Origin of the sequence: Streptomyces sp. NPDC059718, from assembly GCF_042733315.1 — a bacterium.
Taxonomy (GTDB): Bacteria; Actinomycetota; Actinomycetes; order Streptomycetales; family Streptomycetaceae; genus Actinacidiphila.
In genome coordinates this window covers 103,324-158,651 of record NZ_JBHWGA010000008.1, presented here as the reverse complement: position 1 = coordinate 158,651, position 55,328 = coordinate 103,324, and the positions used below count along the sequence as shown (strand labels likewise).

At 70.9% G+C, this 55,328-nt stretch carries 54 protein-coding genes and 1 pseudogene (1 of these 55 running past the window's edge); 27 read left to right on the top strand and 28 right to left on the bottom strand.

Going from position 1 to position 55,328, the window contains the following annotated elements; all coding sequences use genetic code 11:
• A protein-coding gene (locus ACFV3E_RS12165; RefSeq protein WP_500534596.1) for a peptidoglycan-binding protein crosses the window boundary here: on the top strand, positions 1-1,459 show its 3' portion. Its footprint begins 155 nt before the window's first position; only the last 1,459 of its 1,614 coding nucleotides appear in the window; its start codon lies beyond the left edge, outside the window; it ends in the stop codon at positions 1,457-1,459.
• Positions 1,460-2,378: 919 nt separating this feature from the next.
• On the opposite strand, the pseudogene ACFV3E_RS12160 reads toward ACFV3E_RS12165, so the two are convergent.
• Both ACFV3E_RS12160 and ACFV3E_RS12155 read right to left on the bottom strand, forming a co-directional pair.
• Positions 2,379-2,573: pseudogene (locus tag ACFV3E_RS12160) on the bottom strand (transposase); the annotation flags it as partial.
• A 52-nt stretch (positions 2,574-2,625) separates the two neighbouring features.
• The gene (locus ACFV3E_RS12155) at positions 2,626-3,933 is read right to left on the bottom strand and encodes a tetratricopeptide repeat protein (protein WP_500534595.1); all 1,308 of its coding nucleotides are present in this window, start codon (positions 3,931-3,933) and stop codon (positions 2,626-2,628) included.
• 517 nt (positions 3,934-4,450) lie between these two features.
• Between ACFV3E_RS12155 and ACFV3E_RS12150 the strand changes: the two genes are divergently transcribed.
• Positions 4,451-5,425 carry an aldo/keto reductase gene (locus ACFV3E_RS12150; RefSeq protein ID WP_500534594.1) on the top strand — a complete coding sequence of 325 codons (975 nt, stop codon included), beginning with the start codon at positions 4,451-4,453 and terminating at the stop codon, positions 5,423-5,425.
• 939 nt (positions 5,426-6,364) lie between these two features.
• Here the strand turns inward: ACFV3E_RS12150 and ACFV3E_RS12145 are convergent.
• Both ACFV3E_RS12145 and ACFV3E_RS12140 read right to left on the bottom strand, forming a co-directional pair.
• Entirely contained in the window at positions 6,365-6,742 is a 378-nt protein-coding gene (locus tag ACFV3E_RS12145) for a hypothetical protein (protein ID WP_500534593.1), read from the bottom strand.
• Positions 6,743-7,074: 332 nt separating this feature from the next.
• A complete protein-coding gene (locus ACFV3E_RS12140; RefSeq protein ID WP_500534592.1) occupies positions 7,075-7,605 on the bottom strand; it encodes a DUF7919 family protein in 531 nt (176 codons plus the stop codon).
• A 397-nt stretch (positions 7,606-8,002) separates the two neighbouring features.
• Here ACFV3E_RS12140 and ACFV3E_RS12135 point away from each other — a divergent pair, with 397 nt between their 5' ends.
• From ACFV3E_RS12135 to ACFV3E_RS12120, 4 genes are all read left to right on the top strand, one after another.
• Positions 8,003-8,641, top strand: a complete 639-nt coding sequence (locus ACFV3E_RS12135) for an SMI1/KNR4 family protein (protein ID WP_500534591.1) — start codon at positions 8,003-8,005, stop codon at positions 8,639-8,641.
• 223 nt (positions 8,642-8,864) lie between these two features.
• A complete protein-coding gene (locus ACFV3E_RS12130; RefSeq protein ID WP_500534590.1) occupies positions 8,865-9,842 on the top strand; it encodes an RNA polymerase sigma factor in 978 nt (325 codons plus the stop codon).
• A 35-nt stretch (positions 9,843-9,877) separates the two neighbouring features.
• Positions 9,878-10,786: an alpha/beta fold hydrolase gene (locus ACFV3E_RS12125; protein WP_500534589.1), complete on the top strand. Its 909-nt coding sequence runs from the start codon at positions 9,878-9,880 to the stop codon at positions 10,784-10,786.
• Positions 10,783-11,619 carry a GNAT family N-acetyltransferase gene (locus ACFV3E_RS12120; protein ID WP_500534588.1) on the top strand — a complete coding sequence of 279 codons (837 nt, stop codon included), beginning with the start codon at positions 10,783-10,785 and terminating at the stop codon, positions 11,617-11,619. Before ACFV3E_RS12125 ends, ACFV3E_RS12120 begins: the two co-directional genes overlap by 4 nt.
• 90 nt (positions 11,620-11,709) lie before the next feature.
• Here ACFV3E_RS12120 and ACFV3E_RS12115 read toward each other — a convergent pair whose 3' ends face one another.
• Positions 11,710-12,789 carry a tellurite resistance/C4-dicarboxylate transporter family protein gene (locus ACFV3E_RS12115; RefSeq protein WP_500534587.1) on the bottom strand — a complete coding sequence of 360 codons (1,080 nt, stop codon included), beginning with the start codon at positions 12,787-12,789 and terminating at the stop codon, positions 11,710-11,712.
• Between the two features lie 71 nt (positions 12,790-12,860).
• Complete coding sequence (gene dxs / locus ACFV3E_RS12110) at positions 12,861-14,810, bottom strand: 1-deoxy-D-xylulose-5-phosphate synthase (protein ID WP_500534586.1); 1,950 nt, start codon at positions 14,808-14,810, stop codon at positions 12,861-12,863.
• A gap of 330 nt (positions 14,811-15,140) precedes the next feature.
• Here dxs and ACFV3E_RS12105 point away from each other — a divergent pair, with 330 nt between their 5' ends.
• From ACFV3E_RS12105 to ACFV3E_RS12080, 6 genes are all read left to right on the top strand, one after another.
• Positions 15,141-15,509 carry a MarR family winged helix-turn-helix transcriptional regulator gene (locus tag ACFV3E_RS12105; RefSeq protein ID WP_500534585.1) on the top strand — a complete coding sequence of 123 codons (369 nt, stop codon included), beginning with the start codon at positions 15,141-15,143 and terminating at the stop codon, positions 15,507-15,509.
• Positions 15,510-15,664: 155 nt separating this feature from the next.
• Positions 15,665-16,072 carry a YciI family protein gene (locus ACFV3E_RS12100; RefSeq protein ID WP_500534584.1) on the top strand — a complete coding sequence of 136 codons (408 nt, stop codon included), beginning with the start codon at positions 15,665-15,667 and terminating at the stop codon, positions 16,070-16,072.
• A complete protein-coding gene (locus ACFV3E_RS12095; RefSeq protein WP_500534583.1) occupies positions 16,069-17,226 on the top strand; it encodes an RNA polymerase sigma factor in 1,158 nt (385 codons plus the stop codon). The genes ACFV3E_RS12100 and ACFV3E_RS12095 overlap by 4 nt, the downstream gene beginning before the upstream one ends.
• 320 nt (positions 17,227-17,546) lie before the next feature.
• Positions 17,547-17,735: a hypothetical protein gene (locus ACFV3E_RS12090; RefSeq protein ID WP_500534582.1), complete on the top strand. Its 189-nt coding sequence runs from the start codon at positions 17,547-17,549 to the stop codon at positions 17,733-17,735.
• 230 nt (positions 17,736-17,965) lie between these two features.
• Complete coding sequence (locus ACFV3E_RS12085) at positions 17,966-18,520, top strand: hypothetical protein (protein WP_500534581.1); 555 nt, start codon at positions 17,966-17,968, stop codon at positions 18,518-18,520.
• Positions 18,517-19,251: an oxygenase MpaB family protein gene (locus tag ACFV3E_RS12080; RefSeq protein WP_500534580.1), complete on the top strand. Its 735-nt coding sequence runs from the start codon at positions 18,517-18,519 to the stop codon at positions 19,249-19,251. Before ACFV3E_RS12085 ends, ACFV3E_RS12080 begins: the two co-directional genes overlap by 4 nt.
• 315 nt (positions 19,252-19,566) lie before the next feature.
• Here ACFV3E_RS12080 and ACFV3E_RS12075 read toward each other — a convergent pair whose 3' ends face one another.
• The 6 genes from ACFV3E_RS12075 to ACFV3E_RS12050 all read right to left on the bottom strand — a co-directional run bounded on the left by ACFV3E_RS12075 (position 19,567) and on the right by ACFV3E_RS12050 (position 24,616).
• Positions 19,567-20,589 (bottom strand): methyltransferase, encoded by a 1,023-nt coding sequence (locus ACFV3E_RS12075; protein WP_500534579.1) that lies wholly within the window; start codon positions 20,587-20,589, stop codon positions 19,567-19,569.
• A gap of 94 nt (positions 20,590-20,683) precedes the next feature.
• Entirely contained in the window at positions 20,684-21,478 is a 795-nt protein-coding gene (locus ACFV3E_RS12070; protein ID WP_500534578.1) for an SDR family NAD(P)-dependent oxidoreductase, read from the bottom strand.
• 85 nt (positions 21,479-21,563) lie between these two features.
• Entirely contained in the window at positions 21,564-22,139 is a 576-nt protein-coding gene (locus tag ACFV3E_RS12065; protein WP_500534577.1) for a TetR/AcrR family transcriptional regulator, read from the bottom strand.
• Positions 22,140-22,223: 84 nt separating this feature from the next.
• Positions 22,224-22,742, bottom strand: coding sequence for a P-loop NTPase family protein (locus ACFV3E_RS12060; RefSeq protein ID WP_500534576.1), 519 nt, complete (start codon positions 22,740-22,742; stop codon positions 22,224-22,226).
• Positions 22,743-22,801: 59 nt separating this feature from the next.
• Entirely contained in the window at positions 22,802-24,103 is a 1,302-nt protein-coding gene (locus ACFV3E_RS12055; protein ID WP_500534575.1) for an amidohydrolase family protein, read from the bottom strand.
• A gap of 81 nt (positions 24,104-24,184) precedes the next feature.
• Positions 24,185-24,616 carry a winged helix-turn-helix transcriptional regulator gene (locus ACFV3E_RS12050; RefSeq protein ID WP_500534574.1) on the bottom strand — a complete coding sequence of 144 codons (432 nt, stop codon included), beginning with the start codon at positions 24,614-24,616 and terminating at the stop codon, positions 24,185-24,187.
• Between the two features lie 111 nt (positions 24,617-24,727).
• On the opposite strand from ACFV3E_RS12050, the gene ACFV3E_RS12045 reads away from it, so the two are divergent.
• Both ACFV3E_RS12045 and ACFV3E_RS12040 read left to right on the top strand, forming a co-directional pair.
• Complete coding sequence (locus tag ACFV3E_RS12045) at positions 24,728-25,453, top strand: DsbA family oxidoreductase (RefSeq protein ID WP_500534573.1); 726 nt, start codon at positions 24,728-24,730, stop codon at positions 25,451-25,453.
• A 101-nt stretch (positions 25,454-25,554) separates the two neighbouring features.
• Entirely contained in the window at positions 25,555-26,211 is a 657-nt protein-coding gene (locus tag ACFV3E_RS12040) for an FMN-dependent NADH-azoreductase (RefSeq protein ID WP_500534572.1), read from the top strand.
• Positions 26,212-26,254: 43 nt separating this feature from the next.
• On the opposite strand, the gene ACFV3E_RS12035 is transcribed toward ACFV3E_RS12040, so the two are convergent.
• The 7 genes from ACFV3E_RS12035 to ACFV3E_RS12005 form a co-directional block, all read right to left on the bottom strand.
• Positions 26,255-27,490: an epoxide hydrolase family protein gene (locus ACFV3E_RS12035; RefSeq protein WP_500534571.1), complete on the bottom strand. Its 1,236-nt coding sequence runs from the start codon at positions 27,488-27,490 to the stop codon at positions 26,255-26,257.
• 77 nt (positions 27,491-27,567) lie between these two features.
• The gene (locus ACFV3E_RS12030) at positions 27,568-28,029 is read right to left on the bottom strand and encodes a nuclear transport factor 2 family protein (protein WP_500534570.1); all 462 of its coding nucleotides are present in this window, start codon (positions 28,027-28,029) and stop codon (positions 27,568-27,570) included.
• A 49-nt stretch (positions 28,030-28,078) separates the two neighbouring features.
• Complete coding sequence (locus ACFV3E_RS12025) at positions 28,079-28,453, bottom strand: nuclear transport factor 2 family protein (RefSeq protein WP_500534569.1); 375 nt, start codon at positions 28,451-28,453, stop codon at positions 28,079-28,081.
• 261 nt (positions 28,454-28,714) lie between these two features.
• On the bottom strand, positions 28,715-29,701 hold the full coding sequence (locus tag ACFV3E_RS12020) for a TerC family protein (protein ID WP_500534568.1): 987 nt from the start codon (positions 29,699-29,701) through the stop codon (positions 28,715-28,717).
• Between the two features lie 271 nt (positions 29,702-29,972).
• Positions 29,973-30,404 carry a hypothetical protein gene (locus tag ACFV3E_RS12015; protein ID WP_500534567.1) on the bottom strand — a complete coding sequence of 144 codons (432 nt, stop codon included), beginning with the start codon at positions 30,402-30,404 and terminating at the stop codon, positions 29,973-29,975.
• 235 nt (positions 30,405-30,639) lie between these two features.
• A complete protein-coding gene (locus tag ACFV3E_RS12010; RefSeq protein WP_500534566.1) occupies positions 30,640-31,746 on the bottom strand; it encodes a sensor histidine kinase in 1,107 nt (368 codons plus the stop codon).
• 189 nt (positions 31,747-31,935) lie between these two features.
• Positions 31,936-32,778: a helix-turn-helix transcriptional regulator gene (locus ACFV3E_RS12005; protein WP_500534565.1), complete on the bottom strand. Its 843-nt coding sequence runs from the start codon at positions 32,776-32,778 to the stop codon at positions 31,936-31,938.
• A gap of 102 nt (positions 32,779-32,880) precedes the next feature.
• Here ACFV3E_RS12005 and ACFV3E_RS12000 point away from each other — a divergent pair, with 102 nt between their 5' ends.
• The 6 genes from ACFV3E_RS12000 to ACFV3E_RS11975 all read left to right on the top strand — a co-directional run bounded on the left by ACFV3E_RS12000 (position 32,881) and on the right by ACFV3E_RS11975 (position 37,482).
• Positions 32,881-33,684: an SDR family NAD(P)-dependent oxidoreductase gene (locus ACFV3E_RS12000; RefSeq protein WP_500534564.1), complete on the top strand. Its 804-nt coding sequence runs from the start codon at positions 32,881-32,883 to the stop codon at positions 33,682-33,684.
• A gap of 120 nt (positions 33,685-33,804) precedes the next feature.
• Entirely contained in the window at positions 33,805-34,296 is a 492-nt protein-coding gene (locus ACFV3E_RS11995) for an FBP domain-containing protein (protein WP_500534563.1), read from the top strand.
• Positions 34,297-34,388: 92 nt separating this feature from the next.
• Entirely contained in the window at positions 34,389-34,814 is a 426-nt protein-coding gene (locus ACFV3E_RS11990; RefSeq protein WP_500534562.1) for a hypothetical protein, read from the top strand.
• 167 nt (positions 34,815-34,981) lie between these two features.
• On the top strand, positions 34,982-35,578 hold the full coding sequence (locus tag ACFV3E_RS11985; protein ID WP_500534561.1) for a TetR/AcrR family transcriptional regulator: 597 nt from the start codon (positions 34,982-34,984) through the stop codon (positions 35,576-35,578).
• Positions 35,575-36,417, top strand: coding sequence for an alpha/beta fold hydrolase (locus tag ACFV3E_RS11980; protein ID WP_500534560.1), 843 nt, complete (start codon positions 35,575-35,577; stop codon positions 36,415-36,417). The genes ACFV3E_RS11985 and ACFV3E_RS11980 overlap by 4 nt, the downstream gene beginning before the upstream one ends.
• Positions 36,418-36,540: 123 nt before the next feature.
• Complete coding sequence (locus tag ACFV3E_RS11975; RefSeq protein WP_500534559.1) at positions 36,541-37,482, top strand: hypothetical protein; 942 nt, start codon at positions 36,541-36,543, stop codon at positions 37,480-37,482.
• 73 nt (positions 37,483-37,555) lie between these two features.
• On the opposite strand, the gene ACFV3E_RS11970 is transcribed toward ACFV3E_RS11975, so the two are convergent.
• Entirely contained in the window at positions 37,556-38,104 is a 549-nt protein-coding gene (locus ACFV3E_RS11970) for a YciI family protein (protein WP_500534558.1), read from the bottom strand.
• On the opposite strand from ACFV3E_RS11970, the gene ACFV3E_RS11965 reads away from it, so the two are divergent.
• From ACFV3E_RS11965 to ACFV3E_RS11955, 3 genes are all read left to right on the top strand, one after another.
• Entirely contained in the window at positions 38,103-38,576 is a 474-nt protein-coding gene (locus ACFV3E_RS11965; RefSeq protein ID WP_500534557.1) for a cupin domain-containing protein, read from the top strand. The genes ACFV3E_RS11970 and ACFV3E_RS11965 overlap by 2 nt on opposite strands.
• 350 nt (positions 38,577-38,926) lie before the next feature.
• The gene (locus tag ACFV3E_RS11960; RefSeq protein WP_500534556.1) at positions 38,927-39,586 is read left to right on the top strand and encodes a hemerythrin domain-containing protein; all 660 of its coding nucleotides are present in this window, start codon (positions 38,927-38,929) and stop codon (positions 39,584-39,586) included.
• Between the two features lie 464 nt (positions 39,587-40,050).
• Entirely contained in the window at positions 40,051-41,052 is a 1,002-nt protein-coding gene (locus tag ACFV3E_RS11955; RefSeq protein WP_500534555.1) for a helix-turn-helix domain-containing protein, read from the top strand.
• On the opposite strand, the gene ACFV3E_RS11950 is transcribed toward ACFV3E_RS11955, so the two are convergent.
• From ACFV3E_RS11950 to ACFV3E_RS11930, 5 genes are all read right to left on the bottom strand, one after another.
• The gene (locus tag ACFV3E_RS11950) at positions 41,053-42,126 is read right to left on the bottom strand and encodes a PP2C family protein-serine/threonine phosphatase (RefSeq protein WP_500534554.1); all 1,074 of its coding nucleotides are present in this window, start codon (positions 42,124-42,126) and stop codon (positions 41,053-41,055) included.
• A gap of 214 nt (positions 42,127-42,340) precedes the next feature.
• Entirely contained in the window at positions 42,341-45,127 is a 2,787-nt protein-coding gene (locus ACFV3E_RS11945) for an ATP-binding protein (RefSeq protein ID WP_500534553.1), read from the bottom strand.
• Between the two features lie 168 nt (positions 45,128-45,295).
• Positions 45,296-45,859 carry a hypothetical protein gene (locus ACFV3E_RS11940; protein WP_500534552.1) on the bottom strand — a complete coding sequence of 188 codons (564 nt, stop codon included), beginning with the start codon at positions 45,857-45,859 and terminating at the stop codon, positions 45,296-45,298.
• 345 nt (positions 45,860-46,204) lie between these two features.
• The gene (locus ACFV3E_RS11935) at positions 46,205-46,657 is read right to left on the bottom strand and encodes a winged helix DNA-binding protein (protein WP_500534551.1); all 453 of its coding nucleotides are present in this window, start codon (positions 46,655-46,657) and stop codon (positions 46,205-46,207) included.
• On the bottom strand, positions 46,654-47,136 hold the full coding sequence (locus ACFV3E_RS11930) for a MarR family winged helix-turn-helix transcriptional regulator (protein WP_500534550.1): 483 nt from the start codon (positions 47,134-47,136) through the stop codon (positions 46,654-46,656). The genes ACFV3E_RS11935 and ACFV3E_RS11930 overlap by 4 nt, the downstream gene beginning before the upstream one ends.
• A 232-nt stretch (positions 47,137-47,368) precedes the next feature.
• On the opposite strand from ACFV3E_RS11930, the gene ACFV3E_RS11925 reads away from it, so the two are divergent.
• Genes ACFV3E_RS11925 through ACFV3E_RS11915 form a run of 3 tightly spaced genes read left to right on the top strand, consistent with a single transcriptional unit; the run spans position 47,369 to position 52,446 of the window.
• Positions 47,369-48,310 (top strand): ABC transporter ATP-binding protein, encoded by a 942-nt coding sequence (locus ACFV3E_RS11925; RefSeq protein WP_500534549.1) that lies wholly within the window; start codon positions 47,369-47,371, stop codon positions 48,308-48,310.
• On the top strand, positions 48,307-49,665 hold the full coding sequence (locus ACFV3E_RS11920) for an ABC-2 transporter permease family protein (RefSeq protein ID WP_500534548.1): 1,359 nt from the start codon (positions 48,307-48,309) through the stop codon (positions 49,663-49,665). Before ACFV3E_RS11925 ends, ACFV3E_RS11920 begins: the two co-directional genes overlap by 4 nt.
• Before the next feature lie 6 nt (positions 49,666-49,671).
• Positions 49,672-52,446 (top strand): bifunctional YncE family protein/alkaline phosphatase family protein, encoded by a 2,775-nt coding sequence (locus ACFV3E_RS11915; RefSeq protein WP_500534547.1) that lies wholly within the window; start codon positions 49,672-49,674, stop codon positions 52,444-52,446.
• 77 nt (positions 52,447-52,523) lie between these two features.
• On the opposite strand, the gene ACFV3E_RS11910 is transcribed toward ACFV3E_RS11915, so the two are convergent.
• Complete coding sequence (locus ACFV3E_RS11910; RefSeq protein WP_500534546.1) at positions 52,524-53,225, bottom strand: alpha/beta fold hydrolase; 702 nt, start codon at positions 53,223-53,225, stop codon at positions 52,524-52,526.
• 144 nt (positions 53,226-53,369) lie between these two features.
• Between ACFV3E_RS11910 and ACFV3E_RS11905 the strand changes: the two genes are divergently transcribed.
• On the top strand, positions 53,370-53,882 hold the full coding sequence (locus ACFV3E_RS11905; protein WP_500534545.1) for a cupin domain-containing protein: 513 nt from the start codon (positions 53,370-53,372) through the stop codon (positions 53,880-53,882).
• Between the two features lie 61 nt (positions 53,883-53,943).
• Here the strand turns inward: ACFV3E_RS11905 and ACFV3E_RS11900 are convergent, their stop codons facing one another.
• Positions 53,944-54,441: an enoyl-CoA hydratase/isomerase family protein gene (locus ACFV3E_RS11900; RefSeq protein ID WP_500534544.1), complete on the bottom strand. Its 498-nt coding sequence runs from the start codon at positions 54,439-54,441 to the stop codon at positions 53,944-53,946.
• 159 nt (positions 54,442-54,600) lie between these two features.
• Positions 54,601-55,077: a DUF3558 family protein gene (locus tag ACFV3E_RS11895; RefSeq protein WP_500534543.1), complete on the bottom strand. Its 477-nt coding sequence runs from the start codon at positions 55,075-55,077 to the stop codon at positions 54,601-54,603.
• Positions 55,078-55,328: the final 251 nt, after the last annotated feature.

The following is a 55,328-nucleotide window of genomic DNA, read 5'->3' as shown; positions in this document are numbered from 1 at the left end:
GGCCTCCTGCCCGACCGATATCGTCCAGGGCCAGGTGAGCGGCTGCGTCGCCGAACTGCAGAACCTGCTCAACGCCCACGGCGCGGGCCTCACGGTGGACGGCGAGTTCGGGCCGAACACGCTCTACGCGGTGCGTGAGTTCCAGGCCGCCACCGCGATCGCCGTGGACGGCCGGGTGGGCCCCCAGACCAAGAGCAAGCTGTACGCGACCGGGGGCACCGCGCCCGCACCGGTCAACCTCACGTCCTCCTCCTGCCCGGCGAACATCGTGCAGGGCAGCAAGAGCGGCTGCGTCACCGAACTCCAGCGCCTGCTACGGCACTTCGGCTACCCGGTGAGCGTGGACGGCGACTTCGGGCCGGAGACGTACAGCGCGGTCCGCAGCTTCCAGTCCTCGCACGGCCTGTCCGTCGACGGCGAGGTCGGCCCGAACACCAAGCGGGAACTGTACGACACCGACGAGGCACCGTCGACCGGCCTGGACCTGCGGTCCTCGTCGTGCCCGGCGAACATCGTGGAGGGCCAGACCGGCGGCTGCGTCGCGACCCTGCAGGCGCTGCTCAACGGCCAGGGCCAGCACCTGGACGTCGACGGCGAGTTCGGTCCCGCGACCCTGGCGGCCGTGAAGTCCTTCCAGTCCTCGCGCGGCCTGTCGGTCGACGGCGAGGTCGGCCCGAACACCAAGAACGCCCTGTACTCCAACATCGGCGGTGGCGGCGGCAGCGGCGCCCCCGCCCCGATCAACCTGAACTCCGGCTCCTGCCCGACCGACATCGTCAAGGGCCAGCGCAGCGGCTGCGTCACCGAACTGCAGAGCCTCCTCAACCACCACGGCGCCGACCTCGCCGTCGACGGCGACTTCGGGCCGATGACCGACAGCGCGGTGCGGGACTTCCAGGCCGAGAAGGGTCTCGCGGTCGACGGCAGGGTCGGCCCGAACACCAAGGCCGCCCTCTACGGCGCGGTCACCCCGCCCACGTCTCCGCCGCCCGGCGGCGGCTACGCCAAACTCCTCGACGTCGCCGCCTCCGAGGTCGGCACGGTCGAGGGCAGCGCCCGGGCGAACAGCTACGGCGTGGCCGTCGGGCTCTCCCTGTCCACCAACAACTACGCCTGGTGCGCGACCTTCGTCAGCTGGGTGGCCAAGCAGACGGGTGCCACCTCCTACCGCAACAGCTACGTCTCCGGCTGGGTGAAGCAGGCCCGGGCCGGCAACTACCACCTGTCGGTGACGACCAACCCGCAGCCCGGCGACATCGTGGCCTTCGACTGGAACGGCGGGAGCAACTTCAACGACGGCCAGGAGCACATCGGCATCGTGCGCACGGTGAGCGGCGGTTCCTCCTTCACCACCGTCGAGGGCAACACCGGCAACCCCAACGGCGGCAAGGACGGCGTCTACGTCAAGAACCGCGGCACCAACCTGGGGTACGACGTGGTCTTCATCCGGGTCCGCTGACCGACGGCACGTACGGAAGCGGCGCCGCACCCGCGACCCGGGCCGGGTGCGGCACCGCTCCACGTCGAGGTCGCGTGCGCCACATCGTGCCGGTGTCCCGAAAGGCAAGAGGACTTGATACAGCCTAGATAGTCATCTGGCCGAGGCTCTTGCGTCATCCCTCGAGACTCCTCTGCCGAAGTGGCCGCCTACCGTGGATGGACCCGTGGCCGCCGCCTCACTCGGCGTCCGATGGCCCTAAGGTCTGTCCGGCGGATCATGGACGACGTGTTGCCGTTCCCGATGCTCTGAGCGGTCATTGCGCGACAGGTCTTTGATCGGCGCCGACGGTGTGAGGCAGAAGGGCGGAGGGCGTGCTGGGGCGGTCTGTTGCTTCTATCTCGTGGGGTGTCATCGCACTCCTCTTCTTGGGCACCACGGCGTATGCGGTGTTGCTCGGCAGCCTGGAGTTGGGCCTGGTCGGGGAAGCGGAGAACATCCCGATCGCGGCTTGCCAAGAGAAGGACGGGGGCCGGGGCGGCCCCTACGTCGAGTGCACTGGAGATCTGGCACAGAAGGCGCCCGATGCGGGCGTGACCCGGGTGACTGTGCGTTTCGACTACAGGCCAGGCCGAACGGTGGACGTCGTCAAAGCTCCGTGGGGTTCATGGCTTCCGATCGAAGACGGCGCCGTGGCATGGGCCACGCGTCTGCTGTTCAGCGCGCTTCCGCTAACCGCAGCGGCCGTGTGCTGCCGGCTGGCCGTACGAGCAGCGAGGAAGCCAGAGAGCGTAGAAGGGGCGGCCGGGCCGTCTCTGGGCCGTCCGGCGTCGACCGAGGTTCACCAACTATGACAAGTAATCACGGCAACAGCTCAGTTCAGCAGGGCATAAGAACGCGTTGGTCCAGGTGGGAGATGGACCGCACCACTCCCAGAATGCTGCAGGTTCTGCTCGTTGCCGTCCGGCAACCGCGTGGCCGTCCCCTGAATGGACTTGCGGCGACCGTCCAGCATCAGGCCCCGCAGGTAGCAGTCACTCTTGGCCCGCTGATCCCTCCTCGGCACCAAGGCGAACACATCAGCCATGAACTGCGCTAACACCGCCTGAACCTGCCCTACTTGGTATGCGTCCACACACGCAACATGCTCCCGAACAGGCCCGGCGGAAGGACCTGACGGAGTCCTGCTAGAAGGGAGGGTCGTTGGGGCCACGGTCGGCCTGAATGGCCGCGTCCCGCCGGCGGCTGGCCGCGTGCTGTTCGGCGAGGGAGGGCATTCCGGCGATGGCTTCGGCGGCGCGGCCATGCCGGATGAGCAGTTCGGCCACTTCCGACGGCAGCAGTTCGGCGTCCGCCCGCAGCAGGGCGAGAGCCTCCTCAAGGCGCCCCATGTCTTCCAGGATCCACGCCTTGCTGACCGTCAGGCCGTACATGTCCGGCGGCCGCGTCTCGGCGTAGGCGAGGGCCTCCTCGCGTCGGCCGGCCTCGCCCAGCAGCCAGATCCGGTTCGGGCCGAACCAGGACGGGTGCTCCTCGGCGAACTCGGCACTGCACTCGTCGAGGAGCGCCAGGGCGTCGTCCAGCCGTCCGGCTTCATTGAGCAGGTGGATGATGCCCTCGAAGAGGCAGGCGTCGTGGTACTCGAACGTCGGGCGACCCACCTCGACGGCTTCCTCGATCTGGCCCTGGCGGCCCAGCAGTTCGATCAGAGGCCAGCGGAAGCGGTCCGGATACTCTGCGGCCGCGATGAAACGCCGCAGCACGGCCTCGGCCTCATCGGCCTGCCCGTCGTCTTCGAGCGCCCGCGCGTAGTACGCGAGCGTGTCACTCGCACGCGCCCCGGTGCCCAGCACGCGCAGTTCCTCCAGGCGTCCGTGGCGCCGCAGGAGATCGGCGTAGGCGATCAGTGTGTTCTGGACCACGAAGTGCCCGGCTGCGATGTCTGCCCCAAGTATCCGTACGGCCTCGTCGACCCGGCCCGCACGCTCCAGGACCTGGGCTTGGAGGTCTTGCGCGTTGCTGGGGCGCAAACCCCATCGCTCCTCGCCGCGGGCGCTGCGGGCCCGCTGAGCTCGCGGCGCGATCAGCTCCAGGACCTGCTCATCACGACCCTGGCCCTCTGTCAGCTGGACGAGGGTGGACAGGATCCACTCCCCGTCCAGGTGCGGCGTGAGCACGGCGATGGCCTCGTCCAGCCTCCCCGCCTTGGCCAGCAGTTCCGCGAAGTCGTGGCACACCCACTGCGAGGCTAGGCCGTCCTCGTCCGGGCGGACGGCGTCCAGCGCCTGCTGCACTTTCCCGGCCTCGAACAGGACCTCGGCCCTCTCCCAGCGCGCCCGATTCCACCCGGCCTCGATGAACGGCTCCAGCACGTCCAGGGCTCGCTCGACCTCGCCCGTACGGGACAGCTCGCGAGCCGCAGCCTGGGCGCAGAACCATTCCCCCTGCTCCGATGCCTGAACCAGCAGCTCCACCTCCCCCCGCTCCACCAGCATGGTGACCAGGCGAGGAGATATTCCGCCGAGTGTCCGTGACTGCCACTCAAGATCATCAAGGTTCACGAGCCTGAGCGTATGGGCGGCCACTGACAATGAGCCTCTGAGCTTGTTCTGCCGGTGTCCACAGACTGCCCGAGGCGCCGGAACCTTACGGGGCCATGATCACTCGCGCCGAAGCAGCTCCCGGCCAAAGCCGTTCCACCGACCTTGTTGCTTGTGTGTCACGCCGACCGGGCTGCCCGACGATGGCACTTCCCCTCTACCACTCGCCTGGCCGGATCCAAGAAGGGCCGTTCCCCACTGCGGTCTGGGACGGTCCGATCGCTGCCGGGTTCAGCGCCGACGTGTGCTGGGAGTCCAGGCCTATCAGGTGCGAGGAAGCAGGTTCCGATCCAAGACCTGTTGGCCTTTGATTCCCCCTGCCCGGCCCCCTACGTTCGAAGTAGTCGACCGGTCGCCGAGCCAGCACCGGTCGTAGCATCGCTCCGATCCGACACGAAGGCAGAACACCGGCATGCGTATCACCACCCTGGGCGCCCACGGACCTGAGGCCGGCGTCATCGGCCTGGGCGCCATGGGCATGAGCTTCGCCTATGACATGGCCACCCCGCGTGACGAGGCCACTTCCGTCTCCGTCATCCACCAGGCCCTCGACCTGGGCGTGACCCTGATCGACACCGCCGACGTCTACGGCCCCTACACCAACGAGGAACTCCTCGGCCGCGCCCTGGCAGGCCACCGCGACCGTGCCGTCCTCGCCACCAAGGTCGGACTGGAGTCCATCGACCCCACCGGCGGCCCCGGCGGCTCACCGCTGGTCAAGCCCAACGCCCGGCCCGAGCACATCCGCGCCGCCATCGACGCCAGCCTGCGCCGCCTGGGCACGGACCACGTCGAGCTCTACCAGCTCCACCGCGTCGACCCCGACGTCCCGATCGAGGAGACCTGGGGCGCCATGGCCGAGGCCGTCACCGCCGGCAAGGCCCTCCACCTGGGCCTTTCCGAGGTCAACGTCGAGCAGATCCAGCGCGCCCAAGCCATCCACCCGGTCACGACCGTGCAGTCCGAGTTCTCCCTGTGGACCCGCGACGTCCAGGCCGAGGTCCTGCCCTACTGCACCCAGCACGGCATCGGCCTGCTGCCCTACTCGCCCCTGGGCCGCGGCTTCCTCGCCGGCCGCTTCGCCTCCTTCGACGAACTGCCGGAGAACGACCAGCGACGGCGCCTGCCGCGCTTCCAGGACGACAACCTGCGGGCCAACCTCGACATCGCGGCCAAGGTCCGCGAGGTCGCCGACCGGGCCGGCGCCACCCCTGCCCAGGTCGCCCTCGCCTGGCTCGTCGCCCAGGGCCCGCACGTCGTCCCCATCCCCGGCACCAAAACCCCGAAGTACCTCGCCGGCAACGCCGGCGCCGCCGACGTCCGCCTGTCCCCGGCCGACCTCGCCGACCTCAACGCCATTCCGGCCCCCGTCGGCGCCCGCTACTGACCGGGCCGCCCCTGGTGCCAACCGGCAGCGACCAAGAATGACCACGAGGGCGCGGGGCAATACCGCGCCCTCGTGGCGTGCCTTGCGTAACCCCAGGTAAGAAACTCCGGCCATACGGGTTCCCTGGAGAGGCTGGCCATCGAGCACGATGGGAACGTCCCCGCCCGCATTTTGCTGGACAGACGGAGCTCCTGGTCTGTCCCGAGCGACATGGGCAAACGGGCTCATCTTGTTCTGACGGCGCGATGGGGGTGGCTGTGCACGCCGCTCGATTCCGAAGAGAATCCCGATCGCAGCCCCCGTGTACCGCTGCTCCGTTTCACGCAGTAGCCAACCCCGCCTCCTTGGCAGTCGCGGTGCCACTGCTGCTTCGCCACGGGATAGAGGGGCTATCGCCGATCAGGGAGCCCTGGGCAGAGCTCGACACATTGGCTTCGGGCCGTCGTGGGGCCGTTCGAGGCGAGCCGACGACACGCAACGATGACAACCCCTCGACAGTCGCGATCCAGCTCAGAGGGATGATCGACAATCGCACCGCAGGTCGCAGGAGCAGCGCACTACTTCCAGGAGAACTGATCCGGCTAGAGCCTGTCTTCGGCATTTGTCCGTGAGATCGTCGTGCCCGTGATCGAGTCCTGGGTGATCGATGACGGCAGCACCGTCGCGTACCTTCTGAGGTGGTGCTGGAGACGCTTCGAGCGAGGATCGATAGTGGGCAGCTTGAGACGTGGCTGACCAGTTCATCCGGACGATTGGTGGCCTTCGTGACGAACACCGAACGCGCGATGGTTATGCTGCTCGACGGAGAGGGCGACCCTGGTGAGCATGCCGTGGACCCGGGAGCCCACGGGTCGAGCGGGGGGTTCGGCCCAAAGCCGCTACGTCGCCCTCGGTCCGATGGCCAGCAGGCGGTTGGTCCTGAGCGGCACCGGCGGCCTGCTACGAATGACGGGGCCGGTCGGTCCGCGTAAAGACGCCGGTGACCGTGTGCCCTGGGACGAGATAGCGGTCGGTGTTAGGCAGTGACACTTCCACGAGACGTCCCTCGCACAGCGTCCATAGACCGAAGCAGTCGTCCTCTTCGTCCTGGATGAGCACCTGCACCGAGTACGGGTCGGGCCACGGCAATGACTCCAGATAGGCGAGCAGCCCGTGCCAGTTCAGCCGCATGATCTCTACGGCCCAAGCATCGAACCAACTTCCGCCGATCGACTCGAAGCATTGATGCCACTCTCGACCCTCATCAGGCCGAGTGAGCGGCTCCATGACCTCGTGCGCGTCCTTGGCGATGACGATGACTTGGGCGAATCTGCTCACCGGGCGAGTATTTCGAAACGCAGCTGGGGCTGTACAGCAGCGAAGTACGGTAACCACCGTGACCGAGAGCGACCGGCAGCAGCCCCAAGCAACCGCTGACGTGCCAGGCAGACTTCAGCGACCGTCGCGCCCATAGTTCGCATCGAGGGGTTCAGGCGTGCCGCGGTCGTGCCACATGAGGTGGTGCCGAGCGTGGAGCCACGGGGAACAGCGGTGAGAGCGCCATTTTGCCCTAGGTCAGCGGCAGCCCAGGTGAGGCATGATCAGCAGCCTCGGCCTTCCAAACTGGTGCCACCAACAGCAGCGGCGTGTTCCTGGCATCTACTGCCGGATCACTCGATCCACTCCGCTTCGACATCGTCGGGGACCCAGGGGAACGGTATCCACGGGTGCCTCGCGGGCCGGTGGGCATCGAGGTCGAATGCGAGAACAGCGTCGACGAAGGCGCGAGGCGGCAGATAGCCATGGTCGACAACGTAGTGGCCGATCAGTCTCGGGGCCGCAAAGGCAGCACCGGACACGCCCGGGACGCGGATCTCGCCGCTGCCCCAACTGGCGCTGTGGTTACCGGGCCGCGATGTGTACCACGGGTGCGGATCGTCGAACGGGATCTCGCAGAAGTCGCAGGGGTGGATGCCGAGCATGAGATTGATCGCTTGCGCCTCGATGATGGCCAGCAGATTGTCCGTGAAGCCGACGGGGGCCGGCCCGGATGTCCAGGGCTCGTCCCCGCTCAGCCAACCGACGTTGAGGCGCTCATACGGCGGCTGAAAGCACACGAATCGCAGGCTGTTGGGGTCGGGGTCGGGGAACGTGTCGCCGTCGTTGGTGTACTCGTAGCGGCTGAGATCCTCGTAGAACATCGACTCATCAGACCACCATTGCAGCCGCTGTGGCCAGCGAGTTCCCGGTGGCGACGGCTGAGTGTCCAACTGCACTACAACGGCCCCGCACGTGCGCACACAACCAGGACGCTCGCGGACGTTCCGCCCAGGTCACGAGCGGTTCGGCCGCAGGTGGCAGGGTCGCTCGCATTACTTCGGGACGAAGGGGCGCGTTCGAGTAGCTATTGCCGTCCGCGCCGCCACCAGCGTCGACGCGAGCGAGGTATGGAAGCTTGCAGGAGACGGATTTCAAGACTGCGGGCCACGGCACTGAGCCTCAGCCGACCGAGGAGGGCCACCCTTCCCAGCCCCTGAGCAGTGGCCTGTCAGCCGCGTCACTAGGGTGGCTGGCCACCGACCTCAAGGGGAGTCCGCCATGGGTGTTCATCCCGACGTAGCCGTACTGCTGGATCTCGTGCCCACAGACTTCGCCGGCAGGGAGCAAATCGACTGGGCTGCAGCCGAGGTTGCGCTCGAAACGAGGCTTCCGGCTGACTACAAGTCCATGCTGGACGTCTACGGCATGGGGGATATCGGAGACCTCGTCATCCTTTCCCCACTCCCGAGTGACGTGCGCGGGTGGGAGTCATGCCACATGGGCGGCATGACAGCCAGTCTGCGCTGGCTGTGGGAAGAGGAGAATGGCATACCAGGGGTGACGCTCGGGGCCGAGGCGGTGCTGCCCTGGGGTTCGGGCATGAATGCCAACGAGATGGGCTGGCTCACGAACGGCCCGGATCCCGACAAGTGGCCTGTCATTGCTTGGCGACGCCAGCACTCCTGGAAGGAGCGGCCCTGGGCCTTGTTCGACTGCGGCATGGTGCAATTCATCACCCGCATGATGCTCGGCCAGTTCGACTCCTGTCCTCTCGGTGACGCATCGCTGTGGAAGCAAACAGGAACGTTCGTCAGCTGGCGCGAGCAGCGTCGCCGACTCATCGCCGGGCTGGACCCACAAACCGGCGAGCCCAACCCATATGCCGAGATGTATCCGATCACCGAGGACTGGCCGTAGCCCCGCGTAAGTCAAGACGGCCGCGCCAAGACAGCGTCCCGGGCAGCTGATCCTTGGGCAGGGCGGTGACGGCGCGGTCGGGGGCTCGGGTCCTCCCCCGGCGCTGATGCGGACGCCTGGGCAGTCCAAGTGCGAGAAGGCTCCCGCCGTGGTCGGGCGGGACACTGTGAGGCGCGGGCGACGAATCCGGGGCGTGGGGTCGTTCTGCTTCAATGGTTACGATATGACTGATCTGATCTTGAGCGGGGCGCCGCTGGACTTCGAGCTGGTGCGGGCCGCTCAGGCAGGCGATGCGGGTTCTCTGGGGCTGCTGCTCGCCAGGCATCAGGCGACCATGCACGGAGTCGCCCTCGCCATGCTCGGTCACAGCCCGGATGCCGAGGACGCGGTGCAGGAGGCGGCGCTCATCGCGCTGCGGCGCATCGGGGATCTGCGGGATCCGGACGCCGCCGGACCGTGGCTGCGCATGGTGGTCCGCAACGTCTGCCGTGCCCAGCTGCGCAAGAGGTCGGCGGTGCCCGTGGCCGAGCTCGAGGGGTTCGTCGCCATGGACCGCTCGGGCGGCCCGCCCGACCCGGCGGACGTGCTGGACGAGCACGTGCTGCAGGACTGGATCTGGAGTGCGCTGGAGAAGCTGTCACCCGCGCTGCGGCTGGTGACCATGCTGCGCTACTTCACGGACGTCACTTCCTACGAGGAGATCGCGCTGCTGTGCGGCACCCCCGTCGGCACCGTGCGCAGCAGGCTCAGCCAGGCGCGTACGAAGCTGGCCGGTGCGCTGGTGAGCATGGGCGACCAGGTCCACGACGACGCCGCCTCACGCACCGCGCGGCACCGCCGTCTGGCCGAGGAGACCATGCTGGCGGGCCATCGCGGCGAGCTCGCCTCGGCGTGGACGGAGTGGCGGTCACCCCGGCTGGAGGTGACATGGCCGACCGGCAAGCACACGGACCTCGCCTACCTGGGGTTCTCCTTCGCCCGCGACGTTTCCGACGGCGTCCGCCAGAAGCTGCTGAACGTGGTGGCCAGTCGCGAGGTGGTCATCTGGGAGGCGGCCATCATCAGCCCGCCGGAGGACCCGTTCCACTGCCCGCCCAGCGTGGTCTGGGTGCATCACCTGGACCGGAAGGGTGACGACAGGCTGCGCCTGTACCACCCGCGCCGCCGCCGGGCCGGCCTCGCAAACAATCTTGAAGGCTGATCGAACCTTTCCGGGGTTCACCGCATCGTGTGGGTATGAAAGCCATCCATCACGAGGCGGAGCACGGCGAGCGTGCTGCCGAGGTGCGCACCGTCGCGGTCGACGGCGTGCGCCAGGTCTACCAGGTCGCAGGTGACGGGCCGGTGTGCCTCGTGCACTCCGGAGGCCCCGGTGTGCACCCTGAGTACCTGCGCGTACCCGCACTGGAACCGCATCTGACCATGGTCTACCTGGACCCCGTCGGATCGGGCGACAGCGACCTGCTGCCGGACGGGGACTACTCCACGTCCCGCTACGCGCGCTTCGCCGCGGCCGTACTCGACGACCTCGGGGCGCCGACCGCCTACGTCCTCGGCCACTCGCACGGCGGTTTCGTCGCGCTGCAGTTCGGCCTCGAGCACCCCGACCGCCTCGACGGGCTGATCCTCTACGACACCGCGCCCGTGTACGGGCCGGAACTGATGGAGGCGGCGTCCAAGGAGATGGCCGTGTTCGTCCAGCGCTGGCCGGACCGGCCCGAGGCGGCCGAGGCGGGGCGGGTGTGGGAGGCCCGGATGTCGGGGACGCTGGGGGTCGTCGACGACGCGTCGAAGGAGCGCTACCTCGGCACCCTCCTGCCCGCCTACTTCGCCGACTACCGCGCGACGGTCGCGCAGGTGGGCAGGCCCACCCTGCGGGCGACCCATGACCCGAATCGGCTCCCGGCCGACTGGGACGTACGGAACCGGCTCGGCACGATCCAGGCGCCGGCGCTGGTGATCGTCGGCACCTACGACTTCATCTGCCCGCCCCGCTTCGCCTACGAGATCCACGCCGGCATGCCGGACGCGCGGCTGTGCGAGCTGACCGCGAGCGGCCACTTCGGGCACATCGAGGAGACCGAGCGGTTCGTCGCCGCCGTCCTCGACTTCGTCACCACCACCGACAAGGGGAACCAAGCATGAGCACCACCGTGCCGACCGGCCTGGCCGAAGAGACCGAGATCAAGGCATACACCGACTTCGTGACGGGCGCGCCGGCCGAGGTGCTCGGCGCCCTGGGCGTCGGTGCGCGGCAGTTCGGCTCCGCGCGGGCGCTCGCGGTTCGCGAGGACCCGAGCCGCTTCTTCAACCGGGCCGGGGGATTCGGGCCTGCCGAGCCGGTCACGGCGGACGTCGTGGAGCAGGTGTGCGAGTTCTACCGCGCTCAGGGCGTGCCCCAGGGCTCGTTCATGATCGCGCCGTCAGTGCTGCCGTCGGATTGGGCCTCGACCGCGCAGAAGTGGAACCTCACCGAGGGCACCCGTTTCGCCAAGCTCGGCTGCGAGGTCACGGCAGTTCTGGCCGGGGCCGACGGTGTCGCCGCGCTCGACCCGGACCTGCGCGTCGGCCTCGTCGGGCGTGACCAGGCACGCGAGTGGGCCACCGTGATGATGACGACCTTCGGCTTCGCCACGCCGGCCATGATCGACATGGCCGCGGCATGCGTGGGCAGGCCGGACTGGCGGCAGTACGCCGTCTGGGAAGGCGAACGGATCGTCGCGGTCGGCAGCATCTTCGTGAACGGTGACTGTGCCGACATGTTCGGCGGGGCGACGCTGCCGGAATGGCGCGGCCGCGGCGCCCAGTCGGCACTGCTCACCGCCCGCGCCCAGGCAGCCCACGAAGCAGGCTGCCGATGGCTCGTCGCCGAGACCGGGGCGGAAGGCCCCGGCGACCACAACACGTCCCTGCACAACATGAAGCGCGCCGGGTTCGAGCCGCTGTACGAGCGGGTCACCTGGGTGTGGGGCGGGTAGCCGGACCGGAAAGGCCGGACGCCCGCGGTCAGGCCCGAAGCCTGACCGCGGGCGTCTTCGGCCGGCCGGGTCCGGCTGTCGGCTGCACGCCTACGGCAGCGTCGCGGGAGCCGGGCGGCGGGGCCGGAGCTTGGCGGCCACCATGGCGGCGAACACCACGGCCCAGAACGCCGCGGCGATCCAGACCTCCCAGCGGCCCATGCTCGTCATCCACGAGGTGCCGGTCGCGCGTCCCAGCTCGTGCGTGGTGACCGCGTACATGCCGACCGGGAAGACGAGGTTCCACCAGCCGAGGTCGTAGCGCAGCGGAATGCGGCGCACCGCGTGCCGCCATACGCCCAGGGCCAGCAGAAGGGGGATGAGCCAGCTGGAGAACGACCACAGGACGACGGACGACCCGACGAGGAGCGGGCGCGACAGCATGGTGCTGCCCGCGGGGAGTGCCATCAGCCGCACTGCGGCGAGGACGGCGATCGCCGCCGCCCCCATGAAGATCCAGACGGACGTCATGAGGCCTTCCGGACGGACCGGCCGGGCCAGCAGCCTGGCCAGGACGATGGCGGCGGTCAGCAGGTACTGCACCAGACCGACGGCCCAGCACACCACCGCCAGCACCGGCAGGACGTTGCCGGGGGTCACCCGGGCCAGCGCGGCCGCCGCGACCGCCACCGATTCCGATCCCACCGCCCACAGGAACCAGGTGCCGTTCACCTGGTCGAACGAGGGGCCCCGTTTCAGGGTGGTGATGAGCGCGAGCGGAATGCCGTAGTCCAGCACCACCCACCCCAGTGCCCCGAACGCCAGGAACGCCCATGCGACCGTGGTGTGACCGTCGGACGCGAAGCGCGCGGCCAGCACGTTGGCGGAGATGGCGACGGTGAGGAACGCGAAGGCGCGCGGCCCCAGGAAATCCGCGACGAACCGCTCGCGCTGCCGCAGCAGCCGCCAGCCGTAGGCGGGCAGCAGTACCGCGAAGCCGGCCAGTGCCACCCACAGCAGTACGGCGGAGGCGGTGCCGGCGCCGTTGACGTACAGGGCGGTGGAGACGATGCCGGTGCCCATGACGAACGCGAGCGCGCCCGCGTTGAGGTCGGCCACCGCGGCGGAGAGGGCCGCGCGGCGCCCGGAAGGCGCCGTCTCATCGGTCCTGCGGCAGATGATCTTGGCCATCACGCATCCTCCGGCCGCTGACGCGGTAGCAGCATTTTACTGGTTTGTGCATTTCATTGTCTTTCGGGCACCTAGGCGGTCCGGGGGCCGTCGGGCACCGCGGTAACAGCGGCCCGCGCCAGGGACTCCATCACGCTCTCCGCGACGGCCTGTGCGGTCAGTCCCGCTTCCGCGAGGATCTCGGCGCGCGTGGCCTGCCGGGGAAAGCCGTCGGCCACCCCCAGGGCACACACCGGGGTGCGGATGCCGGCCTCCTGCAGGGCCTGGCCCACCGCGGTGCCCACTCCCCCGGTTCGCAAGCCGTCCTCGACCGTGACGACCAGGGCGTGCTCGGCGGCGAGGGCGGGCAGCTCACCGGGCAGCGGCTTGACCCACAGCGGGTCCACCACGGTGACCTCCACACCACGCTCGGCGCAGAGCCCCGCCGCCTCGAGGGCGACCGGGGCCATCGTCCCGACGGCGACCAACAGGACGCCGCCGGAACCGGGGGCCGCCTCACGCAGGACGTCGACCGCACCGACGCGACCGGCCGCCGGGATCGCCGGGCCGACCGCGCCCCGCGGGTAGCGCAGGACCGTCGGCGCGTCCGTGATCGCGACGGCCTGCCGCAACTGCTGCCGCAGCGTGTGCGCGTCACGGGGAGCCGCGATCCGCAGGCCGGGGACGGCCTGGAGCATCGCCAGGTCCCACAGCCCGTTGTGGCTGGGTCCGTCGTCACCGGTGACTCCGGACCGGTCGAGTACGAGGGTCGCACCGAGACGGTGCAGGGCGAGGTCCATCAGCACCTGGTCGAGTGCGCGGTTCAAGAAGGTGCCGTAGAGGGCGATCACCGGGTGCAGTCCCGCCATCGCCATCCCGGCGGCCGAGGCGACCGCGTGCTGCTCGGCGATCCCGACGTCGAAGAACCGTGCCGGATGGCGTGCGGCGAAGTCGTTCAGACCGACCGAGCCGGGCATGGCCGCGGTGATCGCCACGACGTCCGGGTGCGCGTCCGCCAGCTCCACCAGTTCCCGGCCGAACACCGCCGACCAGGTCGGAACGGCGGGCCGCAGGGGACGTCCCGTCTGCGGGTCGATGGCGCCGATGCCGTGCAGATGGTCCTCCTCGTCCTCCTCGGCGGGCGCGTATCCGAGCCCTTTGCGCGTGATGCAGTGGACGACGACGGGCGCGCCATGGGCCTTGGCCCGCTCCAGGGCCGCTTCCAGGGCGGGGATGTCGTGGCCGTCGACCGGGCCGAGGTAGTGCAGGCCCAGCGCGCCGAAGAGCGAGTGCGGCGTCACGGCGTCGGTGGAGCCGTCTGCGAGGCCTGCACGCAGCCCCTCCTTGATGCCCTCCTTGGCGGCGTGCAGGGTGCGGTGCAGCGCCCGCCCGGGCGTCCCGGCACCGCCGAGGGCCTGTTTGCCCCAGCCCGCCAGACGCTCGTAGCCCGCGTGGGTGCGCAGGGCCGCCAGGTGCCGCGCGAGTCCGCCCACGGTCGGTGCGTACGAACGGCCGTTGTCGTTGACGACGATCACCACGGGCCGGTCGGGGGCCTCCGCGATGTTGTTCAGGGCCTCCCAGGCCAGTCCGCCGGTGAGCGCTCCGTCGCCGACGACGGCGACGATGTGCCGGTCCTCCCCTCCCGCGAGCTGTCCGGCCTTGGCCATGCCGTCGGCGTACGACAGGGCCGCCGACGCGTGGGAGTGCTCGATGTGGTCGTGCGCGGACTCCTCCCGGCTGGGGTACCCCGACAGGCCGCCGCGCTGCCGCAGGCCGGTGAACTCACCGGCCCGCCCCGTCACGATCTTGTGGACGTACGCCTGGTGCCCGACGTCCCACAGCAGCCGGTCACGCGGGGAGTCGAAGACCCGGTGCAGTGCCAGGGTCAGCTCCACCACGCCGAGGTTGGGCCCCAGATGGCCGCCTGTCGCGGCGACGTGCCGGATCAGGAACTCGCGGATCTCCCCGGCGAGCCGGACCAGTTCCGGATGGCTCAGGCCCCTCAGGTCCGCGGGCCGGTTGATCCCTGCCAGCAGGCTCATGCCGCTGCTCCTCATCGATGCCGCTGTGCCGTCGGCGGATGCACCCGCCGCTCGGACCGACCTGTGCGGCCCCATCGCCTTGACGACGGTAGATCCGGGAGGGCACGGGAACGGACGGTCCTGCGTGCCACGGCGGCCTCACATCAGGACATCGGCCCGGCGGCCGCCCGCGGGCCGCCCGTCGCCGCGTCACGGAGCGCGCACGCACCACGCGGTGTCCTGATCCGAGGGCTTCTTGTCCCCCCGCCCGCCATCAGCTGCGTGGGCAAGCCCGGTTATGTCTGTAGGGCCGCGAGCTCGCGGCCGGTGAACCCACCCCGGGGAAGAAGCATGACCGACCGCCATCCGGCCACCGCCACACGGCAACCTCCGCCCATCCTGTGGAGCCTGGGTCTGCTGCACGGCGAACTGCGGGCGACGCACGGCCTGTCGCTCCACGACTACCTCATTCTCGGTGCCCTCGCGGAGGCCGAGGGGCGGCCCGTGCCCCTGACGCGGCTGTCGGCACTCCTGCGTGAGACGCGGACCCGGATCGCCTCCCTGCTCACAGGCCTGGAGGCGGCAGGACTTGTCGAACGCAGTCGTGGGACCGGAGATCGCAGAACGATCGAAGTGACCCTGACCGAAGCAGGACGTGCCAGGTTCACCGACGCCGAGCGGGCCGCACACGAGCGGCTGCGCCGGCATTTCGTCCTGTGACCGGTGCACCCGCAGCGGTCGTCAGCAGGGCACACCGAGGCCTGTCGACGAGCCCCGGAAGAATCTTGGGCGGTGATGTCGAGAACCCGTGGCCGGCTCCGTCCCCGGGGTGAAGGCGGCCACAATGGGTCGCACCGGCACCAGGGAGAACCACGATGGCCAAGTACCTGCTCCTCAAGCACTACCGCGGCGCACCGGCCGCCGTGAACGACGTGTGCATGGACCAGTGGACGCCCCAGGAGATCTCCGACCACGTCCAGTACATGCAGGACTTCGCCGCCCGCCTGGAGAAGACCGGCGAGTTCGTCGACGGCCAGGCCCTCGCCCCCGAAGGCACCTGGGTCCGCTACGACGGCGAAGGCCGCCCACCCGTCACCGACGGCCCCTTCGCCGAGACCAAGGACCTCATCGCCGGCTGGATGGTCATCGACGTCGACACCTACGACCGCGCCGTCGAACTCGCCGGAGAACTCTCCGCCGCCCCCGGCGCCGGCGGCAGGCCCATCCACGAATGGCTCGAACTCCGCCCCTTCCACGCCGCCCCGCCCACCATCACCGAATGACCACCCCCATCGACGAGGCCCGGCTCCGCAGCCTCACGCCGGGCGTCCTCGCCGTCCTCGTCCGCCGCGGAGCCGACTTCGCGGCGGCCGAGGACGCCGTCCAGGACGCGCTGGTCGAGGCCGTCCGCGTCTGGCCGGCCGACCCGCCCAGGGACCCCAAGGGCTGGCTGGTCACCGTGGCGTGGCGCCGGTTCCTGGACGCGACGCGGGCGGACACCGCCCGCCGCCGCCGTGAGGACCTCGTCGACCGGGAACCGGACCCCGGGCCCACGCCCGCGGCCGACGACACGCTCCAGCTGTACTTCCTGTGCGCCCACCCGTCGCTGACGCCCTCGTCCGCGGTCGCGCTCACGCTGCGCGCCGTGGGCGGGCTGACGACCCGCCAGATCTCCCAGGCCTACCTGGTGCCCGAGGCGACCATGGCGCAGCGCATCAGCCGGGCCAAACGCACCGTCTCCGGCGTGCGGTTCGACCAGCCCGGCGACGTCGCCACCGTGCTGCGCGTCCTCTACCTGGTCTTCAACGAGGGCTACTCCGGCGACGTCGACCTCGCCGCCGAGGCCATCCGCCTGACCCGGCAGCTCGCGGCCGCGATCGACCACCCCGAGGTGGCGGGGCTGCTCGCCCTCATGCTGCTCCACCACGCCCGGCGGGCCGCCCGGACCGCGCCCGACGGCAGCCTGGTGCCGCTCGCCGAACAGGACCGCGGCCGGTGGGACACCGGGGCCATCGCCGAGGGCGTCGGGATCCTGCAGGCGGCACTGGCCCGCGACCGGCTCGGCGAGTTCCAGGCGCAGGCCGCCATCGCGGCACTGCACGCCGACGCGCCCACCGCCGAGGAGACCGACTGGGTGCAGATCGTCGAGTGGTACGACGAGCTGACGCGCCTGACCGACAGCCCGGTCGTCCGCCTCAACCGCGCGGTCGCCGTCGGCGAGGCCGACGGACCGCGCGCCGGGCTGGCGGCGCTCGCGACGCTGGACGACTCGCTTCCCCGGTACACCGCGGTGGCGGCCCACCTCCACGAGCGCGACGGCGACCTGACGACGGCGGCACGGCTGTACGCCGAGGCGGCCCGCAAGGCACCCAACCTCGCCGAGCGCGACCATCTGACGCGCCAGGCCGCCCGCCTCAACTCCCGCCGTGGTGGCTGACGGTAGGTGGATGCGGTAGCCCGGTGCTCCGGCCCGGGAACCGGTGCCGGGATGAATCTCGGCCGACATGGGCGCACTCTGGAGATAGGCCCCGTTTCCGCACGTGCCGAATGGGCCTTCGGAACGGGGCTGTGGCTGCAGGCCGCTGCCCGCGATGGGCTGTGGCCGATCCATCCACGGGAGCCCGGAGGCCCTCGTAGGCCGGGGGCCGGTGTGCCGGCTCGTTCCGGGCGGCATTGATGGTCTCTTCAGTACCTCAGCGTTGCTCTCGCGCCGGGCGACCGTGGCAACTACCGACATGCACGGAAGGACACGCCATCATGAGGCGCAAGACACTGATCGCCACCGTGGCTGCCGCCGCCGCACTGGCCGGAGCGGCAGGCTCGACGTCGGCCGCCGTCGCGGCCGACCACCCTCAGAGCACGGTCTCCGTGGTCGCCGACGACGGCGGGGGCGACGACGACGGCGGGGGCGACGACGGTGACGGCGGCGGCGACTACGGTGACTGAAGGTGACTCCCGCAGCTGACAGCGCGGACGCCACCCCACACGCAATGCGTCTTCTCCAGGCCGGCGGTGCCACCCGCTGACCTGTCGAGGTCTCATCGCCATCCGCGGGTCCCCGCCGCTCCATCGCGGCGAGGACCCGTTCGTCGCTTCCGGCCCCTGGTGGTGCGGCGGCCGTGGTGGAGTAGGGTCTCCCCACGTCACGCCGCACACACCGCATCGGGGATCAGCCTGTGACGCCGTACTCCCTGGCCTTCTCCATGGACGTCATCACCACCGGCACCGTGCTGGGCGTGGACCCCGCGGATTCCCCCGACCGCGCGACCGAGGTCCTCGGCCCGGATTTCGCCGAGAACGCCTTCGGCTCCCTCCGCATGTGCCGTGACTACGGCCTCGTCGAGTTCTACTGGGGCCGGAATGCCGCCGGCGACCCCTGGTCGGGGCACCACTTCAGCATGCAGGTGCACCGGCTGGCGTTCGGGGGCGGCACGCTCGTCAACGACGAAATACGCGCCATGTACGGCAGGTTCACTCCCAGGCTTCGCTTCGACAAGCTCCGGCGCCTGCTGGACCGGCGCGGTGTCCCCCTGCTGGAGATCCCCGAACTCCCGGCGAACGCCCCGTACTTCCATACGTTCTGGCAGCCCGGTTCCCATGTGGCCGTCTCGGTCATCGGCACCTACGGCGAGTACAGCACGCCCGACAATCTGCGGGTCGGCGACGTGTACAGGATCCAGGCACCGGTCCCCGCCGAGGAAGTGGAGTGGCGGAGGACCCTGAAGAGGTGAGGGATTCCGGCCCGCACAGCACCCAGGCGGCCGGCGAGGCCGTCTGGAGTGAGTACCAGGCTCTCACCCGCGCGTTCCCGCGGGCCTGGAAGCTCGGCCTGAACCTGGCCTTCTACCGGTGCTTCGCCGTGCCGTCCATCGCCCGCGTGCTGATGTCCACGGGCAGGATCACCGGGCAGCCGATGGTGCGCGCCAAGGCCACCGGGGCCGCCCTCTTCCAGCTGATCGAGGAAGGACCCGACGGCGAGGCGTCCGCCCAGGTCCTGGAGCGCCTGCGCCGCGTCCACCGCGAACTGCCCGTCGACAACGACGCCTTCGTCTACGTGCTCGGCCTTTTCTGCGTCCACCCGCTGCGGTTCATGGCCGCCTACGGGCCGCGCCGCCCCACGGCGGCCGAGGAGGAGTCCGCCCATGCCTTCTACACGCTGGTCGGGCACCGGCTGGGCATCCGGCCGATCCCCGCGACGTACCGCGAGCTCGCCGACGCCCAGGACGCCTACGAGCAGCGCTTCTTCCGGGAGACGCCCGAAGGCCTGGCGCTGTGGGGCGCCTCCCGTCAGGTCTTCACGGAGCGCCTGCCCGGCCCCTTCTCCGGGATCGGACCGCTGCTCGCCGAGGCGTTGATGGGCACGGCCGGCACGGCCCTGGGCATCCCCGACCGGCCCCGCACGACAGCGCTGGCCGGGCGCCTGCTTCGCCGGTACCTGGGCCGCGACGGCGCGTCCCCCTGAGTGCCCACGCGGTGGCCGGCCGACCCACACCGAGTACGGATCGGAGCGTCCGACCACCGCACGGCTGCAACTCGCCCTGCCACCCGGCACGGACGAGGACGAGCCCTCGGCACCCTGGCGACTCCGCACCGCTGCACCGGCCCGCGCGCCTTCCGCCTTCGCACCGCTGCCTTCCATGGCCCGGGCGTACTCGCCCAATCCGCGCCGCCGACCGGCCCCCACAGCCTCGACCTGCACCAGGGCGCCGTGCACATCGCCGCCGGGAACGGATGGAGTGGGTCGGTGAACTGACGCCGGGACAGGCCCGGCGGCAGATCACTTGGTGGCGTAGATGGCCGTGTAGCCGCCGATGAGGGGACGGGCCTCCGTCCTGGAGAAGCCTGCCGCCGCCAGCCAACCGGTCGCGTCGGCGACGGTGTACTCGGAGCCGGCTTCCGTGTCGATGAGCATGTTCAGCGACACCATGAAGCCGTAGGTGTTGTGCCGTCGGCCGTCGTCGATCATGGCGTCGTAGACGATGAGCGTGCCGCCTTCGGGCAGGGCGTCGTAGGCCTTGCGGAGCAGGAACTGCCGCTGTTCGAGGTTCCAGTCGTGGAGGATCTGCCCCATGACGTAGACGTCGGCCGGGGGAAGGGGGTCGGAGAAGAAGTCGCCGCCATGGAAGGAGAGGCGGTCGGTCAGGCCGTGCGCGGCGGCGAATTCCTCGAAGACCGGGCGTACCGGGGGAAGTTCGAAGACGGTTCCGGTCGTCTCGGGGTGGGATCGCAGCACTGCCGCGGGTACGGCTCCCAGAGCGCCGCCGAGGTCGACCACGTGCCGGCGGCCGGTCCAGTCGAAGTCGGCGGCGAGTGCCCCGGCGAGGGGTGTGCTGACACCGTTCATGCCGTTGAGGAAGTTGCGCCACGCGACGGGGTCTTGGCTCAGCGTGGCGAAGAAGGGGGCTCCGGTGTGCGTGACCTCGTTCTGCTGGGTGCCGGTTCGCAGGGCATCGGTGAGGTTGTCCCAGAAGCCGAAGAGACGGGCGTTGGCCATCTCCAGGATGCCGCCGATGTAGGAGGGCTTGGCCTGGTCCAGGAAGACCTCGGACGCGGGGCTGTTGCGGTAGACACCGTCGTCGTCACGGTCCAGCAGGCCCAGCGACACGAGGGCGTCGAGGAAGTCCGCGGAGGACCTGGGGTGGAGGCCCGCTTCGGCGGCGAGGGACGCGCGATCGCGACCGCCCCGGGCCAGGACGGTGAATATCTCCAGCTCCACCGCGCTCAGCAGTGTCTTCGAGGCCATGAATCCCAGACCCAGCTGAAGGATCGGCTCGGGGGTGATCGATTCGTCGACGGTCACATGTATCTCCACTCACTCAACAACGGTTTCTCAGGTTGGTCGCTTGTCGCGGTCTCGCACCGCCGACCCGGGCGGGACGGGCCGCGCCCCGGGTTCAGAGCGTCTTGATCTGGCCGCCGTCGATGAGCACCTCGGCCCCGTTGATGTTGCCCGCCACCGGCGAGGCCAGGAAGACGGTGAGGTCGGCCACCTCCTGCGGCTCGGTGATCCGGCCCGAGGTGATGCCCATGCTCTGGGGGACCACGACGTCCAGGGCCTCCTGCGCCGTGGTGCCGGCGGCCGCGGCGGTGGCGTCCGCGAAGGCGCCCGGGGCCGTCCAGAACGGGGTACGGACCGGGCCGGGGGAGATCGCGTTGACGCGGATGCCCTTCGGCGCGAACTCCTCGGACAGCGACTTGCTCAGGTTGGTCAGCGCGGCCTTGGCGGCCGAGTAGTCCACGACCATCGGGAAGGGCGTGCGGGCGTTGATGGAGCTGATGTTGACGATGGCCGCGCCTTCGGCCTCGGCCAGGTGCGGGAGCGCGGCGCGGCTGGCGCGGACGGCACTGAAGAAGGTCAGGTCGAAGATCCGCTGCCATTCGGCGTCGGTGACCTCGAGGAACCCGCCGCGCGGTTCGGCGGCGCCGACGTTGTTGACGAGGATGTCGATCCGCTGGTGGCGCTCCGCCGCGCGGCGGACCAGGGTCTGCGCCCCCTCCGGTGTCGCCAGGTCGACGGGCACGATGGTGACGTCGTAGGCGGTCGCCAGCGCGTCGAGTTCGGGTGTCGAGTTGCGGCTGCCGGCGACGACCCGGACGCCTTCGCGGGCCATCGCCTCGACGACGGCCAGGCCGATGCCCTTGCTGGCTCCGGTGACGACGGCGACCTTGTTCTTGAGGTGCAGTTCCATGAGGAATCCTTTGTGGAGTGATCAATACAGAATTACGGCAAGCGGGAACCCGGCCCACACGGTGTGCGCCGGAGCCCGCCCGTGGTCAGCCCAGGGCGCGCATCGCCACCGCGAGGGCGTCCTCGACGAAGGACCGCCCAAGACGCGCCCGGCCGACGACCCGCAGGCCCTGGACGAAGGTGGTCAGGAAGCGGGCCAGCTCGACCGGGTTCTTGTCCGGCGCCAGCTCACCCCGCGACCTGGCCCGCTCCAGGGCCCCCGCCAGGGACGACTCGACCTGCCGCATCGCCGCGACGACACGTTCGGCCGCCGGGGGCCGGCTGCCGCACTCGGTGGCGGCGTTGACGACGAGGCAACCCCGCGACGGATCGGTCAGGTCCGCCTCGATCATGGCCACGAGAACCTGTCGCACCGCCGGCCGGATCTCGGTCGCGTGCTCGAGGATCTTCACGAGGTCGTCCGCCTGGAGGGCGGAGTAACGCTCGAGGGCCCGGAGGTAGAGCTGTTCCTTCGAGCCGAAAGCCGCGTAGAAGCTGCCGCTTCCGATCGACAGCTCGTCGAGGAGGTCCTGCAGGGAGGTCTCGGCGTAGCCGCGACGCCAGAACAGGTCCATCGCGCGGTCGACCGCCTGGTCGACGTCGAACTCCCTGATCCGTCCCATGCCCGGAAGCCTAGCACGATTCTGGATTGCTCAATAAAGTAAACGTTCCGGGGGCCGTCTCGCCCGCTGCGGTCCTCACCGGGCTCAGAGGGATGCCAGCCAGGCCGCGGTCTCGTCGGGGTGGGCGAAGCGGAGGGTGTCCAGCGGAGCGAAGCGCGGATCGCCGACCCGGCGCTCGATCTCGAGGCGACGGCCCGCGTGCTGGGACCAGGACCACCAGGCAGGATGCTCCCGGCTCAGCCAGCCGGTGAGGGTTTCCCTGTTGCCCCCGAAGACCGCCTCGCGCGTGACGGTGCGCCGCACGGACCGGCGCAGGACGCGCGGCATGATGACGCGCCTGGGGTAGTCCAGCCACACCACGGTGTCGGCCCGCCCCCACAGCAGGTCACGAACCTCCGGGTAGCCGAGGGAGTCGACCACCCAGCGGGGCCCGGCGGCGAACCCCGCCACGTCCTCGGTGAACGCGCCGTTCACCGCCCAGCCGGGGCCGTTGAAGTACAGCGCGTCCATCTCGTGGTACGGCAGGCCCAGTCGACCGCTCACCGCACGGGCGAGCGTGGACTTGCCCGCGCCCGTGGCGCCCACCACCAAGATCCGTTCCACGAACGTGCACCCTACCCGGGGCCGCCGCGGTGCGGGCAGTGGCAGACGCTCGTGACGCGTCAGCCGGCCTTGTTCGGATCGAAGCCGTACCGGCGATCACGGACGGCCGCCACGACCTTGGCGACCCGGGCGTCGAAGGCGTCGAGTTCTTCCGCCTCGGCCGCGTCGGCGACGAACGCACGTCGGTCACACAGGACGCCTGCCCGCCAGATCCGTTCGATGGCCCGGGTCGCGGTGATGTCGGTCAACGGGTCGCCGGACACGAGCATGAGGTCCGCGCGCCGACCGGGTGCGACCTGCCCGCGGTCGGCGAGGCCGAACACTCGTGCCGGAGCGGCGGTCGCGGCGTTCAGCGCCTGAGCGGGCGTCATGCCGCAGCGGCCGAGCAGCTCCAGTTCCCGGTGCAGACTTGCCCCGAACACGGTTCCCGGGTTCGGGGCGTCGGTGCCGGCCAGGATCGTGACGCCCGCGTCGACCAGGCGGCCGACGTTCTCCTCAGCGCGGGAATAGGGCGGCATCGCTCGCCCATGCCGCCCTGATGCGCCAGAGGTCAGCCGCCGCGCCTGTGCGTCCCCGAGTGCCGCGGCGAGTCGGGGGTCGCCGGCCACAGCTGCCCCGCCCGGTTCGCCCAGGACGTTCTCGATGGTCGCCAGCGTCGGGCCGACCGCGATTCCGGCCTCGGCGATCCGCCCGGCCAGGGCTCCGTCCAGTTCACCGTCCACCGGCACATGCGCGATGACGTCGATGCCCGCGGACACGACCTCGCCCATCCCGGCCACGGAGTGGATGTGCGCGACGACCACGAGTCCGCGACGATGCGCCGCCTCGGTCAACGCGGCGATCGTGGCCAGGTCCAAAGACGGGGTCGTCCGTGGACCCGCCGTGCCCGAGGGGCCGAAGATCTTCACGTAGTCCGAGCCTTCGGCGACGCGGTCCGCGACGAACTGCTCGGCCTGCTCCGGGCCGGTCAAGGTCGGGAACGGGGCGTACATCGCCGAGGGATGCCCGCCCGGAGCAGTGGCACCGATCCCCGCGGAACGCACGTCGGCGACGTCCGGCCGCGCGCCGGCCTGTTGCTTGGCCACGGCCATCACGTCGGCCTGGCTGAACATGTCCAGTGCAGTGGTCACACCGAAGGTGAGCCCCTGCGCCAGAGCGCCGGGCACCAGGTGGATGTGCGAGTCGATCAGCCCCGGCAGGAGGGTGCCGCCCTCCGCGTCGATCACCTCGTCGCCGTCCTGGACAGTGGGACCGGTGGCGCAGTCGGTGATGATGCCGTCGGCGAACCGGACCGACGTCCAGTCCCGCAGCCGGGTGCCGTCAAAGACCCTCGCGTTGACGATCGCCGTTGCTTCGGTCACGCGGCCCCTCCCGAACGGATGCGCTTGGTGTCAGGGGCGGGACGCTAGAGCGTCACGCGATGTGAGGTCAACTCGCCCCCACTACCCGGTCCGCTCGTCGTAGGTCTGCTGGTGGCGGCGGATCTCCGCGTGCCGCTCGGCCGACCAGGCCGCCAGTTCCAGCACGGTGGACAGCAGGGAGGTGCCGAGCCCGGTCAGGGAGTACTCGACGCGCGGCGGCACCTCGGCGTACGCGGTCCGGTCGACCAGGCCGCTGCGCTGGAGCTGCTTAAGGGTGAGGGTGAGCATCCGCTGGGAGATGCCCGGGATGGCGTGCGCGAGGTCGGAGTAGCGCACGGGTCCGTCGGAGAGGGTGCCGATGATCAGCACGCTCCACTTGTCGCCGACCAGGTCGAGGATCTCGCGGATGAAGTCCGCGTCCCCGTCGCCCCAGTGCGCGCACGGGCCGGGGGCGCGCCGCACGCTCGCCCGCACGTTGGTGCGTCCCTGCCGCATCCCGTTGCCGGTGCCCACGTCCGCCGCCTCTCCTACGACCCACGCACATCAATGTGCCTTTTGTATCGCTTCTCACACTAATGCAGAGTGAGGCTACGAACAGAAAGTGAGTTTCGAGAGGGGCCCACCATGCAGATCGACTTCTGGTCCGACATCGTCTGCCCGTACTGCGGATTGGCGGACAACCGGCTGCGGCTGGCGCTGGAGCGTTTCGAGCACGCCGGCGAGGTGCGGATCGTGCACCACTCGTTCCAGCTCCACCCCGACCTGCCCCGCGAGGGCATCACCCAGCGGCGGCTCCTGGAGAAGCACGGGATCTCCGCGTCCAGGCGCGAGCAGATCTTCGCGCCGATCGAGCGCGCCGCCCGGGACGAGGGGCTGGACCCCTACCACGCGCTGGAGCGGACGCTGGGGCCGACCGACTACGCGCACGAACTGCTCGCCCTCGCCACCGACCGGGGGCGCGGCGGCGAGGTGTGGACGGCGATGTTCCGCGCCCACTTCGGGCAGGCGCGCGAGCTGTGGACCCGGGAGCAGGTCCTCGACTTCGCCGCCGAAGCCGGCCTCGACCGCGCCGAGGCCGCCGAGGCGCTGCGCGACCGGCGCTACCGGGCCCGGGTGGACGCCGACCAACGCGAGGCCGAGCGCCTGGGGGCACGCGGGACGCCGTTCATCATCCTCGACGGCAGGTACGCGATCCCCGGCGCCGTCGGCATCGACGAGCTCCTGGCCGCGATCACCAGGGCCTGGGAGGCGGCGCACCCCGAGCCCCGGCCGCTGCAGTTCCTCGGCGGAGCGGGCGCGGCCGCCTGCGGCCCGGACGGCTGTGCGGTCCCCCGGCCTCCCGCGCCCTGACGAGACGGGCTCACCGGAGCCCGCCCCACACCCGCGCGCCGGAACCCGGCCGGCGGACCACCACACCCGCACACCCGCACCACAGCGAAAGAGTCACCACCATGTCCTACCTGCTGCGCATCGACGCCTCGGCCTCCGGCGACGCCTCCGTCTCCCGCCGGGTCGCCGACTCCTTCACCGCCGCCTGGACCGGCGGCGTCGTCCGCCGCGACCTCGCGCTCGACCCCGTCGGCCACCTGGACGCGGCCGGCATCCTGGCCCGTACGACCCCCGCCGACGAGCACACCCCCGAGCAGAAGGCCGCCGCCCGGCTCCAGGACGAGCTGGTGGAGGAGTTCCTGGGCGCCGACGCCTACCTCTTCGCCGTACCGCTCTACAACTACGCGATGCCGTCGGTCTTCAAGGCGTGGCTGGACCACATCATGATCGTCGGCAGGACGATCGGGCTGCCCGGCCCCGCCCCCAGCGCCGGCCGCCCCGCCGTCGTCGTCTCCGCCAGGGGCGGCGGCTACGGTCCCGGCGCGCCCCAGCACGGCAAGGACTTCCTGATCCCCGCGCTGCAGACCATCCTCGGCGATCCGCGGCTGATGGCCCTGGACGTCCGCCCCATCACGCCCGAACTGACCTATGCGCCCACGGTGCCGTCGCTCGGGCACCTGCTCCCCGAGCACCGCACCTCACTGGAGGATGCGCACGCGCGGGCGCGCCGTCAGGCGGTGGAGGTCGCCGCGCTCACCGCCACCCGGTCGGCCACCTGACCAAGTCCGTCCAGGACGCGCTGCCCGTGCGGGGCAGCGGGGGTCAGCGCACCTTGCGGAAGGTCTCGCGGACGTCGTCGATGTAGGCTTCGGGATTCTCGTAGTGGCCGAAGTGACCTCCCTTCGGGTGGGCGTTGACGTTGACCACGTTGAACGAGTCGTAGGACGGGCCGTGAACGAAGGCGGCGATGCGCTCCTCGACCGTGCGGACACCGGGCGGGTAGACGTCGCCGAGCAGGAAGGTGAAGCCCGCCGGTGCCTCGACCACCGGCCGGCGGTCGTGCGACGGCGTCCAGGGGTGGCGGACGGTGTTGCGGTACATGCGGATCGAGGTGCCGATGGACTGGGTCACCCAGAAGACGGTGGCCTGCGTCAGGACGAAGTCCCGGGAGAAGACGGCGTCGAAGTCCTCGTTCTTGTCGCTCCACTTCTTCCACCGCTGCAGCAGCCAGGCGAGCATGCCGACCGGGGAGTCGTTCAGACCGTGCGACAGGGTCGACGCGTCCAGCATGTGCACGGCGACGTGGGAGGCGTAGGTGGAGTGGAACTTCATGATGTCCGCCCGCAGTTCGGGCGAGGCGTCCGCGGGGATGGGCTGGCCCATGGTCAGGTCCCAGTAGCGGTCGTGCTGGAACAGTCCCGGCGGCAGGTCGTGGCCGAAGTGAAGGGCGATGAGGCTGTCGGCGTACTTGTGACCCAGGGCGCTGGTCACCAGGGCGCCATAGTCGGAGCCCAGCGAGCCGTACTTCTCGTGGCCGAGCACCTCGGTCATGAGGGTGTGGAGGATGTCGGCGATCTTCCAGTAGTTCAGGTCGCCCCGCCTGAGGGGGGTGGACCAGGCGAAGCCGGGAAGGGTCGGCATGATGACGTCGAAGGCGTCGGCCGGGTCGCCGCCGTGGGCGGCGGGGTCCGCCAGGGGGTCGAGGAGCGGGTAGCTGAACTCACCGGGCCACGGCCAGCCGTGCAGGACCAGCAACGGGGTCGGGCTCGGGCCCTTGCCGGGCTTGCGGACGAAGTGGACGGGAGTGCCGTCGATCTCCACCGTGAACTGCTCGTGCCCGTTCAGCCGCTTCTCGGCCGCGCGCCAGTCGAACCCTTCCGCCCAGTACTCGACCAGCGGCTTGAGGTAGGCGGTGCCGACACCGTAGTACTCCTCCTCGTTGTCCAGGTCGTCGAAGAAGCGGGTCTTCCTCAGGCGGTCGGTGAGGTCGTCCAGGACGTCCTGCGCCACGTCGATGGTGAAGCGTTCCGGCGACGGAACCGTGTTCTTGTCGGTCATGGGTGCGCTGCTTTCTCGGGAAGGTGGGGCAGGTGCTGAAGGGGGGGAAGGTGCGGTGCCCCGGGAGGGGGACACCGTCAGTAACTGAAGTCCAGGCGCAGCCGGGTCTGCTCGAGTTCGGCGATGTACCAGGTGTCGCCGGTCCTGATGAAGCGGGCGTGGTAGTGGCCGTAACCGTGCATGCCCTTGAACGGGAAGTCCGGGTTGACCTCGGCGTCCTCGGGCCGGGTGATGAGGTCCTCCATCGACCAGGTGCCGCGGGCGGCGCCGGGCGCCGACTCGACGTCGATCTCGTCGGAGAACAGGTGGTGGACCAGGACGTCGTCGGGACCGCTGCTCCCGCCGATCGTGGCGGCGATCTCCTCACGACCGGTCATCCGCAGCCACACCGAACCGTCGGGCTTGCGCGGGGTGAACGTGCCGTCGGGAGTGAACAGGCCAGCCAGGTCCTGCCACCGCTTCTGGTCGGCGTAGCGGACGTACCGCGCCATCAGGCGGCGCAGTTCTTCGATCGTCGTCAGGCGTTCGACGTCGTTCATGTGGTGCTCCTTGCGGATTCGGGACGGTCGCCCGCCAGCGGTCGGTGGCTCAACTGAGGAGCGAGCGGGCGTAGTCGGGGTTGGTGTAGTCGCGCCAGGCGGCGATCCTGCCGTCGCGGACCTCGTAGACGGCCATGTTCATCACGGGGGCCAGTGGCCCGCCGGGAAGGGCGAGGCCGTGGACCTGCTCGGCGATGACGATGTCGCCGTTGACGGCCTGGTGGACCGTCTCGAACCTGACCTGCTCGAAGGTGCCGAAGACGTTCCGCCACATCTCCAGCAGGGCGTCCCGGCCCCGGATCTCGTCGTCGCCGTAGTTGCGGAAGACGACGTCGGCGTGGAGGAACGGCAGCAGGCGGTCGGGGTCCTTGGTGTTGAACGCCTCGACGAAGGTGCGGACCAGAGTGTCGTGGTCGACGGACATGGAATTCCCTCGCTTCCCGCCGCACGCGCTGGGGCGCGCGGCGCCCGGGAGCAGATTGGACCGCTTGGTCCATCTGCTGTCTGCCGCCAGCATCGACGGCACAAATTGGACCCGCAAGTCCAAAAAACGAGATGCGGACCACCCGGTCCAGACCTGAGCACCCCCGGATCCGGCCCTTCCCGCCAGGCGGTAGCGACGGCACGCCTGGCACGCCGGCGGGGTACCGGGCCGGCCAGTCGCCGGGGTTCTGCGGAAACGCGGCTAGCGGGGTGCCGACGCGCCACTGCGGGCATCGGACGAGGTTCGGGGGCCGGTGCCCTGATCGCAGGGGCACGCGGTGGAGCGGGTGTCGTGCCAGGAGACGGCGAAGGTGATCACGAGAACGGTGATGATGAAGCTCAGTGACGCCCAGACGGGAGCCTTGTAGACATCGGTGAGCAGGAGCTTCACCCCGACTCCGGCGAGGATGACGCCCAGGCCGGTCTGCAGGTGGCGGAACCGGCGGGCGGCGCCGCTGATGAGGAAGTAGGCCGCGCGCATGCCCAGGAGCGAGAAGGCGTTGGCGGCGAAGACGATGAAGGTGTTCTGGGTGACCGCGAAGATCGCCGGAATGCTGTCGACGGCGAAGACGACGTCGGTGGTCTCGATGACGACCAGGGCGGCGAGCAAGGGCGTCACCGCCCAGGCCCCGTTCACCTTGACCAGCAGACGCTGGCCGTACAGCCGCTCCGTCACGGGGACCACGCGCCGCAGCGCACGCAGGACGATGTTGCGGTCGGGGTGGCCCTGAGCGGCGCCGTGGCGCAGGACCTTGTACGCGGTCAGCAGCAGGAGCGCACCGAAGACGTAGATGGTGGCGTGGAAGGCGTCCAGCAACGCGGCGCCGACCAGGATGAACACCGCGCGCATGGCCAGCGCGCCGATGATGCCCCACATCAGGACCCGGTGCTGGTAGCGGTCGGGGATGCCGAAGTACCCGAAGATCAGGGCGAAGACGAAGATGTTGTCGACGGACAGGCTCTTCTCGATGAGGTAGCCGGCCAGGTACTCCTCGGCCAGGACCGGGCCCTTCCAGATCAGCAGCAGACCGCAGAAGCCGAGGCCGAGCAGTACCCAGATGACGCTCCAGGCAGCGGCTTCCCTGAGGGAGATCACGGTCGCCCGGCGGTGGATGACGAGCAGGTCCAGGAACAGCACCACCGCCAGGAAGGCGATGAGGACGATCCAGGCGGCGATCGGTATCTCCACACCGCCCGCCTTCCCGACTTTGCCACTCCTTTAACCATTTGAGGTGAAATGCGTACTATTGAACTTCCCTTGGCGAAGGGCGTGGTCGGGGTGCGTCGATTCGGGTCGGTGGGGCACGGAGCACGCAAGTGTGCCCGCTGGGCCCGTTCTTCCTCGTCGGCCACGGTGAGCATCGGCCGACCTGGCGCGCACAGCACGGTGCCGGGCCCACTACGCCAAGCGTGCTGACCCACGAGTTGGGGCCGACCGGAGGTCGGCCCCAACTGGGCTACTACCTTCCGCCGCCACCGCCGCCCCCACCGCCGTGGCCGCCGCCCCCGCCGCCACCACCGTGGCCGCCACCGCCACCGCCGCCGCCATGACCGCCACCGCCGCCGCCGTGACCGCCGCCGCCGTAGCCGCCACCACCATGACCACCGCCACCATGACCGCCGCCGTAGCCGCCGTCACCGTGGCCGCCGTAGCCCCCACCGCCGTGACCGCCGTGACCGTGGTCGCCGTGACCGTGACCGCCGTACCCACCGTGGCCATGACCGTGGCCGCCGTAGCCGTAGCCGTAACCCCAATCGCCGCCGCCCCAGCCGCCGTGGCTGACGGCGGACACGGGCGAGGCGGTCGGTGCGGCGACGGCCGATGTGGCCGCACCCCCCAGGGCAAGCGCGAGGCCGGCCAGCGCGGCGAAGGGCCACCTGGGAATACGCATGACAACTCTCCCTTGCCAGGTTGATTCCTGGACCTGAGGCGCGGGACCACGTGCGGCTGCACGCCCGAGCGGCCCCGGCCCCCGCTGCGGGTGATTGAGCCCGCAGATCACGTGGCAATGCACAAACTGGCTCTTATTGCCACATTTCCACCACCCCCATGCTCTGTCTGCGATGCCGCGGAGTCAATACACCCACCGGCCCGGGGCTGGACGGTCGGACCTGGAACGCCGCCCGCTACCGGCCGGGTTCGCCCGGCGAAGGCGTGGCCGTCTCGACCGGAAGATCCAGACGCAGCTGGTAGCCACCGTCAGGGGTGGCACCGCAGACGAGGGAGCCGCCGAGCAGCGCCGCACGCTGGCGCAGGCCCGTCAGGCCGTAACGGGCGCTCGGCAAGGGGAAGGTCGGCCGGTCGGGGGCGCTGTTGGTGACCATGACATGGGCGGTCGCATCGGCGTGCCAGACCCGAATGGTCGTGGCGGCACCCGGGGCGTGTTTGCGAACGTTGGTCAGCCCTTCTTGGACGGTGCGGTAGATGGCGCGCTGCACGGAAGGGGCGAGGTCGACGGGAAGGTCGACGGTCAGCTCGGCGTCGATGCCGCTGCCGCCGACCAGGCGCTCCAGATCGGCCACGGACGGCTGCGGGGTGAGCTCGGTGAGGCGACCACCGGAAGCACGCAGCACGCCGACCATGTACCTCAGCTCGTCCAGGGTCTGCACACTCAGCCGGCGGATCGTGCCGGCGGCGTCCTTGGCGTGGGCGTCACCCGTACCGACCTGCAGGGCGCCGGCCCGCACCGCGATCAGACCGACCTGGTGGGAGACCACGTCGTGCATCTCCCGGGCGAGCTGGGCACGCTCGGCGGCCAGAATGGTCTGGGCGATCAGCAGCCGTTCGTGCTCGCGAGCCTCGGAGACTTCCACGATGCGTCGCGACAGGTCCCGGCGGGCTTGGACCAGTTGCCCGAGGAAGGCCGCCGCGGCCGCGGTCGCCGCCGTGTAGGTCAAGGTGACCAGGTCCTCCGCCGACAGGTCCGGCGCCAGGTCGCACAGCGTGAACGCCACCACGCCGAGCGCCAGGATGAGGCGCCGGCGCGACACGGATGCGAGGGTGTACAGCGCTGCGAGCGATGCGAAGATCGCGTCGGAGAAGAAGACGGCCGGCAGGGTCACGAGGAACGTCAGCAGCGGCAGGCCGTGCCGCAGCAGGAGCGCGAAGGCCCCGCTCACCGCGCATGCGAGTTGCAAGGGTTCGTCGATGTGGACATGGACCCAGACGTCGAAGAGCGCGACGAGGACCAAAGCGCCGTCAAGGACGACGGACGGCGGGCGTCGGAGATTCACCTGACCTCCTGGTCCCTCGACGGCCGCATGCCGCGCCCGTGTTCTCCCGGCGTCACGCGGGTCTGGACGTGCAGGCCGCCGGCCACCGAGGACCGGTGCCCGGTACGTGCGGGGGCGCCGTCAAGTCCCCTCTGGACAACAGGAACGTTACTGATCGTAACAGGAGGAAGCGGAACTTCCGGGGCCCGGTCAGAGATGCGGCGCGGCGTTCCAGCTGGCCAGGAGCGGCAGGACGCGGGCGGTGGAGGAGTCGGGTTCGGCGGTGTAGACGACGAGGCGCTGGTCGGGCTCGTGGGGCGCGCGGACGATCTCGATGTCGAAGGACATCGGGCCCGCCGTGGGGTGCTGGATGCGCTTGGTCACCGACGCGTAGTCGCGGACGGCGTGGTCGTCCCACCAGCGGGCGACGTCGGCGTCGGTGGTGCGCAACTCGTCGACGAGCGCGATGAGGCGGTTGTCGTGCGGGCGGCGGGCGGTCTCCCGGCGCATCGTGGCGACGGTGGCCGAGGCGAAGTCCTGCCAGTTCACGATCCGTTCGCGGGCGACCGGGTCCTGGAACATGTAGCGGACGAACGACGTGCCCGGCTCCAGCGGACGGCCCAGCACCTCCACGAGCAGGGCGTTGCGGGCCAGCACCTCGCCGCGGTGGCCGAGCAGCAGGACCGGGACGTGGTCGAGCGTGCGCATCAGCCGCAGCAGCCCGGGATCGGGGCGCTGCACCGACTGCGGGGTCGCGGCGCGCCGCCGCACGGTGGGTGCGGCGAGGTCACGGAGATGCGCGTGCTCCACCTCGTCCAGGCGTAGCGCCCGGGCCAGCGCGTCGAGCACCTCGTCGGAGATGTTGGCCTGGCGTCCCTGTTCGAGCCGGCTGTAGTAGTCCGGGCTCAGGCCGGCGAGCACGGCCAGCTCCTCGCGCCGCAGCCCCGGCACCCGCCGGGCCCCGGGGAACGCTTCGATGCCCGCCTGGGAGGGGGTGATGCGGTCCCGGCGGGAGCGGAGGAACGCCCCGAGCGCGGCGCGGTCGCGCGGCATGGCTCCAGGGTAGGCGGCACGCCGTCGCCCTGGGTGGTCCTGCCATGCCCAGGTACGTCCTGACCTGGCCCGATGCCGGCGGACCGCCGTAGACAGGGACCCATGACCACTTCTCTTCACACCACAGACGACACACCCTCCACCCCCGGTTCCCGGCTCGCCGGCCGCACCGCCGTGATCACCGGCTCGACCAGTGGGATCGGTGCGGCGATAGCCCGCACGTTCGCCGGCGAGGGTGCCCACGTCGTCGTCAGCGGCCGGCAGGGATCCCGCGGCAAGGAGGTCGTCGAGGACATCCGGCAGGCCGGCGGCCGGGCCGACTTCGTCGCGGCGGACCTGGCAGGCAGCTACGAGCAGCTGCGGGCCTTCGCCGCGGAGGCCACCGACGTGCTCGGCGGACGCGTCGACATCCTGGTCAACAGCGCGGGCATCTACCCGGCGACGGCGACCGAGGACCTGCCGGACGCCGACCTGGACGCCATGCTCGCCATCAACGTCCGCGCCCCGCATGTGCTGGTCGCCGCGATGGCGCCGGCCATGGCCGAGCGGGGCAACGGCGTCATCGTCACGATCGGGTCCTGGATGGCCCAGGTCGGCAGCCCCTACGCGGCGATGTACACCGCGACCAAGGCGGCGGACGAGCAGCTCACCCGCAGTTGGGCCGCGGAGTACGGCCCGCGCGGTGTGCGGGTGAACGCCGTCGCGCCCGGGGCGACCCTCACGCCGGGCAACGAGGCGGCGCGTGCGGAGCTCGACGCGATGACCGCCGCCACCCCGGCAGGCGTGGTGATCCGGCCCGACGACATCGCCAAGGGTGTCCTGTACGTCGCCGGCGACGACGCGGCCATGGTCCACGGCATCACGCTCTACGTGGACGGCGGAATCTCCGCCACCCGCCCGAACTGACCCCTCCGGCACCCCGCCGCCTTCCCGGCGGCGGGGGTGCCGGAACCAAAGGCCTCTTACCATCCAGCGATGACAATTAAGAACTTGCCTAATGGCATTAGGCAAACTAGCCTGCCGCTCATGAAGCCGTTGACCGAGCAAGAGATCCGTAGCGCGTTCGTGAACTGCACCAAGGGCGAGGCCAAGCGCCTGTTCGTCCCCCGTGACCTGGCCGAGCAGCCGTGGGAAGACCTGGACTTCCTCGGCTGGCGGGACCCCCAGGCCCCCGACCGGTCCCACCTCGCCACCGAGTTGGACGGCCGCACGGTGGCCCTCGCCCTGCGCACCTCGGGCCCGGCCTCCTGGCAGGCGCGGCTCAGCATGTGCTCGATGTGCCTGACCACCCACTCCGGGGGCGTAGCGCTCATGGTCGCCGCGAAAGCCGGCAAGGCCGGGCAGCAGGGCAACACCGTGGGCGCCTACATGTGCAGCGACCTCGCCTGCCCGCTGTACGTGCGGGGCATGAAGGACGCGGGCATCGGCGCGCGGCTCCACGAGACGCTCACCCTGGAGGAGAAGATCCAGCGGACCGTCGCGAACCTCGCCGCGTTCATCGCCAAGGTCACCATGTGAACAAGGCGGCCTCACAAACCGGCCGGACTGTCGCTGACCTGCGATGATCGATTACGCTCCCGCAGGATCGCGCAGCTCGGGGTGGGGGCACCATGAACAAGAAGCATGCACTGGCCCTGGCAGCGGCGGCAGCACTCGTCGCCGCCGTGCCGGCCACGATGGTGGTGCATCGCCACGTCGAAGCGGCGGAGCGGGCGTCGCTTGAGCGAGCGGCTCAAAAGGTCTTCCAGCACGACACCGACCTCCCCACCGCCGATTGGCGGAGCCCCGATCCGCAAGCGGCCAGGGTGTGGGACGGAGCCGTCTCCACCGCCCACATCCAGCAGGTCGAGATGCACGGCGACCGGGCCAAGGTGTGGGTCGACGAGTCCACGAGGCCGTACGTCACCGATCCCTCCGGCACGACCCGCAGGGCCGGCATTCCCTGGGTGAGCTCCCACCTCTTCGTGTTCGAGCCCACGGGGGACGGCTGGCGCCTCGCCGAGGACCTGACCACGGCCGAGCGGGACAACGGCTGACATCCCGGGCGGAACCGTCTCCCCGCCAAGGACCCCGCCCGCACCACCTCGGGATAGAGAACGCGTGCCGCCCCGCCGGGAAGCTGCTCGGGCATGCGGATGACCCTTCACGCAACCTAGGATCCCTAGGCTAAAGTGAGGACCCCTAGGAGCAAGCGGGAGGGTTCATGGTGCGAGCCGGACTGACGGCGGAGCGGGTGACCGTCGCGGGCGCCGAGCTGGCGGACGAGGTCGGACTCGACCAGGTGACCATGTCCCAGGTCGCCCGGCGGCTCGGCGTCAGGGACGCCAGCCTCTACACGCACGTCCGCAACCTTGAGGACCTGCGCGGGCGGATCGCGCTCCTGGCCGCCGACGAGAAGACCATCCGCATCGCCGAGGCCACCGCGGGCCGGGCCGGCAAGGACGCGCTCATCGCGTTCGCCAACGCCTGGCGCGAGTACGCCCACCAGCACCCCGGCCGCTACACCGCGACGCAGACCCCCCTGCAGATCGACCCCGAACTGGCCGCCAAGGCCCCCGGACCACGACGCGCCGTCGAACTGACCTACGGCATGCTCCGCGCCTACGGACTCGCAGAGCCCGACCTCACCGACGCCGTACGGCTGCTGCGCAGCACCTTCCACGGGTTCGTCGCCCTGGAGGCCGCCGGCGGCTTCGCCCACCGGCGCTCACCGCAGCAATCCTGGCTCCGCGCCCTCGACGCCCTGCACCACCTCCTGGAGCACTGGCCCCCGTCCCGAGAAGGAGAAGCAGCCCCATGACGACCGACCTCTCCACCGGCAGCCTGCGCGTGAACGGCGCGACCCTGCACTACGAAGTCCGCGGCCGGGGCCCCCTCCTGCTCCTGATCGCGGGAGGAACCGGTGGCGCCGCGACCTTCGACGACATCGCCGACGACCTGGCCGCCGCGTACACGGTCGCGACCTACGACCCGCGCGGCATGTCCCGCAGCACCCTCGACGACCCCGACGCGGAACAGCACGTCGCCGAACACGCCGACGACGCGCTCCACGTCCTCGACCTGCTCTCGCCCGACGAACCCGCCCGTGTCTTCGGCGCCAGCTCGGGCGCGATCACCGCCCTCCACCTGCTCACCACCCACCCCGAACGCGTCGCACGCCTCGTGGCGCACGAACCGCCGGTCGTGGACGTCCTCCCCGACGCATCCGAACACCGCGCACTCGTCGCCCGCGTGCAGGACACCTTCCGCACCCAAGGCCTCAAGCCGGCGATGGCCGCGTTCGCCGAGGGCATGAAGAAGGACGACGACACCACCGGCCCGAAGCCCGAGATCAAGCTGCCGCCACGAGCGGCGTCGCGGGTCGAGCGGACCATGGGCAACCTGCCCCTCTTCGTCGGCCGCATCGTGCCCGCCTTCATGTCCTACGCCCCCGACACCGACCGCCTCAAGGCGCTGTCGGACCGGATCGTGCTCGCCGCCGGCCAGGACTCGCGCGGCGAGCTCCCCCACCGCGCGGTGGCCTCCCTGGCCGAGCACCTCGGCACGGAACTCCGGTACTTCCCCGGCAGCCACATCGGCCTGACGACACACCCCACCGAGTTCGGCGAGCACCTCCGCGAGGCCCTCGGCACCCAGTAGACCCGCGTCCCCGACCCGATTGGGCGCGGTGCGGCTGCGGGGCGGCCGGGGCGGTTGTTCGATGGGCGGCAACGGTCCCCGGCGCGCCCCGTGCGGGGCCGACGGCCGGGCAGGTGGTGCACCGTGGCAGGCAAGGACGCTCCCGCCGACCTCGACTCGGTCGCCGACGAGCTGTACCGGTTGCCGCCCGCGCAGTTCACCGCCGCCCGCAACGCGTACGCGCAGGCCGCCAGGAAGGCCGGCGACCGGCCCCTCGCCGACCGGATCGCGGCCCTGCGCAAGCCCACCACCTCGGCCTGGGCCGCCAATCTGCTGGCCCGCGAACGCCGGGACGAGATCGGGCCGCTCCTCCAACTCGGCGAAGCACTGCGGCAGGCCCACCGCAGCCTGGACGGAGAACAACTCCGCCGGCTCAACCGGCAGCAGCGGGAGCTCGTGCAGGCACTGTCCGGGCAAGCCGGACGACTGGCCGCGGAAGCCGGACAGCCCCTCGCCGGCCAAGCCGTGCAGGAAGTGGAGGAGACCCTGCACGCCGCACTGGCCGACCCCGACGCCGGCGCGGCGTTCACGGAGGGCCGCCTGACCAAGCCGCTGTCGGCGACCGTGGACATCACCGGCCGGGCCACCACCGCCCAGGGCACGCACCGCACACCACCCGCCCCCGTACGGGCGAAGAAGAAACCGGCACGGACCGCCGAGGACACGGAGCGGGCCCGCCACGATGCGGAGCGACAGCGCCGACGCGAGGAAGCCGCGCAGGCCGGACAGCGGGCCCGCCGGGCGGAGCAGGAAGCCGAGGCCCGGGAAAGCGAGGCAGCGGCCGCCCGGGAAGACCTGGACGCGGCGGACCGGCACCGCGACGAGGCCCAGGCCCGCCTCGACGGACTGCTCGGGCAGGTCAAGGACGCGGAGCAGGCCGTACGGGCAGCCCGCGACGGCCAGGGCCAGGCCCGACGACTACTGCGTGAGACCGACAAGGCCGCCCGCGACGCCCGCCGCCGGGCCCATGAAGCGGCCGCCCACGCCGACCGGCTGATCGCACGCCTCGACGATCCGGACCCCTGACCGGAACCCTGGAGGGTCACGCCCGGCCCTCGCGCTCCAGGCCTGACGGCCCGGAGTCCCCGGCCCCCTCACCTCACGACCGGCCCCCGAACTGCCAGTTGTGGACCTCGATCCCGGCGTACGCGCCGGGGGTCAGGACAGCGCGTGCGGCGTCCCCGTCGGGCGCCCGGACCAGTGCCGCCGTCCCGAGCCACGTGCTGCCGTCGTCGGACAGCAGGGGCCCGTACGCGATCAGGTCGTCCCGCGTGGGCGGCACGACGAGGTCGGCTCCCCGGCCCGTGCCGAGGCCGAGCACCAGGTACCGGTTGCCGCCGGTACGGCCACCGGGGAAGTCCCACATGGTGCGCCCCAGCAGGTTGCGCCACCGGCGCACCAGCACGTCCCGGTACACGCCCGCCTGGTAGCCGGGCTCGTCGAAGGCGAACGCGCGGGCAGCGGCAGCGTTCGGCAGGCCGACTATGTGCACGCTGCCGGTGGGCTCGCCGTCCTCGGCGGTGAGGGTCGGGCCGCGGGCGATCATCTCCTTCTCGTACTGGTCCATGTACGACCAGTGCTGCTCCAGTAGTTCTTGACGCAGCGTCAGCGAAGCGGGCCGGTCACGGTGGTAGCAGAAGAACTCCATGCGCACACTCTCCCCCAGCGCAGGCCCGGCCCGCTCGCACGCACCGGCGCCGTCCGGCCGCGCCAAGGCGGTCAAGGTCAACAGCAAGGAGACCGGCGGCCGGCTCGGCTTCGTCGTCGCCACCGTGCCCCCGGGCAACGGACCGATAGCGCATCTCCACGAGCACAACGACGAGGCGTTCTACGTCCTCGAGGGAGAGCTGGAGTTCCTGGACGGCGAGAACACCTTCGTCGCGTCGGCGGGAGACTTCGTCTTCGTTCCGCGTGGTGTGCGGCACCGGTTCAAGAACATCAGCGACAGCGAGGCCAAGATGGCCTTCTTCTTCACCCCGGGCGGCCCCGAGAACTTCTTCCTCGACTTCGGGGACGACCCGCTGCCCGGGCACTCGCCGCGCCTGTGGACCCCGGAGGATTTCACTCCGGAAATGATCGCGGTCAACGAGGCCATGGGGAACGTCGTCCTCCCCGAATGACGGGTCCGGCCCCCGGGCTTAAACACCTCACCAGCGGGGACGAGGTCAGACGACCCATGCGGCGGCCGCGGCGCAGGGGCATTTGACGCATGCGGCAGCCCCGGCACCGGTGCCACAGTGGTCTGGGCAGCGGACGAGGCCTCTGACCTGTGCTTACCCCTGCCCCGATCACCCTGCGCATTCCGTGGCGCCCGGTGGCACCCGCCGGGTGCCACCGCAGACGGACCCGTATGCCACCGGACCGTCGGCCCGCGCGCAGGGCCATGCCCGACACGGGCCGCGTCATCCCTTCCCGGGATGCCAGGCGGCCGCACAAGGAAGAGACAATGGCTCCACTCGTCAATGAACCCATGGCCGATACGCGCGACATGTACATGGCCCACACTGCGCTGCGCCGGGAGTTCAGGCTGCTTCCCGACCTCATCCGGTCCGCCGCACCGGGCGACGCCCGGCGCGCGGAGGTCATCGGTGCCCACGCGGCGCTGGTGTGCCGGGTCCTGCACACGCACCACGAGGGCGAGGACCTGTTGCTGTGGCCCAAGCTGGCCGAGCGCGCCGGTGTGGAGGCGGAGGCCCTCGTGCCGACGATGGAGCAGCAGCACCACGCCATCGACGCACTGCACGGCGAGGTGACCGGACTGCTCGGGGGATGGCGCTCCACGGGGCGGGGAGGCGAGGAGCTCGCGGACGCGTTCGAGCGGCTGTTGACCGTGCTCGTCCGGCACATGGCGCTGGAGGAGAAGGAGATCCTGCCGTTGGCCGCGAAGTACGTGACCGCGGCGGAGTGGCACCAACTCGGCGAGCACGGGATGGCGAGCACGCCGAAGAAGGATCTGCCGCTCGTCTTCGGCATGGCGATGTACGAGGGCGACCCGGAGACCATCAAGGCGGTGCTGGCGACGGCCCCGCTGCCCGTCCGGCTGATCGTCCCCGTCCTGGGACGCCGCCGGTACGCGTCCCACGCCCGGCAGGTCCACGGAACGGTCAGGCCTGCGCGCGTCGGCTCCTGACACACCCGCCGGTTCCCCGGCCGGGACCGGGGCGCCGGGGCCGAGGCACCGACCTGGGCCCCGGCGCGGTCCGGAGGAACGGCCCGTGCGCGTGCGGGCGGATGCGTTCGCTTTCCCTGCCGGACACCTCTCCCACCGAATACGACGACACGATCCCGCCCCATTCCGATTCCACTCGGCATCCGGTTCGCGCATATGAATCAATTGTGACATTTCTCTCAATATACATTTCGCCTGCATATTGCTTTATGTGATAAATATCCCAATAAAGGGAATTCATGTTTGCGGATGTCCCCACAATGTCTGCGGGTGTCCCGCACTCCCCGCGGTAAGGGCAGCCGATGGCCTCGGCGGGACCCTACGGTGGCCGCGATGGGGGTTCCCCGAGTGGGCCGCGCGTGACGCGGAAAGCGCCGCCAGGGCCCCGGGGAACCGGGCAACTCCTCACAGTTCGCGAGGACATCGTGATCGAAGCATTCTGCACGGACATCCAACCGCCCGCCGAGCGGACCGAGTACTGGAGGGACGCCGTACGCAGGGCGTTCACCCGGCTGGAGATCCGCACCGAGGGGACGGCCGAGCTCCACGGGGCGATACGCCGGACCTGCGTCGCCGGCGTCCAGGCCGGCTTCCTCGAAGCGAGCCCGCAACGTATGGCGCGTACCGCGCCGCTGATCGCCGCCGACGGCGACGGCTCGCTCATCGTGAGCCTGCAACACGCCGGCGGCAGCGTCGCGGCCCAGGACGGCCGGGAGACGCTGGTGGCCACCGGCGAACTCGTCATCCTCGACAGCAGCAGGCCGTACGTCCTGGACTTCGCCGGCCCCGTCCAGCAGCACGTGGCCACGGTCCCGCGCCGGCTGCTGGACCTCCCCGACTCGCTCCTGCGCCTGGCCACCGGCCGGACCTATTCCCCCGGCCACGGAATCGGCGGGATCCTCGCCTCATACGTCGACGGGCTCGTGACGACGACGGAACACTGCATCTGCGCACAGGACGCGAAGCGGTTCCTGCGGCAGGGCATCGTCGACGTGCTGACGGCCCTGGTCGCCCTGGAGGGCTCCTCAGGGGAGCAGGCCGCGGTGGAGCGGGCCCTGCTGCAGCGCGTGCGTGCGTACGTCCGAGCCCACCTGGACGACCCCGCGCTCTCCCCGGCGTCGATCGCGATCGCGCACCACATCTCCGTCCGCTACCTGTACCAGCTCTTCCAGGACGAGCCCATGACCGTCGGCCGCTGGATCCAGCGCTTGAGGCTGGAGGCCTGCCGCAGGGACCTCGTACGGCCGGAGCTCGCGGGACAGACGGTGGCGGCGATCGCGCACCGGTGGGGCTTCGCCAGCCACGCGCACTTCAGCCGCACCTTCCGGGCGGTCTACGGTCTCTCCCCGGCGGAGTGGCGGCAGGCCGGCGCCCTGCAGGTCGCACCCTTCCAGGCAGCCGGCCTAGCCCAGCAGACCGACAGGTGATCAGTCCTGCCGCAGCTGCCCCGCGTCCTCGCCAAGGGCCTCACCGGCGGGCCGGGGCAGCGCGGCGGCGGCCGGCTCCTCCATCCGGGTCAGCGCGACCATCGCGAGATCGTCCTCCGGGAGCGCACCGGCGTGGTCGACGAGGTCCCGGAGGATCTCCCCGAGCGCTTCCGGCAGGCATTCGTGGTGGGCCGAGCCCTGCCGGACCCACCGCCACGCCGTCGCGCGGTCCATCAGCGGGTAGCAGTGCCCCGCGGCGTCGCGGGCCTCGACGAGCCCGTCGGTGTAGAGCAACAGCGTGTCTCCGGGGGCCAGTTCGAAGCGTTCCTCGATGGCCCCGCATTCCCGCAGAGCACGCAGTCCCAGCGGGGGTGACGGGCAGCCCGCCACAAGGGCGACGCTCCCCCCGCGGGCCCGTACGGGCGGCGGATGGCCGTGGTTGACCATGCGGGCGAACCGCTCGCCGTCCCGTACCTCCAACAGCAGCGCGGTCACGAAGCGTTCGTCCGTGTCGCGGACGGCGCCCTCGACTTCGGCCAGGTGGCGCAGGAAGCTCTCCTCCAGCCGCGCCGACAGCTCCTCCAGGGTCGCCGCACGCGGGGCCCATTCGCGGAAGGCCCCGAGCACGGCCGCGACGTCCTCGAACGTGGGCAGGCCCTTGCCGCACACGTCACCGATGATCAGGCGGGTCGTCCCGCCTTTGCGCGCGACGGCGTAGAGGTCCCCGCCGACCTGTCCCCGCCCGCCGCAGGCCCGGTAGACGGAGGCGAGCCCCAGCGCCCCGACCCGCTCGGGGAGCGGTCGCAGCAGGGTCCGCCGCACCGTGTCCGACACGGCGCGCGCCCGCGCCGCCCCGTGGCGGTACCGGTCCTTCATGCGGGCCATCACCACCGCCACGACCCCCGCGGTGACCAGCGGAGCGAGTCCGCACGCGAGACTCGGATGGGCGTACAACGGCAGGATCACGCACACCGCGGTCACGGCGAGCATCCACGCCACGCCGCCCACAACGGCCAAGTGCCGTGTCGGCCGCCCGTCGTCGGGCTCCTCCTCGAACTGTTCGATGTCCGGCATCGGCATCACTCCCTTGGAGTTCGTGCGCGGGGCCGGGAGCCGACGGATCCGCGAACGGTGCCGGACCCGCGCATTGGGGTCCCACTCGTGATGGGACAACTCGACCGTAGGAGGAGTCCCCGCCGGGCTCCTTGCCCCGTTGTGCACGGCCCCTTGCCCACCCGTGCAGTCCCCACCCCCCTGTGCGTCGAGTCGGGCCCCCGTACGTCCGCGACTAGCGCTTGGCAAGGCCCGTCAGGGCGTCGCGGAGCGCCGCGCGGGAGGTGATGCCGAGCTTGGGGAAGACCCGGCCCAGATGGCCCCCCACGGTGCGGGGGGAGAGGTAGAGCCGCTCGGCGATCTGCTTGTTGGTCAGGCCGGAAGCCGCGAGATGGGCGATCTCGACCTCCTGCGGGGTGAGGCCGACGGACTCCGGCCCGTCGGCCCGCTTGACCATCCATCCGGTCGCCTGCAGCGCGCGCCTCGCCCGGTCCGCCCACGGCCGTGCGCCGAGTTGCTCGAAGGTCGCCAGGGCCGCACTCAGTGACGCCCTGGCGTCGGTGGTCGACCGCGCCTTGCGCAGGCGTTCGCCGTAGGCCAGGTTCACGCGTGCCAGGTCGAAGGGCCACTGCTGGAGGCCGGGGTGCGACAGGGCCCGCTCGAAGTGCTCGATCGCCTCCTCGTCCGCCTCGGCAGCCGTCGCCGCCGAGGCGTCGACGAGCATGGCCCTGCGCGGGGAGAGCGCCGCGATCCCGGCCTTCCGGACGACGGTCACGTGGGCGGCCGCCTCCACCGGCCGCTGGGTGCGCACGGCCGCCTCCACCACGTCCCCGGCCACCAGCAGCGCCACCGGGGTGTACGGGGCCAGTTCACCGGGCGGGCTGATGGCCGCCGCGTGCCGGTAGGCACGCTCGAAGTCGCCCTCCGCCTGCGCGACGAGCACCCGGATGTGGTCCGCCAGGGTCACCAGATGGTGCGCGCCACGGGACGTCCCCCACAGGGCCATCGCGTCGGCTGCCTCCTCCGCGATGCCGGCTTCGCCGCGGGCCGCCGCGACGACCGCCTTGTAGTACCGGAAGTACCAGGAGACGGCCTCGAAGGCGTGCTCCTTGCACAGGCGCAGTCCCTCGTCGGCAAGCTCCGTCGTGTCGTCCCACCGGCCCGCGAGGAACGCGTCCGTGCACAGGAGCGGCAGGGTGACGATCTGCCGGCGGCCCTGGGGCAGGACGCGTGATACGGCGTCACGCACTCCGGAGAGCCGGTCGGCGGCGATGCTCGCGGCGCCGATCCGCGTGATCCTCGACGGGGCCGTCTCCTGGGAAAGGCCCGCGATGAGTTCCTCCAGGTCCCCCAATGCCGCCAGGGCGGTGCGTGCGGGATCGCCCTGGGTGGCGACGTTCACCCCCAGCAGGCGCGGCGCGTCGGGCCCCAGCCGGTCCAGGATCCGGTGGAGGGGCGCCCACAGCTCTTCCCGGCCGCCCAGGCAGCACAACATGAACAACAGGTAGAGGGCCTCCTCGAGGGCCGGGTCGCAGGCGCGGTAGGGATGGTCGCCGTTCTCGATCGCGCCGAGGAGCACCCGGTGGGCCGTGTCGATGTCCCCCTCGCCGTCGAGCAGCCGGTGGACCGCGACCGCCGCCGAGTAGAGGGACGCGCGGTCGTCGGAGCCAAAGCGCCGGGCGTCGTCGAGAAGGCGGGACGCCATGGTCAGCTCACCGGAGGCGTCCGCCCGTATGTACGCGGCGGTGGCCAGCCGGCGGCCGCGGTCGGCCGCGCCGGGGCTCAGGTGCGCGGCCTTGGTGAGGGCCCGGATCGCGGCCATGGCGTCGCCGCGCCGCAGGACCCGGTGGGCGGTGCCCTCCAGCAACGCGGCGACGTGTTCGTCCTGTTCCACGCACGCCTCCCCCAGATGCCATGCGCGCTGGTCGGGGCGGTCGTGCAGCACTTCGGCGAGTTCGCGGTGCACGGCACGCCGCTCCGCGGAGGTGGACGCGTCGATCACCGCGGCACGGAACAGCGGGTGCCGGAAGCTCACGCGGTGGTCGAACTCCTCGATCCGCACGAGGCCGTCACGCTCGGCGGCCTCCAGGTCCACCAGGTCGGCCCCGACGCCGAGCCTGTGCGCGGCGGTCTGCACGACGGCCAGGTCCCCCGTCCCCTCCAGCGCGGACACCAGCAGCAGACGCCGTGTCGCCGCGGGCAGCTCCGCCACGCACGGGCCGAAGACCTCGCGCAGGCGCCGTGTGAGCGGCAGCGCGGCGGGCGGCCGCTCCAGCCCGGCGCGCTGCGGCCCGGTCAGGGCCGCCGGCAACTCGACCAGGGCCAGCGGGTTGCCCTGCGCCACGGCGACGACGCACTCCACGACCGGCCCGGCGAGGTCCGGATGGGACGAGCCGGCCAGGAGCCGCGACGCGCTCTCGTCCAGCGGCAGGACCTCGTGTCCGGCGCGTACGCCCTCCTCGACGGGGCTGCGACGACCCTTGCGGACGGCCGCCAGGAACCTGACGCGGCTTCCCGGGAGCCGGCGTGCGGCGAATCCCAGCACGGCCGCGCTCGCCTGGTCCACCGCATCGAGGTCGTCGACGACCAGCAGTACCGGCGTCGCGGTGGCCGCGCTGCGGAGCAGCACCAGGGCCGCGTTGGAGACGAGGAACCGCTCGGGCGCGGGTCCCTCGCCGAAGCCCAGGGCCACCCGCAGTGCCTCGCGGTGCGCCCCGTCCAGGGCCTGGGGATCCTCCTCCCACAGCGGGAAGAGCAGCTGGTTGAGTGCCGCGTACTCCACGTCGCTCTCGGACCGCGTGCCCGCCGCCCGCAGCACCCTGGCGCCGGCTGCCAGTGCCCTCTGGGCGAGATGGCCGAGCAGCGCCGTCTTGCCCACCCCGGGCTCGCCGGACAGCAGCACCGCGCCACCGGAATCGACCGAGCCGAGCAGACCCTCGATCCGGTCCACGTCCCCCGCGCGACCGACCAGCCCCTGGCGCGTTCCACCGCCGACGTCGGCGGTGTACACGGAGGTTTGCATCGGAGTTTCCGGTTCTCTGGTTCCGGGGCTGGACGCAATGATTCTCACACGGCACGGGTGGCGTATTCGTGCGGGCCGTCGTGATGTCCGACTCACGACCGCAGGAGAATTCACCTGCGGTATTCCCGATGGACGACTCCCGGACCACTTCCGTCAAGGGAGTGCAGGTCAACGACCTGGGAGCCACCGACTCAGGGCGTTGATGAGCCTTTCCAGTGCGGGCAGCTTGCTGGAGCGGTCCGTCATCACCGTGCGGCCGTTGAATTGCAGGGTGTACTGGAACATGTCGTTTGCCGCCATGTTCATGGTGAAGTCCGGGACGTCTTCCAGCGCCGGGTCACCGAGCAGGATCCGCAATTCCTTGAACTGGGCGGCGCCGACCCGACGCAATACGGGCCGGCCCTTTTCGCTGGCGAAAACGGTGCCGTCACCCCGGAGCATCACCTGATGGTGGACGCCTGCGAAGCCGCCGCTGACCGTCATCACCACCAGTTTCTGATCGGGTCCGCGGACGGGCACCGGTGTCGCGGTACGGCTCGGCGAGGTGGAGGCGGAGGCGGACGCCGACGCCGACGCCGACGGTGGGCCGGACGACGAAGACGTGGCGGAAGCGGTCGCGGTGACCACCGCGACGTCCGCCGGCTCGCCGATGGTGAGGGTGCAGCCCGTGGAGCCCAGCACCCCGGCGGCGAGAACCACCCCGGCCAGCACAGCCCCGCCCAGTGTCCTCACGGCTCTCTCCCCCGCCAGTCGATCGCCCCAACTCAGGCCTGGATACCACGGAATCGCACCGTCCGGCCCCGGCCCGCCGCCCTCGCGCTCCCCGGCGTGCCCGAGGCCCGTCACCCGGTCGGCCACTGAGGGCGCGTCAGATGCAACCCGGGGTGATTCTTGCCGCGGGAGTGCGGCGCAGTCCGCCCCTCAAGACCCCATGCTGGAGGTGGTGCTGCGATCCGCCGAGTCGGCTTGGCGGCGCCGGCCGGACGCCGTCCGAGGTGCGTGCGCGTGTGGACGGTAGCCGCGGCCCCGGCTCAGGAGGCAGCAGCCCCCCGGAACGGCGACGAGCGGGAGAGGACCTCAGGCTCCGGCCAACTCGGCGTTCGCACGCTCCGTGATCAGTGTCAGCACGCGACCCGCGACAGCGAGGTCCTCGGCCGGGATACCGGCGTACAGCCGGGCGGAGATCTCGGCTGTCTCCGTGGTGGTGCTCTCGTACAACTCCCGTCCGGCGTCCGTGAGCCGTATCCGGGACGCCTCGGCCGGGTCTTCCTCCAACAGCATTGCGGTGGCCAGCTCCTCGATCACGCCGCGCACGACCGACACATCGGTCTTCAGCGAGCCGATGACGTCGCCGACGAGGTCGTCCCGGCCGATGGCCCCGCCCGCGGCCACGACGGCCCGGAGCGTCACACTCTGGTGGAACGTGGCGCCGTGGCGGGCCAGAACGCCCTCCAGGAGGGCGCGTGCGGCATGGTGCGCAAGGGCGATGACCCGGCCGTTGGCCGTGGGTGCGGGTGTGGTGGTGGTCATGACTGCTCCTCGTCGTTCTCGGTGTACGGATCAAGAGGTGCGTCGATCAAGGTCGCCAGCTCGCGGGTGAACTGCCGCGTGCGCGGACTGTCCTGCCCCCCGAGCGGCTCCAGCAACTGGTCCAGCAGGCCCTGGACCACGCCGATCGCGCGGCGGGTGACGTCGCGCCCCTGCTCGGTCAGCGACAACTGCATGGCGCGCGGGTCGCCCGGGTCCCGGTTCCGTTCGACGAGTCCGGCGGTCTCCAGGGCGCGGGCGAGCTTGGAGACGTACAGCGGTTCGAGGCCGGTGTGGTCGGCGAGCCGGCGCTGGCTGGGCCGCAGCCCGGAGCGCGACATGCCGTACAGGGAGGCCATCACCGCGTACTGGGCGTGGGTCAGGCCCAGTGGTGCGACCGCCCGGTCGACGGCCACCCGCCATTTCATCGACAGGCGCCAGACCAGGTACCCCGGCGTGGCGCTCTCAGTTGCTGGACTCACGCCAAATACTGTACATGGCTACTATGTACATGGCTACTAAATTCCGGCTTCCGAACCCGCCCAACCCGCGCCCTACGCCCGGTTCTGCCCGAGTCCGGCTCGATGACGCCTACTTCGTGCACCCGGACTTGCCGATGTCTTGACGATACGTTCCATGGCCATTCAACCGAGCGTCCCTGGCAGGGGTGTGCGCCCTCCCTAAGGTCCATGAGCGTTGCGGAAGAAGGGACCCATGGACACACTCCTCGCAGTCCGTGCTCGCGGAATCGCCAAGTGCTTCGGGGACGTCGTCGCACTCGACGGCGTCGACCTCGATGTGACGCAGGGACAGATCCACGGCCTGGTCGGACCGAACGGCGCAGGCAAGACCACCTTGCTCGGCCTCCTGCTGGGCCTGGCGGTCGCCGACAGCGGCGGCCTCGAGATCCTGGGTACACCGGTCGGGCGGGCGCTCGCCGCGCCCGACGGCGTCGCCGGCTTCGTCGACGGGCCCGGCCTCTATCCTTCGCTCACCGCCCGGCAGAACCTCGCCGCGCTGGCCGCCCTCCGCGGGCAGGACGCGCGCGCGGCCGGGATCGACGACGTACTCGCCCAGGTGGGACTCACCGACGTCGCAGACGACCGGGCCCGCGGGTTCTCGCTCGGCATGCGCCAGCGGCTCGGGCTCGCCGCCGCCCTGCTCACCAAGCCCCGCCTGCTCGTGCTCGACGAACCGTCCAACGGCCTGGACCCGGCGGGCAAGAAGCACGTGCACGGGGTCCTGACCCGGCTCGCCCACGAGGGGACCGCCGTCGTGCTGTCGAGCCACCGAATGGACGACCTGGAGGCACTGTGCTCCGAGGTCACCATCCTGGCCACCGGACGGGTCGTCTTCTCGGGCCCGCTGGGCAAGCTGGCCGCCGAGAACCGCGAACTCGACTACCGGCTGCTCACCTCCGACCCGGAGGCCGCCCGTGAACTGGCCCTCGACACGGCCGGAATCCGCGTCGTCGACGACGCCGGCGTACGGAACGACGCCGACCTCCTGGTCGTCCGCGCTCTGGTGCCGGCCCTCGACGAACTCGTGCTGGGGATCGTTCGCGCGGGCATCGCACTGCGCGAGCTCGCACCCGTCGTCTCGCCGCTCGAAGCGGCGTTCCTCGCCCTCACCCAGCAGCAGGAGGCCGGCCGATGACCGCGACCATCGTCGCCGACAACGTTGTCCCCGTCCGTCGCGTCCCGGTTTCGCGCGGCTACCGCTTCGAGCTGGTCAAGCTGGTCTCGCAATGGCGGATCCGCCTGCTGGTCCTGGCCTGCTGGATCGCGCCGGCGCTCTTCGTCGCCGCGGTGAGCCAGCAGAGCACACTCCCCGTCGACACGCTCTTCGGCCGCTGGATGCACGCGACGGGGTGGGCCGGACCGCTGGTGATGCTCGGTTTCGCGGGCACCTGGGCCCTCCCGCTGCTGACCGCGGTTGTCGGCGGCGACGTGTTCGCCTCTGAGGACCGGCTCGGCACCTGGCGCCACCTGCTGGTGGCGGTCCGCTCACCCCGGCGGATCTTCGTTGCGAAGGCGCTGGCCAGCCTCACCGTCCTGCTGCTGCTCGTGGCCGGGATGGCCTGCTCCAGCGCGGTCGGCGGGGTCGTGGCGGTCGGCAACCAGCCGCTGGTCGGCCTCGACGGCCACCTGCTGACGCCGTCCGACGCCGCCGGACAGGTCCTGCTCGCCTGGCTCTGCGCACTCGCCCCGACGCTGGCCCTGGCCGGGATCGGCCTGCTCGGTTCCATCGCGCTCGGGCGGTCCCCGATGGGCCTGCTGCTGCCCGCGCTCGTCGCGCTCGCGATGCAGCTCGCGCAGATGATGCCGCTCCCCGTCGCCGTACGCCTGGCCCTGCCCGGCTACGCCTTCATCTCCTGGAACGGGCTGTTCACCGGCCCCCAGCAGCTCGCACCGCTCCTGATCGGCATCGCGGTCAGCCTGCTGTGGGCCGTGACCACGACGGTCCTGGCCTACCTCCTCTTCCTGCGGCGCGACTTCACCAACCTGACCGACGACGGCTCGGCGCGCCGCGCGCTCCTCGCCGGCGCCCTGCCGCTGGCCGGGCTGCTCGCCGCGACGGTCGCCGTCCTCACCGCGACGACCACGGCCACGGGTTCCGGGGTCGAACAGGACAAGGTGCAGCGCTCGGTCGCCACGGCCTTCGCCCACCTGTACCGCATGCAGACCGACCAGCTCCACCGTCCCGCCGTCACCGAAGCGCAGCTCAAGGCCACGGCGGCGTGCACCAAGGGCGGCGTCACGGCCGATGCCGAGGGGCCCGGCAACGACTGGCGCTGCGTCGTCTCCTGGCACCTTCCCGGCGTATCCGCCACGGGCCAGGCCATCTACCAGCTCGACGTCACTCCGGACGGGCGGTACGTCGCCGACGGCGACGGACCGAAGGAAGTCAACGGCTACTTCCTGGTGCGGACCCCGGTGGGGGACGCGCCGAACCCGCTCTGGCAGTTCGACGGCAACGTCGAACTGCTTGCCACCTCCCCGAAGGGATAACTCAACATGCAGGTCACTCGTCGCCGCCGCACGGACGCCGAGAGGGACATCCACGCCCTCCCCGGCCGTCGGTTCGGCAGCCGCAGAACCCTCACGCTGGCTGCCGCGACCGCCGTCGTCCTCGCCACCGGTACCGGGATCGGGTTCGCCCAGACCACCCAGTTCGGCCACGACCAGGTCGGCCAGGTCACCGACCGGGGGCAGGTCGTCTCCAGCGACCAGTACATCGCCCCCTACGGTGAGCGCCTCGTCATCAACAACGGCAAGATCATGTCGTCCTCGGTCAGCCCGGACGGCACCCACCTCGCGGCCTCCGTCACCGACGGGGGCGTGGCACTGGCCGTCGTGGACCTGAAGAACTGGAAGGTCCAGCAGCTCGTCGGCAACTCCGCGTCCGCGGACCTGCGCATCGGCAGCAACAGCGTGGGCCAGGAAGGCCCCACGTACTCCCCCGACGGTTCGCAGCTGTGGCTGGGCCAGACCGACGGCTACACCCGCTTCACCGTGAACCCCGACGGCAGCCTCGCCAACCCGACGTCGGTCTCCATCCCGGCGGACGGCTCCAAGCACGCCCTGGTCGGCGAGCCGGTGTTCTCCTCCGACGGCTCCACCGTGTACGCCGCGGTCAACGGCCAGAACCGCGTGGTCGCCATCGACACGGCGACCGCGACCGTCAAGCAGAGCTGGGCCGTGGGCAACGCCCCGCGCGACATGGTCGTGGTCGGCTCCAAGCTGTACGTCAGCAACGAGGGCGGGCGCCCGGCGAAGCCCGGCGAGACCACCATCAACTCGTACGGCACGCAGGTACCAGCCGACCCCAAGACCGGCGCCACAACGACCGGAACGGTCAGCGTCATCGACCTGGCCGACCCGGCGGCCGCCGTCGCGAGCATCGACGTGGGTCTGCACCCGACCGCGCTGTACGCCAAGAAGGGGGCGCTGTTCGTCACGGACACCGCCACCAACGACGTGTCGGTCATCGACACCCGCAAGAACAAGGTCGTGCAGACCATCGCCACCCAGCCGTGGCCGGAGGCGTCGGTGGGCTACGAGCCCAACGCCGTCACACTCACCGACGACGGCCACCTGCTGGTGACGCTGGGCCGCGCCAACGCGGTCGCCGTCTACCGGTACGACTCCCCCCAGGAGCCGGTCGGCTACGTCGGCCTCCTCCCGACGGACTACTTCCCCGCGGAGATCGCCACCGTGGGCAACCAGGTCGTGGTCTCCAACACCCGCGGCATCGACGCCCGCCGGCCCACCAGCAGTGCCGGGCACGGCACGCACGACACCACCTCGAGCGTCCAGCGGTTCACGCTGCCGAGCGAGAAGGTCATCAAGTCCCAGACGGCCAAGGTCTTCCAGCAGAACGGCTGGACCAACGGCTCGGTCAAGCTCGCGAAGGACAAGGGCAAGGACAAGGGCCACGCGAAGCCGGTGGCCGTCCCGCAGCGACTCGGCGACCCGTCGACGATCAAGCACGTCTTCATGATCGTCAAGGAGAACCGGACCTACGACCAGGTCTTCGGCGACGTCCCGCAGGGCAACGGCGACCCGTCCCTCGCCGAGTTCGGCGAGAACGTGACGCCGAACCAGCACGCGCTGGCCCGGCAGTTCGGGCTGTACGACAACACGTACGACATCGGCACGAACTCCGCCGAGGGCCACAACTGGCTGATGCAGGCCGACAACCCCGAGTACACCGAGTCCTCCGCCGGAGAGTACGCGCGCAGCTACGACACCGAGGACGACGCCCTCGGCCATCAGCGCACCGGCTTCATCTGGACCGGCGCGCAGGCGCAGGGCAAGAGCGTGCGGGACTTCGGCGAGTTCCACCAGTTCCTCACCAAGCCGTCGGGCGCGACCTGGCAGAACCTGTACTGCGACACCAAGAACATGCAGGCCACCGGGCAGGACACGGCCTACAACCTGGTGTCGTCCTCGCCGATCCCGTCTCTGAACAGCGTCTCGGTGCCCGGCTTCCCGAAGTTCGACACCAGCGTCCCGGACGTCTACCGGGCGGAGATATGGAAGCAGGACTTCGAGAAGAACGGTCCGGCGAACCTGAACATGTTCTGGCTCTCCAGCGACCACACCGGCGGGCCCGCGGGCCCCGCCGCCCAGGTCGCGGACAACGACCTCGCGGTCGGCCGGATCGTCGACGAGATCTCGCACAGCAAGTACTGGCAGGACTCCGCGATCTTCGTGGTCGAGGACGACTCCCAGGCCGGCCTCGACCACGTCGACGGCCACCGCGCCCCGATCCAGATCATCAGCCCCTGGGCCCGGCACGACACCGTCGACAGCCGCTACTACTCGCAGATCACGATGATCCGCACCATCGAGCAGATCCTCGGGATCCACCCGATGAACCAGAAGGACAGCGCGGCCACCCCGATGTTCGGGGCGTTCACCAAGAAGGCCGACTACACGCCCTTCACCGCGCTGCCCAACCGCACCCCGCTCACCGACGGCCTCAAGACCCCGCCCGCCTGCGGCCTGGACACCCCGGCGCCGCAGGACCCGAGCGCCGCGGCCGTCCCGACGACGAAGGTGCCCGCGGGCAAGAAGGCCCTCGCCGCGAAGTGGGAGGACTGGCAGTCCAAGCAGCGGCTGACCGGCCCCAACGCCAGGCCGGACTTCGCCAACCCCGCGCAGATGAACCACCTCACGTGGTACGAGACGCACCAGTGGACGACGCCGTACCCCGGCGAGGACAAGATCTTCGCGCCGGACGACGTCCCGGGGGCCTACATCCCGTCGGCGGAGAACGACGGCTGACGCCCGCTGATCACACATACGGGCCTCTGGTCGGCGGTGCCGTCGGCCAGAGGCCCTGAGCGTCGAACTGCCTCGCTTCAGTCGGTCGCTCCGAGGGCGATCCTCGCGAGCAGGGCCGCACAGGCCTCGGGCATGGACAGGAACGGCGAGTGGTCACTGGGCAGCCGGTGCACCGCGTCGGCGCGGCCGGCCATGCCCTCCTGGCAGGCCGGCGACAGCGCCCGGTCCCGCTCGCACACGACGTACGTGGACGGGAGCGCGCGCCGGCCGGCGCGGGTCAGCGGCTCGGCGAACGACTTCGCGCTCTGGGGCACCAGCCTTGCGGCCGCCGCCTCCGCCTCCCGCCGCGGCACGTCGCCGTAGAACGTGCGGATCGGGTCGTCCGGGGGCGGGTGGAAGCCCCGCGGCTCGGCCGCGACGGGAGCCCCGTGGTAGCCCAGGACGCTCTCGCCGACCTCCAGCCGGTACGCGGCCAGGTAGACGACATGGGCGACCCGGGGCGCCTCGTCGACGGCCTGGGTGACGGGCGCACCACCGTAGGAGTGCGCGACCACGACCACCGGGCCCTCGATGCCCGCCAGCTCCCGGAGCACCTCGCGCGCGTCGTCATGGATTCCGGCGTCCTCCCGCCCTGCGCTGGGCAGCTCGACGACGCGCGTCGCCCAGCCACCGGACCCGAGCACGGACCGCACGCGGTCCCAGCACCACGACCCGTGCCACGCCCCGTGGACGAAGAGCAGGGTCGGCGCGTTCGAGCGGCTGTCCGCGACGGCACACATCACCTTCGATACTCGGGCAGTTCCCTCGGGGACACCAACCCCACCGGTGCGCATCACGGCCGGGAGCCCTACGAGATAATTGACTCGTCAAGGATTTGATACGCTCCGGAGGAAGCCGGGCGGTCACCTGACAACGGAGGCACGATGAGTTTCCTGCTGGACGAGAACGACCCCGACGACCCGGCCTGGAACAGGCGCGGCGCGCTCTACGTGCCGTCGGGCCACGGGCCGACCGTGTGGGCCGCGGACGACGTCTACACGGTCAAGGCCACGGGCGCGCAGACGAACGGGAGCATCGGCTTCATCGAGGCCACCGTTCCGGCCGGTGGCGGTCCGGTGCCCCATGCGCACACGCAGGAGGACGAGACGTTCTACGTCCTCGACGGCGAGCTGGAGTTCGTGGACGGCGACCACGAGTTCACCGCCGTGGCAGGGGACTTCATCCACGTGCCCAAGGGCATCCGGCACGGCTTCACGAACAAGCGCATCCACGCGGCGCGCCTGCTCTTCATCTACACGCCGCCCGGCCTCGAACAGCTGATGCTGGACCACAGCACACCCGCCCGCCCCGGCGAGGCACCGCCGCCGGTCGACGACGACATGGGCGCCCGCGCCGAGCAGGTCATCCGGCGCTCCAAGACGATCATGCTCCCGTAGACCCCGCGGCACCGTCGACCGCAGCACCGTGGACCGCGCAGCACCGCAGCCCCGTAGGCCCTCAGCCGCGTCGGTCGAAGGTCCGGCCCCGTCCGACCAGGGCGGGCAGCCGCGTGGCGGGCCCTCCGCCGGGGATGGCGCTCATGCCGATCTCGAACTGGCCGATGACGGCCTTCTCGCGGCTGCCGAAGCGCATGTCGGTGGCGAGCAGGAACTCGCTGCCCGCGCCGCGTGCGATGCCCCTGACGGAGGCGATCGTCGCCAGGGGGAGCTTGCTCAGGCGGGTGAGGAGAGCGGTGTAGGGGTGGACCTCCTCCGGGTGGGCCAGGACGTGGTCCAGCTCGTCCTTGGCGGAGAGGTCGTAGTGGGCGATGAAGAACTCGGGGTCGGCGCTGTCGAAGACGATGACCGCGACACCGTTCTGCTCGGCGCGCGTGAAGACGGCGCCCAGCTCGCTCGTCATCGTCGCGTCCACGAGATTGACGGGAGGGTTGTCGAATGTCACGCGCCAGTAGGTGGCCGAGTGCTCGGTCAGCGTGAACCGCGTCGGTGCGTCCATGGGTCCGACGCTAGTGTCCGGCGCACGAGCGGCAACCCGGCCGCGTCCGGCCGGGGCCGCGTCCGGCGCCCCGCGGGCCCTGGCGCAGCCTCCAGGGCCCGCGGGGACGTTGCGCGGGCGCATTGGTGCCGACGCGTCAGGCGCGCGGCCGCCGCCCCGTCACACTCTCGTACGGACGAGGTCGATGAGCTTGGCCTCGGACTTATTGTCGGCGTCGCGCTTGAGGGTGACGACCTGGATGGTGCACAGGCGGTCGCCGACGGTGAACGCGGTCATCATCGAGTCGTCGACGTCCTCCGAGCCGGCCGTCTTCGGGGAGCCGATGCTCAGTGTGACGGAGTGGTAGGTGTCGGGGTTCTCCCAGTTGCAGACGCTCTCCCCCACACCGGCGTCGGGGTGCCCGCCGTCGTTCTCGCCGATGAGCGGGGTGACCTCCTCGGGCTTGAGCAGGGTGCAGGCGTCGACCTTCTTGCCGTCCTCCGACGAACCTCCGCCCGAGGCCGCTCCCTTCCCCTTGGCGGCGGAAGCAGGGCCGGACTGCGCGGGGGCCGCCTTCGCGCCGGTGTCCGACGAGCCGCAGGCGGTCGCTGTCGCGGCGATGAGCACCAGGCCGACGATTGCCAGAGGTGAACGCATCACTGTTGGGTCCTCCGATGGTGGCGTGGCAGGCCGGAGGGGCACTCCGACCTCGTGTCCCGGCCCCGGAAGACGTCACCTCGCGCTCGGCCAGTTGCGGGCTCCTGTCACAGGGCCGCAACCGATTGTCATCGCCGTGCGACAGCCGTGTTCGCCGGGCCCGCGGGCACGCGAACACGGCCGCCCCAGCGGCGGCACCCGCTAACAACGACACCGGCGCCCCCACCGGGGGGGCCCGCGGGGCGAAGAGC

Coding starts and splice junctions, on each gene's coding strand:
- ACFV3E_RS12125 (WP_500534589.1), top strand. CDS start 9,878: ATGAAAGCCATCCATCACGAGGCGGAGCACGGCGAGCGTGCTGCCGAG.
- ACFV3E_RS11905 (WP_500534545.1), top strand. CDS start 53,370: ATGAGTTTCCTGCTGGACGAGAACGACCCCGACGACCCGGCCTGGAAC.
- ACFV3E_RS12005 (WP_500534565.1), bottom strand. CDS start 32,778: ATGCCGCGCGACCGCGCCGCGCTCGGGGCGTTCCTCCGCTCCCGCCGG.
- ACFV3E_RS12105 (WP_500534585.1), top strand. CDS start 15,141: ATGACCGACCGCCATCCGGCCACCGCCACACGGCAACCTCCGCCCATC.
- ACFV3E_RS11970 (WP_500534558.1), bottom strand. CDS start 38,104: ATGGAGTTCTTCTGCTACCACCGTGACCGGCCCGCTTCGCTGACGCTG.
- ACFV3E_RS12135 (WP_500534591.1), top strand. CDS start 8,003: ATGGGTGTTCATCCCGACGTAGCCGTACTGCTGGATCTCGTGCCCACA.
- ACFV3E_RS11915 (WP_500534547.1), top strand. CDS start 49,672: ATGCAGGTCACTCGTCGCCGCCGCACGGACGCCGAGAGGGACATCCAC.
- ACFV3E_RS11990 (WP_500534562.1), top strand. CDS start 34,389: ATGAACAAGAAGCATGCACTGGCCCTGGCAGCGGCGGCAGCACTCGTC.
- ACFV3E_RS12040 (WP_500534572.1), top strand. CDS start 25,555: ATGTCCTACCTGCTGCGCATCGACGCCTCGGCCTCCGGCGACGCCTCC.
- ACFV3E_RS12150 (WP_500534594.1), top strand. CDS start 4,451: ATGCGTATCACCACCCTGGGCGCCCACGGACCTGAGGCCGGCGTCATC.
- ACFV3E_RS11985 (WP_500534561.1), top strand. CDS start 34,982: ATGGTGCGAGCCGGACTGACGGCGGAGCGGGTGACCGTCGCGGGCGCC.
- ACFV3E_RS12155 (WP_500534595.1), bottom strand. CDS start 3,933: ATGCTGGTGGAGCGGGGGGAGGTGGAGCTGCTGGTTCAGGCATCGGAG.
- dxs (WP_500534586.1), bottom strand. CDS start 14,810: ATGAGCCTGCTGGCAGGGATCAACCGGCCCGCGGACCTGAGGGGCCTG.
- ACFV3E_RS12115 (WP_500534587.1), bottom strand. CDS start 12,789: ATGGCCAAGATCATCTGCCGCAGGACCGATGAGACGGCGCCTTCCGGG.
- ACFV3E_RS11945 (WP_500534553.1), bottom strand. CDS start 45,127: ATGCAAACCTCCGTGTACACCGCCGACGTCGGCGGTGGAACGCGCCAG.
- ACFV3E_RS11900 (WP_500534544.1), bottom strand. CDS start 54,441: ATGGACGCACCGACGCGGTTCACGCTGACCGAGCACTCGGCCACCTAC.
- ACFV3E_RS12030 (WP_500534570.1), bottom strand. CDS start 28,029: ATGAACGACGTCGAACGCCTGACGACGATCGAAGAACTGCGCCGCCTG.
- ACFV3E_RS12065 (WP_500534577.1), bottom strand. CDS start 22,139: ATGGGACGGATCAGGGAGTTCGACGTCGACCAGGCGGTCGACCGCGCG.
- ACFV3E_RS11980 (WP_500534560.1), top strand. CDS start 35,575: ATGACGACCGACCTCTCCACCGGCAGCCTGCGCGTGAACGGCGCGACC.
- ACFV3E_RS12120 (WP_500534588.1), top strand. CDS start 10,783: ATGAGCACCACCGTGCCGACCGGCCTGGCCGAAGAGACCGAGATCAAG.
- ACFV3E_RS12100 (WP_500534584.1), top strand. CDS start 15,665: ATGGCCAAGTACCTGCTCCTCAAGCACTACCGCGGCGCACCGGCCGCC.
- ACFV3E_RS12090 (WP_500534582.1), top strand. CDS start 17,547: ATGAGGCGCAAGACACTGATCGCCACCGTGGCTGCCGCCGCCGCACTG.
- ACFV3E_RS12140 (WP_500534592.1), bottom strand. CDS start 7,605: ATGTTCTACGAGGATCTCAGCCGCTACGAGTACACCAACGACGGCGAC.
- ACFV3E_RS12130 (WP_500534590.1), top strand. CDS start 8,865: ATGACTGATCTGATCTTGAGCGGGGCGCCGCTGGACTTCGAGCTGGTG.
- ACFV3E_RS12000 (WP_500534564.1), top strand. CDS start 32,881: ATGACCACTTCTCTTCACACCACAGACGACACACCCTCCACCCCCGGT.
- ACFV3E_RS11910 (WP_500534546.1), bottom strand. CDS start 53,225: ATGTGTGCCGTCGCGGACAGCCGCTCGAACGCGCCGACCCTGCTCTTC.
- ACFV3E_RS11935 (WP_500534551.1), bottom strand. CDS start 46,657: ATGACCACCACCACACCCGCACCCACGGCCAACGGCCGGGTCATCGCC.
- ACFV3E_RS12015 (WP_500534567.1), bottom strand. CDS start 30,404: ATGCGTATTCCCAGGTGGCCCTTCGCCGCGCTGGCCGGCCTCGCGCTT.
- ACFV3E_RS11995 (WP_500534563.1), top strand. CDS start 33,805: ATGAAGCCGTTGACCGAGCAAGAGATCCGTAGCGCGTTCGTGAACTGC.
- ACFV3E_RS12035 (WP_500534571.1), bottom strand. CDS start 27,490: ATGACCGACAAGAACACGGTTCCGTCGCCGGAACGCTTCACCATCGAC.
- ACFV3E_RS11920 (WP_500534548.1), top strand. CDS start 48,307: ATGACCGCGACCATCGTCGCCGACAACGTTGTCCCCGTCCGTCGCGTC.
- ACFV3E_RS12045 (WP_500534573.1), top strand. CDS start 24,728: ATGCAGATCGACTTCTGGTCCGACATCGTCTGCCCGTACTGCGGATTG.
- ACFV3E_RS11895 (WP_500534543.1), bottom strand. CDS start 55,077: ATGCGTTCACCTCTGGCAATCGTCGGCCTGGTGCTCATCGCCGCGACA.
- ACFV3E_RS11965 (WP_500534557.1), top strand. CDS start 38,103: ATGCGCACACTCTCCCCCAGCGCAGGCCCGGCCCGCTCGCACGCACCG.
- ACFV3E_RS12095 (WP_500534583.1), top strand. CDS start 16,069: ATGACCACCCCCATCGACGAGGCCCGGCTCCGCAGCCTCACGCCGGGC.
- ACFV3E_RS11950 (WP_500534554.1), bottom strand. CDS start 42,126: ATGCCGGACATCGAACAGTTCGAGGAGGAGCCCGACGACGGGCGGCCG.
- ACFV3E_RS12070 (WP_500534578.1), bottom strand. CDS start 21,478: ATGGAACTGCACCTCAAGAACAAGGTCGCCGTCGTCACCGGAGCCAGC.
- ACFV3E_RS12025 (WP_500534569.1), bottom strand. CDS start 28,453: ATGTCCGTCGACCACGACACTCTGGTCCGCACCTTCGTCGAGGCGTTC.
- ACFV3E_RS11925 (WP_500534549.1), top strand. CDS start 47,369: ATGGACACACTCCTCGCAGTCCGTGCTCGCGGAATCGCCAAGTGCTTC.
- ACFV3E_RS11960 (WP_500534556.1), top strand. CDS start 38,927: ATGGCCGATACGCGCGACATGTACATGGCCCACACTGCGCTGCGCCGG.